Source organism: Micromonospora sp. SD12 (assembly GCF_052068495.1).
GTDB lineage: Bacteria > Actinomycetota > Actinomycetes > Mycobacteriales > Micromonosporaceae > Micromonospora > Micromonospora echinofusca.
The window spans coordinates 288,357-332,709 of the sequence record NZ_JBQHDF010000006.1 but is presented as its reverse complement, the minus strand read 5'-3'; the positions used below and the strand labels follow the sequence as shown (position 1 = coordinate 332,709).

General features: G+C 71.7%; 33 protein-coding genes and 2 pseudogenes (1 of these 35 running past the window's edge). 19 read left to right on the top strand and 16 right to left on the bottom strand.

What is annotated here, in order from left to right; genetic code table 11:
* Together ACTMS2_RS15660 and ACTMS2_RS15655 are read right to left on the bottom strand one after the other, a co-directional pair.
* Positions 1-95: pseudogene (locus ACTMS2_RS15660) on the bottom strand (glycogen/starch synthase); the annotation flags it as partial.
* A 183-nt stretch (positions 96-278) separates the two neighbouring features.
* Positions 279-2,222 carry an amylo-alpha-1,6-glucosidase gene (locus ACTMS2_RS15655; protein WP_441176015.1) on the bottom strand — a complete coding sequence of 648 codons (1,944 nt, stop codon included), beginning with the start codon at positions 2,220-2,222 and terminating at the stop codon, positions 279-281.
* A 42-nt stretch (positions 2,223-2,264) separates the two neighbouring features.
* Here ACTMS2_RS15655 and ACTMS2_RS15650 point away from each other — a divergent pair, with 42 nt between their 5' ends.
* The 7 genes and pseudogenes from ACTMS2_RS15650 to ACTMS2_RS15620 all read left to right on the top strand — a co-directional run bounded on the left by ACTMS2_RS15650 (position 2,265) and on the right by ACTMS2_RS15620 (position 16,747).
* On the top strand, positions 2,265-4,973 hold the full coding sequence (locus ACTMS2_RS15650) for an MGH1-like glycoside hydrolase domain-containing protein (protein WP_441176013.1): 2,709 nt from the start codon (positions 2,265-2,267) through the stop codon (positions 4,971-4,973).
* 72 nt (positions 4,974-5,045) lie between these two features.
* Entirely contained in the window at positions 5,046-5,684 is a 639-nt protein-coding gene (locus tag ACTMS2_RS15645; protein WP_441176012.1) for a TetR/AcrR family transcriptional regulator, read from the top strand.
* 55 nt (positions 5,685-5,739) lie between these two features.
* Complete coding sequence (locus ACTMS2_RS15640; protein WP_441176011.1) at positions 5,740-6,447, top strand: HAD family hydrolase; 708 nt, start codon at positions 5,740-5,742, stop codon at positions 6,445-6,447.
* A 714-nt stretch (positions 6,448-7,161) separates the two neighbouring features.
* The gene (locus ACTMS2_RS15635) at positions 7,162-13,431 is read left to right on the top strand and encodes a DNRLRE domain-containing protein (RefSeq protein ID WP_441176025.1); all 6,270 of its coding nucleotides are present in this window, start codon (positions 7,162-7,164) and stop codon (positions 13,429-13,431) included.
* Positions 13,317-15,035: pseudogene (locus ACTMS2_RS15630) on the top strand (golvesin C-terminal-like domain-containing protein); the annotation flags it as partial. The gene ACTMS2_RS15635 and the pseudogene ACTMS2_RS15630, both read left to right, overlap by 115 nt.
* Positions 15,036-15,272: 237 nt before the next feature.
* Entirely contained in the window at positions 15,273-15,821 is a 549-nt protein-coding gene (locus ACTMS2_RS15625) for a putative adhesin (RefSeq protein ID WP_441176024.1), read from the top strand.
* 80 nt (positions 15,822-15,901) lie between these two features.
* Positions 15,902-16,747 carry a hypothetical protein gene (locus ACTMS2_RS15620; RefSeq protein ID WP_441176010.1) on the top strand — a complete coding sequence of 282 codons (846 nt, stop codon included), beginning with the start codon at positions 15,902-15,904 and terminating at the stop codon, positions 16,745-16,747.
* Between the two features lie 211 nt (positions 16,748-16,958).
* Here the strand turns inward: ACTMS2_RS15620 and ACTMS2_RS15615 are convergent, their stop codons facing one another.
* The gene (locus ACTMS2_RS15615) at positions 16,959-17,402 is read right to left on the bottom strand and encodes a hypothetical protein (RefSeq protein ID WP_441176009.1); all 444 of its coding nucleotides are present in this window, start codon (positions 17,400-17,402) and stop codon (positions 16,959-16,961) included.
* A 522-nt stretch (positions 17,403-17,924) separates the two neighbouring features.
* On the opposite strand from ACTMS2_RS15615, the gene ACTMS2_RS15610 reads away from it, so the two are divergent.
* Entirely contained in the window at positions 17,925-19,817 is a 1,893-nt protein-coding gene (locus ACTMS2_RS15610; RefSeq protein WP_441176008.1) for a BTAD domain-containing putative transcriptional regulator, read from the top strand.
* Positions 19,818-19,879: 62 nt separating this feature from the next.
* On the opposite strand, the gene ACTMS2_RS15605 is transcribed toward ACTMS2_RS15610, so the two are convergent.
* The 4 genes from ACTMS2_RS15605 to ACTMS2_RS15590 form a co-directional block, all read right to left on the bottom strand.
* Positions 19,880-20,635, bottom strand: coding sequence for an SH3 domain-containing protein (locus ACTMS2_RS15605; RefSeq protein ID WP_441176007.1), 756 nt, complete (start codon positions 20,633-20,635; stop codon positions 19,880-19,882).
* The gene (locus ACTMS2_RS15600) at positions 20,632-20,808 is read right to left on the bottom strand and encodes a hypothetical protein (protein WP_441176006.1); all 177 of its coding nucleotides are present in this window, start codon (positions 20,806-20,808) and stop codon (positions 20,632-20,634) included. Before ACTMS2_RS15600 ends, ACTMS2_RS15605 begins: the two co-directional genes overlap by 4 nt.
* A gap of 95 nt (positions 20,809-20,903) precedes the next feature.
* On the bottom strand, positions 20,904-21,542 hold the full coding sequence (locus ACTMS2_RS15595; RefSeq protein WP_441176005.1) for a hypothetical protein: 639 nt from the start codon (positions 21,540-21,542) through the stop codon (positions 20,904-20,906).
* Positions 21,543-21,562: 20 nt separating this feature from the next.
* Complete coding sequence (locus ACTMS2_RS15590) at positions 21,563-22,288, bottom strand: hypothetical protein (RefSeq protein ID WP_441176004.1); 726 nt, start codon at positions 22,286-22,288, stop codon at positions 21,563-21,565.
* 91 nt (positions 22,289-22,379) lie between these two features.
* On the opposite strand from ACTMS2_RS15590, the gene ACTMS2_RS15585 reads away from it, so the two are divergent.
* On the top strand, positions 22,380-25,289 hold the full coding sequence (locus ACTMS2_RS15585) for a BTAD domain-containing putative transcriptional regulator (protein WP_441176003.1): 2,910 nt from the start codon (positions 22,380-22,382) through the stop codon (positions 25,287-25,289).
* Between the two features lie 117 nt (positions 25,290-25,406).
* Here the strand turns inward: ACTMS2_RS15585 and ACTMS2_RS15580 are convergent, their stop codons facing one another.
* From ACTMS2_RS15580 to ACTMS2_RS15570, 3 genes are all read right to left on the bottom strand, one after another.
* Positions 25,407-25,787 (bottom strand): YccF domain-containing protein, encoded by a 381-nt coding sequence (locus tag ACTMS2_RS15580; RefSeq protein ID WP_441176002.1) that lies wholly within the window; start codon positions 25,785-25,787, stop codon positions 25,407-25,409.
* A 96-nt stretch (positions 25,788-25,883) separates the two neighbouring features.
* Positions 25,884-26,159: a hypothetical protein gene (locus tag ACTMS2_RS15575; protein ID WP_441176001.1), complete on the bottom strand. Its 276-nt coding sequence runs from the start codon at positions 26,157-26,159 to the stop codon at positions 25,884-25,886.
* A gap of 47 nt (positions 26,160-26,206) precedes the next feature.
* Positions 26,207-26,638 carry a hypothetical protein gene (locus ACTMS2_RS15570; protein WP_101411474.1) on the bottom strand — a complete coding sequence of 144 codons (432 nt, stop codon included), beginning with the start codon at positions 26,636-26,638 and terminating at the stop codon, positions 26,207-26,209.
* Positions 26,639-26,914: 276 nt separating this feature from the next.
* Here ACTMS2_RS15570 and ACTMS2_RS15565 point away from each other — a divergent pair, with 276 nt between their 5' ends.
* Complete coding sequence (locus tag ACTMS2_RS15565) at positions 26,915-27,355, top strand: hypothetical protein (RefSeq protein ID WP_441176000.1); 441 nt, start codon at positions 26,915-26,917, stop codon at positions 27,353-27,355.
* Positions 27,356-27,455: 100 nt separating this feature from the next.
* Here the strand turns inward: ACTMS2_RS15565 and ACTMS2_RS15560 are convergent, their stop codons facing one another.
* Positions 27,456-28,034: a mycothiol-dependent nitroreductase Rv2466c family protein gene (locus tag ACTMS2_RS15560; protein ID WP_441175999.1), complete on the bottom strand. Its 579-nt coding sequence runs from the start codon at positions 28,032-28,034 to the stop codon at positions 27,456-27,458.
* 231 nt (positions 28,035-28,265) lie between these two features.
* Between ACTMS2_RS15560 and ACTMS2_RS15555 the strand changes: the two genes are divergently transcribed.
* Genes ACTMS2_RS15555 through ACTMS2_RS15540 form a run of 4 tightly spaced genes read left to right on the top strand, consistent with a single transcriptional unit; the run spans position 28,266 to position 32,650 of the window.
* Positions 28,266-29,555: an ABC transporter substrate-binding protein gene (locus ACTMS2_RS15555; RefSeq protein WP_441175998.1), complete on the top strand. Its 1,290-nt coding sequence runs from the start codon at positions 28,266-28,268 to the stop codon at positions 29,553-29,555.
* Between the two features lie 46 nt (positions 29,556-29,601).
* Entirely contained in the window at positions 29,602-30,600 is a 999-nt protein-coding gene (locus ACTMS2_RS15550) for a carbohydrate ABC transporter permease (protein WP_441175997.1), read from the top strand.
* Between the two features lies 1 nt (position 30,601).
* A complete protein-coding gene (locus ACTMS2_RS15545) occupies positions 30,602-31,435 on the top strand; it encodes a carbohydrate ABC transporter permease (RefSeq protein WP_088999481.1) in 834 nt (277 codons plus the stop codon).
* Positions 31,436-31,444: 9 nt separating this feature from the next.
* Positions 31,445-32,650 (top strand): ABC transporter ATP-binding protein, encoded by a 1,206-nt coding sequence (locus ACTMS2_RS15540; protein WP_441175996.1) that lies wholly within the window; start codon positions 31,445-31,447, stop codon positions 32,648-32,650.
* A 95-nt stretch (positions 32,651-32,745) separates the two neighbouring features.
* On the opposite strand, the gene ACTMS2_RS15535 is transcribed toward ACTMS2_RS15540, so the two are convergent.
* Entirely contained in the window at positions 32,746-33,480 is a 735-nt protein-coding gene (locus ACTMS2_RS15535; protein ID WP_441175994.1) for a YsnF/AvaK domain-containing protein, read from the bottom strand.
* 170 nt (positions 33,481-33,650) lie between these two features.
* Entirely contained in the window at positions 33,651-34,760 is a 1,110-nt protein-coding gene (locus tag ACTMS2_RS15530) for a winged helix DNA-binding domain-containing protein (protein ID WP_441175993.1), read from the bottom strand.
* 139 nt (positions 34,761-34,899) lie between these two features.
* On the opposite strand from ACTMS2_RS15530, the gene ACTMS2_RS15525 reads away from it, so the two are divergent.
* On the top strand, positions 34,900-35,295 hold the full coding sequence (locus tag ACTMS2_RS15525; protein WP_441175992.1) for a DUF4190 domain-containing protein: 396 nt from the start codon (positions 34,900-34,902) through the stop codon (positions 35,293-35,295).
* A 209-nt stretch (positions 35,296-35,504) separates the two neighbouring features.
* Here ACTMS2_RS15525 and ACTMS2_RS15520 read toward each other — a convergent pair whose 3' ends face one another.
* On the bottom strand, positions 35,505-35,993 hold the full coding sequence (locus tag ACTMS2_RS15520) for an N-acetyltransferase family protein (protein WP_441175991.1): 489 nt from the start codon (positions 35,991-35,993) through the stop codon (positions 35,505-35,507).
* A 118-nt stretch (positions 35,994-36,111) separates the two neighbouring features.
* On the opposite strand from ACTMS2_RS15520, the gene wrbA reads away from it, so the two are divergent.
* Entirely contained in the window at positions 36,112-36,729 is a 618-nt protein-coding gene (gene wrbA / locus ACTMS2_RS15515; RefSeq protein ID WP_441175990.1) for an NAD(P)H:quinone oxidoreductase, read from the top strand.
* Positions 36,730-36,866: 137 nt separating this feature from the next.
* Here wrbA and ACTMS2_RS15510 read toward each other — a convergent pair whose 3' ends face one another.
* The gene (locus ACTMS2_RS15510; protein ID WP_441175989.1) at positions 36,867-38,795 is read right to left on the bottom strand and encodes an anthranilate synthase family protein; all 1,929 of its coding nucleotides are present in this window, start codon (positions 38,793-38,795) and stop codon (positions 36,867-36,869) included.
* Positions 38,796-39,049: 254 nt separating this feature from the next.
* Here ACTMS2_RS15510 and ACTMS2_RS15505 point away from each other — a divergent pair, with 254 nt between their 5' ends.
* The 3 genes from ACTMS2_RS15505 (at position 39,050) to ACTMS2_RS15495 (ending at position 43,497) form a co-directional block, all read left to right on the top strand.
* Positions 39,050-40,429, top strand: a complete 1,380-nt coding sequence (locus tag ACTMS2_RS15505) for an FGGY family carbohydrate kinase (protein WP_441175988.1) — start codon at positions 39,050-39,052, stop codon at positions 40,427-40,429.
* Between the two features lie 99 nt (positions 40,430-40,528).
* Positions 40,529-43,078 (top strand): nitrate- and nitrite sensing domain-containing protein, encoded by a 2,550-nt coding sequence (locus ACTMS2_RS15500; RefSeq protein WP_441175987.1) that lies wholly within the window; start codon positions 40,529-40,531, stop codon positions 43,076-43,078.
* Complete coding sequence (locus ACTMS2_RS15495; protein WP_088999490.1) at positions 43,075-43,497, top strand: roadblock/LC7 domain-containing protein; 423 nt, start codon at positions 43,075-43,077, stop codon at positions 43,495-43,497. The genes ACTMS2_RS15500 and ACTMS2_RS15495 overlap by 4 nt, the downstream gene beginning before the upstream one ends.
* 72 nt (positions 43,498-43,569) lie before the next feature.
* Here the strand turns inward: ACTMS2_RS15495 and ACTMS2_RS15490 are convergent, their stop codons facing one another.
* On the bottom strand, positions 43,570-44,353 hold the 3' portion of the coding sequence (locus ACTMS2_RS15490) for a GH1 family beta-glucosidase (RefSeq protein ID WP_441175986.1). Its footprint extends 674 nt past the window's final position; the window shows 784 of its 1,458 coding nt (coding positions 675-1,458); its start codon lies beyond the right edge, outside the window — the gene reads right to left on this strand; it ends in the stop codon at positions 43,570-43,572.

Sequence of the window (44,353 nt, the reverse complement as noted above, 5' to 3'; positions counted from 1 at the left end):
GCCAGGGCGACCGACAGGGCGTGCACGTGCCGGCCGAGCCCGCCGACCAGGACCGGCGGGTACTCCCAGGAGAGCATCAGCACCCGCAGTCGCCGGGCGGGGTGGATGTCGATCACGTCGGCGTCAGGTGACATTCGGGCGGCCCCCTTTGAGTTGTCCCCGGGCGCGCCGCCGGGTACCGGAGACCGGTGCCCGGTGCGGTCGCGAGCGGATCGGAACCCATCCTGCTGGCGGCCGGCTAACCGGCGGAGACGCCGCCGTTGCGGTCGTGTAAAGCGCTACCGGCCGTTTCTGCGGGCGCGTAGCAGCTCGGCGACCGACCACGCCTGGAACGGGCACCCGGTGGCCGCGTGCGGCGCGAGGCCGTCGGCCGTCTCACTCACCGATCCTAGGCCATATTCGGTCAGATGGGCCTCGATGCCGACGAAAAGGTCATCGACCGACATCTTGGCTCGTCGGGCGGCGTCGGCGTACGGGCCGAGCAGCCACGGCCAGACGGTGCCCTGGTGGTAGGCGCCGTCCCGCTCGGCCGGACCGCCCCGGTGCCGCCCGACGAACTCGGGTGAGTCGGGGGAGAGGCTGCGCGGGCCCAGCGGGGTGAGCAGCCCGGCGGCGACCCGGCGCACGGTGGCCTCGTCGGGCTCCAGCGGGGCGTACGGCAGCGACCAGGCCAGCAGCTGGTTGGGGCGTAGCAGGTCGTCGTCGTGGTGCGCGGCCCCGCCCAGCGGGTACGCGGGCGCGGGCGCGTCCACCACGTCGTGCAGCCAGCCCGACGGGGCCGGGAACCGGTCCCGGAACGCGGCGCCGGCGCGCTCGTGCAGCCGCCACAGCGCGCCCGCGTCCCGCCCCGCCAGCTCGGTCAGCTCGGCCAGGCCGGCCAGCCCGTTGACCCAGAGCGCGTTGACCTCCACCGGCTTGCCCGTGCGCGGGGTGACCGGCACCCCGTACACGCGGGCGTCCATCCAGGTCAGTGCCGTGCCCGGGGTGCCGCCCTGGGTGAGCAGCCCGTCGGCCGGGTCGACGGCGATGCCGAAGCGGGTGCCGGCCAGGTGCGCGTCGACGACGCCGTGCAGCGCGGGCAGCAGCTCGTCGCCGAGATCGGTGTCGCCGGTGACCGTGACGTGCCGGCTGACCGCGTGCAGGAACCACAGCGTCGCGTCGACGGTGTTGTACTCCACCCGCCCGGTGTCGGCGGTGTTCGCGAGCATCCCCTCCGACAGCGTCGCCGCGTACGCCCGCAGCAGCTCCCGGCCCTCGCCGGCCCGGTTGGTACAGAGGAACAGCCCCTCGTAGGAGATCATCGTGTCCCGCGACCAGGCGCCGAACCACGGGTAGCCGGCCACCACGTCCGGCCCGGTGGCCGTGTCGACCACGAACGCGTCGGCGGCCAGCGTCAGCGTCGCCTCGACCGCGTCGGCCGGCTTCGCCGCGGCCACCACCCGCCGGTTGCGCCCCCGCGCCGCCGCGACCACCTCGGTCGCCGGGGGCGGCTCCTCGACCAGCTCGTCGGCCCACGCGAGCACCGACACCGTGTCGCCCGGGCGCTCCAGCGCGCCCGAGAACCGGCCCGCGTACCAGAGGTCCTCGTCGGGGTTCAGGCCCCGCGCCGCCTCCTCCCGGTGGTGCGCGCCGAGCCACCACTGGCCCTCCGGGGTCCAGTCCGGCCCGGCGATGCGGAACGCGCCCTCGACCACCGCGCCGCCCGGCACGGACTCCGCCCGGGGGGCCGGGCCGTCGGCGCGGCGCTCGCCGTGCGCGTCCCGCCAGGTGCACACCGCCGCCAGGTCGAGGCGCACCGGCCCACCGGAGACCAGCCGGTGCACCACGGCGACGCAGGGGCGCCCGTGCGTCATCGCCAGCTCCCGCTCGATCACCACGTCGCCGATCCGCCACCGCCACCGGGGCAGGCCGTCGGTCAGGTCGAAGCGTTCCAGCAGCTCGAAGCCGCGCGGATCGACATCGCCGGAGGCCCACTCGTGCGCGCCCAGGCGCACCCGGGCGCCGGAGGGGAACAGCACGGCCGGGTCCAGGCCGACCAGTCCCACCCGGCGGGACGCCGGCGTCTCGCCGGCCACCACGAGCAGGCCGTGGTACCGGCGGGTGCGCAACCCGCTCACCGTGCCGGTGGCGTAGCCGCCGAGACCGTCGGTGACCAGCCACTCCCGGGCGGCGCCGCCGGTCAGGTCGCCGCAGACCTGCGAACCGAAGCGAATGTCGATCAACTTTCCTCCACCGGCGGCGGGGTGCAACACGCCACGACGAGAATGGCTCCTGTGGTGAAGTCCCCCGGCGACGTCGAAGATGTGCGAGTGATCACCGACGTGCCGCCCCCCGACGACCACGCGCCCGACCCCGAACGGCTCCGGCTGGCTCAGGCCGACGCCGGGGAACAGGACTGGCGCGCATGGGGTCCCTATCTGTCCGAGCGGGCGTGGGGGACGGTACGGGAGGACTACAGCGAGCACGGTACGGCCTGGGACTACTTCCCGCACGACCACGCGCGGTCCAGAGCCTACCGGTGGAGCGAGGACGGCATGGCGGGCGTCTGCGACGACCGGCAGACGTTCTGCTTCGCCCTCGCCCTGTGGAACGGAAAGGACCCGATCCTCAAGGAGCGGATGTTCGGCCTCGGCGGCGACGGCGGCAACCACGGCGAGGACGCCAAGGACTACTGGTGGTACGAGGACTCCACCCCCACCCACTCGTGGATGCGCTGGCGCTACCACTACCCGCAGGCCGCCTTCCCGTACGACGAGCTGGTCGCGGTGAACGCGCTGCGCGGGCGCGACGACACCGAGTACGAGCTGGTGGACACCGGCATCTTCGACGACGACCGGTACTGGGCGGTGACCGTCGACTACGCCAAGGCGACGCCGACGGACATGTGCGTCGTCGTCACCGTCGCCAACCGGGGCGACCGGGCGGCCACCCTGCACGTGCTGCCGACGCTCTGGTTCCGCAACACCTGGGCGTGGGGGCTGCCCGGCGGTGACCGGGTGCCCCGGCTGGTCGGCGAGGGATCGCGGCTCGTCGGCGAGCACCGGGTGCTGGGCCAGCTGCTGCTGGAGGGCGACGGGGAGCCCACGCCGCTGCTCTGCGACAACGACACCAACGCCGAGCGGCTCTGGGGCCTGCCCGGCCGCTCTCCCTACCCGAAGGACGGCATCAACGACCACGTGGTCGACGGGGCCCCGACGGTCAACCCGGCCCGGGAGGGCACCAAGGGCGCGCTGCACTACGTGCTGGACGTGCCGGCGGGGGCGCAGCGGCGGATCCGGCTGCGGCTGACCCGTACCGCCCCGCCGCCCGGCGGCACCCCGCCGCCCCCGGCGGACCTGGGCGACGGCTTCGACGCCGTGGTGTGGGCCCGCCGGGCGGAGGCGAACCGGTTCTTCGCCGGGGTGGTCCCGGCCGCCGCGACCCCGGACGAGGCACTCGTCGCCCGGCAGGCGATCGCCGGACTGATGTGGGGCAAGCAGTTCTACCACTTCGACGTCAAGCGCTGGCTGGAGGGCGATCCCGGCTCGTCGCCGCCGCCGTCCGGGCGCCGGCACGGGCGCAACAGCGCCTGGTGGCACATGACGAGCTTCGACGTGATCTCCATGCCGGACCCGTGGGAGTACCCCTGGTACGCGGCCTGGGACCTGGCCTTCCACTGCGTGAGCATCGCCCGGGTCGATCCGGGCTTCGCCAAGGAGCAGCTGCTGCTCCTGCTGCGGGAGTGGTACCTGCACCCCAACGGCCAGATCCCGGCGTACGAGTGGGCGTTCGGGGACGTGAACCCGCCGGTGCACGCGTGGGCGGCGCTGAAGGTCTTCGAGATCGACGGGGGCCGCGACCACGAATTCCTGGCCCGGGTGATGCACAAGCTGCTGCTGAACTTCACCTGGTGGGTCAACCGCAAGGACACCGTCGGCAACAACGTCTTCGAGGGCGGCTTCCTCGGGCTGGACAACGTCGGCCCCTTCGACCGCTCGGCGGCCCTGCCGGTGGCCGGCGTGCTGGAGCAGTCCGACGGCACGGCCTGGATGGCGATGTACGCGCTGAACCTGCTCGACATCGCCGTCGTGCTGGCCGAACACGACCGCACCTGGGTCGACACCGCCACCAAGTTCTTCGAGCACTTCGCCTACATCGCCGCCGCCGCGTACGAGCAGGGCCTGTGGGACGCCGAGGACGCGTTCTTCTACGACGTGCTGCGCCTCGCCGACGGCACGAAGGTGCCCCTGAAGGTCCGCTCGGTCGTCGGCCTGCTGCCGTTGGCCGCGACGACCCGGCTCACCGCCCGTACCCTGCACCGGCTGCCCGAACTGCACGCCCGGCTGCGCTGGTTCCTCGCCAACCGCCCCGAGTACGCCGACGTCGTCGGCGCCCGGCGGCTCGGGCCCGACGGTCGCCAGCACCGGCTGCTGTCGATGGTCGGCCCGGAGCAGATCGTCCGCCTGCTCGCCCGGATGCTCGACACCGACGAGTTCCTCTCCGAGTACGGGCTGCGGACGCTGTCGCGCGCCCACCTCGACAAGCCGTTCTCGGTGACCCTTGGCGGCCAGGAGTTCAGCGTCGGCTACGAACCGGCCGAGTCGACCAGCGGCCTGTTCGGGGGCAACTCGAACTGGCGCGGCCCGATCTGGATGCCGACCAACTTCCTGCTGATCAGCGCGTTGCGCGACTACGCCGCCTTCTTCGGCGACGACCTCCAGGTGGAGTATCCGACGCGCTCCGGGGTGAAGCGGACCCTCGACGAGATCGCCGACGACCTCTCCGCGCGGCTGATCTCGCTGTTCACCCGCGACGGCTGGGGTCGGCGGCCGATCTACGGCGCCGCCCAGCTCTTCCAGACCCACCCGGACTGGCGGGACCTGATCTGCTTCCCCGAATACTTCCACGGCGACAACGGCGCCGGGCTGGGCGCCTGGCACCAGACCGGTTGGACGGCCCTGGTCGCCGACCTGATCCTCACCCTGCGCCGCTGACCCGAGCAGCGCCAGAGTCGCCAATCCGTCGCGTGGGCGTCACCGCCGGTGACGCTCACTAGCATCGGCGGGGTGTCGTCAGCAGATGGAGCAGACGCCGGCCCGGCCGAGTGGGAGCGCGTCGTCCTCGCCGCCCGGGAGCTGGCCGAGGCCGAGGGGTGGTCGGCAGCCACCCACCGCCGGCTGGCCGAGCGGACCGGCGTCGACATCGAGGCCCTCTACCGCCGCTTCCCGGACCCGGCCGCGCTCATGTCCGCCGTGGCGGTGCGCGGCTTCGTCGACCTGGCCGCCGCGCTCGCCGCCGCCCGCGCCGCCCCCGCCGCCCGCGCCGCCCCCGCCGGCCACGGCGACTGGCCGGCGGTGGTGGCGGCCTACCTGGACTTCGCGTACGCCAATCCCGAGGTCTACGACGCGATGCTCGCCCACACCTCGGACCTCACCCTGGGCCGCGATCCGGGGCCGGGCGCGCCCGGCGCCGCCTTCGCCGAGCTGCGCGCCGGCGTGGCCCCGCTGGCTGCCGGCCGGGATCCCGACACGCTCGCCGAACTCGGCTGGGCGCTGCTGCACGGCACGGTCATGCTCACCCGGGGCGGGCGGCTGCGCCCCGACAAGCAGGAGCAGCGGGAGGACATGATCATGTCGGGGCTGCTCGCCGGCCCGGAGGCCCCGACGCCCGCCAGGGACGAGCCGACCCCGCGAAAACCCGGCTGACCGGGCCGACGGGCCCGCAGTACCGTGGCCCCGGCCAGCACGGGGGAGGAGAGTCATGGGAAACGCCACGCGCCGCCGCGACGGGCAGGTGCTCGTCTTCGACGCCGACGACACGCTCTGGGAGAACAACATCCTGTTCGAGCGGGTGATCGACGACTTCCTGGAGTGGCTGGACCATCCGACCCTCGACCGGGCCGAGATCCGGGCCATCCTGGACGACATCGAGCGGGCCAACGCGGTCGCGCACGGCTACGGCAGCAAGGTGTTCCTGCGCAGCCTCGGGGAGTGCCTGGAGCGGCTGCGGCAGCGTCCCGCCACCGAGGCGGAACGCCGCCAGCTCGACGAGCTGGCGGCGGCCCTGGTGGCGCACCAGGTGGAGCTGATGCCCGGCGTGGCCGAGGCGCTGGACGCCCTGGCCGTCCGGCACCACCTGCTGCTGCTGACCAAGGGCGAACGCGAGGAGCAGCAGCGCAAGCTCGACGCCTGCGGCCTGCTGCACCACTTCCGGGCCGCGCACATCGTGCCGGAGAAGGACGTCGACACCTACCGCTGGCTGGTCCGGGAGCACGGCGTCGACCCCGCCGTCACCTGGATGATCGGCAACTCCCCGAAGTCCGACATCCGGCCCGCCCGCGCCGCCGGCCTCAACGCCGTGTTCATCCCCAACGACAACACCTGGGTGCTGGAGCACGACGAGCTGGATCCGGCCGACCCCGGGGTGCTGCGGCTGTCCACGTTCCCCGAACTGCTGCACCACTTCTGAGGCGGTCTTCGGGCCGCCGGCGGGGGCGTACGGAGCGCCGGACGCAGTGACGGCCTCGACGGGAAACAGCGCTGGCCGGTAGGGCCGTGTTACGTCGACATGCCGCTTTTTCGCCTTGACATCAAACACCCCCGGGGGGCCCGACTCGTCCTTGTCCGGCCCCCCGCGGCACGCCTAGCCTGATCCGGCGCTCACGGCTCCTCGGGGTGAGTCGGGAGCGTGCCGAAGTCCGGTAGTTGGGCACCATGGAGCTGAGTGCAGGCGGCTGGCTCGTCGCGTTGAGCCCGGCGTGGGCGGCGTGCCACGCCCACGCGCTCATCCGGCGCGCCCGCCACCACGCCGGACGGCTGGGGGCAGGACCGGGGAGTTGCGGCCCCGGTCCTGACACCCTCGGCGGTCGGCCATCGACTCGCCGCGCAGTGGCGGCGGAATGCTGCTGCCACCGAGCTTCGCGCCGGGCGCCGGCGGAGAATCCTCAGCCCGCTGTCGCGGCCACACCAGCCTCCGACGCCCCGGCGACGCGCCACCGACGACGCCGCCGCAGCGCCGTCGATCCGCGGTGCCAGCGGTCTTGTACCAGCCGGTCCGGGCGGTAGCCGGACGATAGCTGTCGATATGCGGACGCCTCCTAGCTTCTACCCGTCGTGCTGACTCCTTGGCGGAGGGTGACGGGTGAAGAGGAAACTACGGGGGCCGCTGATAGCGGGCCTGGTGATGGCGTTGGCCGCCACCGTGGGCGGGACGCAGGTCCTGTCCCAGCGGGAGCCGGAGCAGGCCGCGACCGCAGCGCAGGACGACGGCCTGCTGTCCCGGCTCGGCGACGCGGCGAAGGGGCTGGTCGACGGCGGCTCGCGCCCGGCGAGGCCGGAGGTGGTCGGCGCCGGCCTGGCGGTGCGGGAGAAGGCACCGCCGGCGAAGGTCTTGCCCCCGCAGAAGCGGGTCAGGGAACTCCCCGGCAAGCGCACGAAGAACAGCCGCGTGTACCAGCTGTCCGACGGACGGACCCAGGCGGAGATCTCCGCCGTGCCGTTGCACTACAAGGACGGCAGGGGCCGGTACCACCCGATCGACACCAGGGTGCGCCCGACGAGCGACAAGGGATACGTCCAGGGCAACACGACGAACAGCTTCACCAGCCTCTTCGGCGACCGCTCGGACGAGCTGGTGCGCTTCGAGCAGGAGGGTCGCAGCGTCGAGCTGGGTCTGGCCGGTGCGGCGAAGGCAGTCACGCCCCGGGTCGCCGGCTCGTCTGTCACCTACCCCGGTGTGGCCGGTGGCGCGGACGTCGTCTACGACGTGACCCCGACGGCCCTGAAGGAGAAGATCGTCCTGCACCGGGCGCCGAGCGGCCCGGCGTCGTACACGTTCACCCTGGACGCCACCGGGCTCACCGCGCAGCAGCGTGCCGACGGGTCGATCGCGTTCGTCGGCCTGGCCGGTGGCGCTCCGGTCTTCGTGATGCCGGCCCCGTTCATGTACGACGACCGGGACGACAAGGCGTCGCCGCACGGCAAGGTGTGGAGCGACAAGGTCACGCAGACCGTGGCCGGGTCGGGGGCCGACACGACGGTGACGGTGACCGCGGACGCCGCCTGGCTGGCCGACCCGAAGCGGGTCTACCCGGTGGTGATCGACCCGACCATCCGGATCCAGCCGGTGCCGGACGACGCCCAGGACGTGCAGGTCTACTCGGGCAATCCGGATCACGAGTACCAGAAGGACCCCACGACGTGGCCGCTGCGGGTGGGCACGGACACCGGGATCTGGCGGTCGTTGGTGCGGTTCCCGTTGACCGCGGTGCCGTCCGGGACGGCGATCGACGACGCCCGGCTGGAGTTGTACTACGACCAGACCCACACCTCGTACGAGCATGACGTGCTGATGGAGGCGCGTCGGGTGACGCAGCCGTGGACGGACGAGTCGGCGACCTGGAACAACACGCACCAGAACATCGCCGCGCAGCCGGCCGGGAACCTCGTGCAGCTCGACGACGGTGACGCGGGCACCTCGGTCACCGGTTCGTGGGCGTGGTCCGGCAACCCCGACATGACCCGGCACGCGGTGAATACCGACTACCGGTTCAACAACGACCCGGTCGCGGGGGACTCCCACACCTGGACGCCGACGATCACCGAGACCGGCGACTACAAGGTCGAGGTGCACTACGTGGGCGCGTCCGACCGGGCCAACCCCACCCCGTACACCGTGCACCACGCCAACGGGTCGGCGACGCCGTCGGTCAACCAGACCACTCCGGACAGCAAGGGCGCCTGGGCGACCCTCGGCACGTACCGCTTCAACGCCGGCACGGCCGGCCGGGTGGTGCTGCGGGACGTGGCGGGCAAGGCGGTGATCGCCGACGCGGTGCGGTTCACCCGCTGGGGTGTGGCGAACAAGGCCAAGAACGTCTCCAGCGTGTGGAACTCGTTCGCCGTGCGCGACGTGGTGCAGCAGTGGCTCGACGGCACGCCGAACCACGGTTTCGTGGTCAAGGCGGTGGACGAGGAGACCAGGGGCCGCGGCGGGCCCATCTACGAGGCCTCGGAGTACGCGTACCAGAACGACCGGCGTGACTACAACCTGCCCCGGCTGATCGTCACCTACGGCCGCCCGGGCGTGGCGGTGCACCCGCCGACCACGGTCACCGCCACCGGCGCCGTGCTGACCTGGCCGCAGTACCAGGACCCGTCGTCGAACACCGGCGACGACGCGGTGGAGTACCAGGTGCACCGCAGCATCTACCAGGACTTCCGGCCGTCGTCGGCGACGCTGATCGCCCCGGTCGGCACGTCCACGTACACCTATCAGGACACCACGGCGGTGCCGACGGCGGCGGACAACACCGACCCGATGGCCCGCAAGTTCTACTACTACATGGTCGCCGTGAAGACCCGCGACGGGCAGGTCCTGGCCGGGCCGAGTCAGGCCGTCATGCTGCCCAAGGCCGGGCAGATCACCCGGATCTACCGGGACGCGGCGGCGGCCGGGGACACCAACGGCGTCAACGGGGTGGTCGACACGAACCTGTCGCTGACCCGGCGCACGGAGAACGTCGACAGCTACGTCGGGGACCCGTACCTGGGGGTGGGGAACAACTCCACCTACTACGGCACCACCCGCAACCTGGTGAAGTTCCCGACCCTGGCCGGCATTCCGTCGACGGCGCGGGTCGTGGACGCACAGCTGCGGATGTGGAACACCTCGCTGTTCCCCGGCGACAACCAGACCGAGTACGTCGACGTCCACAGACTGACCCAGGGCTTCGACGAGACGACCGCCACCTGGGACAAGGCGAACGCCACCACCGCCTGGACCACCCCCGGCGGCGACTATGACACCGCCTGGAAGGCGGGGTTCAACGGGTTCACCAACGACCCGGAGTGGGCCACCTGGACGGTCACCGACCCGGTGAAGGGCTGGGTCGCCACGCCGGGCAGCAACAAGGGCTTCCTGCTGCGGATGCGTAACGAGGCCACCCAGACCGCGCGGGCCATGATCCTGTCGTCGGAGGCACCCGAGCCGCTGCTGCGCCCGACGCTGGAGGTCACCTACCTCGAGCAGAGCGCCGAGTCGACCTACCACGCGCCGAGCACCCCGCACCAGCTCGCGCCGGCCTCGACGTACACCGTCCCGGTCACCGTGTCGAACCCGACCGGCGCGGCGTTCGCCGCCACCGAGTGGGAGCTGACCTACCAGTGGAAGCGGGCCGACGGCCTGCCGGTGGCCGACCCCGCCATCCACGTGCCGACGCCGCTGCCGGCCGCCGTGCCGATCGCCGGCACGGTCGACGTCAACGCGCAGGTCAAGACCCCACCGCCGGCGTCGGACGGCAACAAGCGCACGGACTACGTGCTCGACTGGGAGCTACGCAACAAGGTCACCGGCAAGAAACTCTCCGAGACCACCCCCGCGATCAAGGCGTTGCCGCAGAACATCGCGGTGGAGGAGCCGACCTCCGACCAGCTCGGTCTGGAGAAGTTCTACTCGTACGCGGGGAAGAACACCGGTGCCGGTGGCACGCTGATGAACAACCTGTACGCCGGCAACACGGTCTGGTCGTACAACGCGTTCAACAACCCGTCGCGGGGCCTGTCGACCTTCGTCCGGCTGGCGTACAACTCGTTGGACACCAGTGACACCGTCGCCGGCTACGGCTGGTCGTTGCAGGCGTCGTCGTTGATGCGCCTGGGCACGCCGCTGGACTTCCACCCCAACCCGAACCCGACGAAGGTCACCCTGACCGACGGCGACGGCACCAGCCACCGGTTCACCTGGGACGCGGCGGCGAACGAGTGGAAGAGCCCCAAGGGCGTGCACCTCTACCTGCAGAAGCACAGCAGCGTGCAGTGCAAGCCCAACACGCAGGAGCCGAAGGCGTGGGTGCTCACCAAGCCCGACCGGACGCAGTTCTTCTACGACTGCGAGGGCTTCCTGTCGAGCGTGGTGGACAGCAACGGCAACGAGCTGCGCTTCACCTACGAGGAGCGCAAGTCCAACAACAAGCCGACGAAGTTCCTCCGGTACGTTACGGACGCGACCGGCCGGCAGACGCTGACCGTCGACTACTACGCCAAGGGCCAGGCGTTCGACTACATCGACGACACCACCTGGACCCGACAGTCCGGCACCAACCTGACCAACCCGAAGATCATCGACCACGTCTCGCAGATCACCGACATCTCGGGACGCAAGCTCACCTTTACCTACACCGACAAGGGTCTGCTGGGTGAGCTGATCGACGGCGCCGGCTCCAGCCAGCCGAAGACGTTCAAGTTCGCCTACGACATGACGCAGGGCAACAAGAACGTCAAGTTGGTCAAGACCACCGACCCGCGTGGCAACGCCACCGAGGTGACCTACAACTACCCGCAGGCCGGCGACGATCCGAAGTGGCACTGGACCACCAAGTCGTACAAGGACCGGCTGACCCACCTGACGCAGTTCGCGTACACCGACCCGGACGGGCCGCAGGGCAACACCATCCACACCACGGTCACGGACGCGGAGAACCAGGCCACCGCCTACCAGATGGACGGCTACGGCCGGCCGACCCAGACGACCAACGCGAAGAACCAGACCACGAAGTTCGGCTGGGACGACAACCACAACGTGATCCGACTGGAGGAGGCCAACCAGGCCGTCTCCACCTGGACCTACGACGCCAAGACCGGCTACCCGACCGAGATCAAGGACGCCGAGGCGGTCAGGAACGGCACGTCAGGCACCGTGCTGACCTACCAGCGCCAGCTCAACGGCTACGTCGCGGAGGTCACCGCGAAGACCAGCCCCGAGGGGCGCAAACACACCTTCGGCTACGAGGCCGACGGTGACCTCGCCTGGGTGGTCGACCCGATGGGCAACACCACGACGGACCCGGAGGACTACAAGACCTCCTACACGTACGACGCGTGGGGCCAGATGTTGACGGCGACCGATGCCAACGGCAACACCACGGTCAACAACAGCTTCGACCCGAACGGCTACCCGCAGACGATCACCGACGCGAAGCAGAAGTCGACGACGTTCGTCTACGACGTGCGCGGCAACGTCCTGAAGGTCACCGACGCCAACGGCAAGGAAACCACGCAGACGTACGACATGTTCGGGCGTCCGCTGGAGAACCGCGTTCCGAAGGACCAGGCCGCCGGGGACTTCGTCGTCACCCCGGCGCCGAAGTACGACCAGAACGACAACGTCTACGAGTCGTACGCCCCGAACGGTGTCGTCAGCAAGGCGGTCTACGACCAGGCCGACCAGGTGACCTACACGCTGGCCCCGGTCGACGTCGCAGGTGATCCGGAACGGAAGACGTCGTTCACCTACGACAAGGTCGGCAACCTGCTGACCACCACCGAGCCGAAGGGCAACCTGACGACGTTGGCCGGTGACTTCGTCACCACCAACGTGTACGACGAGATCTACCAGCTCACCGGCGTCGTCAACGCCAAGGGCGACCGGATCACCTACGAGTACGACAACGTCGGCAACGTCCGCAAGGTGATCGACCCGGTGAAGAACGCGTCGGCCGCGACCGACGACTACACCACCCTGTACGAGTACGACTGGTCCCACCGGCTGACCAAGACCACGGACGCGCTGGGCAAGTTCACCACCAGCACGTACGACCGGGACGGTCTGGTCAAGGCCACCACCGACCAGCTCGGCAACAGAACCGAGGTCACCTTCGACCCGCGGGGACTGCCCAGCCAGGTCAAGGTGCCGCACAAGAACGACGCCGGAGTCATCACCTACCGCACCACGAAGTACGAGTACGACGAGGTCGGCAACCGGACCAGGACGATCAGTCCGCGGGGTGTGGCCACCACGGACGACCCGGACGACTTCGCCACGGTCACCGTCTACGACGAGCTGAACCGGGCGAAGGAGACCCGCACGGCGTACGACAAGGACGACGCCCGCTACAAGACGGCGGACGTCACCACCTACGAGTACGACTCCGTGGGCCAGCTGGCGAAGGTCAGCATGCCGCCGTCGGCGGGTGAGTCGGTCCGCAACGACACGACATACACCTACTTCGACAACGGCCTGACGAAGACCAGCAGCGACCCGTGGGACATCGTCACGTCCTACGACTACGACAAGCTGGGTGCCCAGACCGCGCGGACGGTCACGTCGGCGGGCGGATCGTCGAACCGGACCATGACCTGGTCCTACTTCCCGGACGGCAAGCTGAAGTCCCGCACGGACGACGGCGTGCCGGTCGGCAGGCAGGTCGTCCTGGTCGACAACTCCGACTTCAACAACACCGCCGCCACCGGCACCTGGACCGCGGCCACCTCGGCGACGAACAAGTACGGCACAACTACGCCACCCGCCCGGCGGGATCCGGCACGAACACCTTCACCTGGCAGCTCAACGTGCCCCAGGCCGGCACGTATGAGGCGTTCGCCCGCTACCCGAGCGTGTCCGGCGCCGCCACCGACGCGAAGTTCACGGTCAACCACGGCGGCGGCAACACGGTGAAGACGGTCAACCAGACCGCCAACGCCGGCACCTGGGTGAGCCTCGGCTCGTACAGCTTCACCGAGGGCAACAGCCACAAGGTGTCGCTGTCCGACCAGGCCGGCGGCATCGTGGTCGCCGACGCGGTGAAGCTGGTCCGGAACAACACCGGCGAGACCGACAACGAGAGGGTCGCCTACACCTACCAGTACGACCCGAACGGCAACCTCAAGACCATCACCGACTCGTCACCCAATGCCCGCGTCGACACCTACTCGATCGCCTACACCGAGCTGAACCAGGTGCAGACGGTCACCGAGAGCAAGTCGGGAACGGTCAAGAACAACACGACCTACACCTACAACGAGAACAGCGCACCGAAGACGACCACCCACGACAGCCAGTACGCCAGCTACGGCTACGACCCGCGTGACCTGGTCTCGACGGTGGTCAACGGCGAGTCCGCCACGGACCCGGACAAGAAGACCACCACCCTCACGTACACCGACCGTGGTGAGTTGTTGAGGATGACCAAGGGCAACGGCAACACCGTTGACCACACCTACTACCTGGACGGGGCGCTCAAGACCCAGGCCGAGAAGAAGTCCAACGGGACGTTGGTGTCGGAGCACACCTACACCTACGACCTGAACGGCAACCGCACCCGGGACGCCGCGAGGAAGATGAACGCCGACAACAACGCGGCGTACCTCGACACCACCAGCGCCTACACCTACGACCCGCGCGACCGCCTGTCCCAACTGGTCAAGACCGGTCACGGCGCCGACACCGAGACCTACGTGCACGACGCCAACAACAACGTCATCAACCAGACGATCAAGAACGCCACGACCACCTTCAACTACGACCGCAACCGGCTGCTCACCGCCTCGACCGGCGGTGCGACCGCCGCTTACAACTACGACCCCTTCGGCCGTCTCGACACGGTCACGGCGGCCGGGACGGTCATCGAGCGGAACGTCTACGACGGCTTCGACCACGTCATCGAGAACCGCAAGAAGACGAGCACAGGCACCTCGACGACCAGGTACACCTTCGATCCGCTGGACCGCACCACGACCAAGACGACGGATGTCGGCGGTGCCAAGGAGAAGACCACGACGTTCAACTACCTCGGTCTCTCTGGCGAGGTCCTGAACGAGGAGGTGGCTGGCGAGGTCACCAAGTCGTACCAGTACTCGCCATGGGGTCAGCGACTCTCGCAGATCACCCACAAGGACGACGGCAGCGAGGAGGACGCCTACTACGGCTACAACCCGCACACCGACGTCGAGCAGTTGACCGACGAGACCGGCAACACGAAGGCGACCTACGGCTACACGGCCTACGGCAAGAACGACGATGCTCAGTTCACCGGTATCGACAAGCCTGACGCCGCGAACCCGACGAAGGAGCCGTACAGCGCCTACCGCTTCAACTCGAAGCGGTGGGACCAGAACTCCGAGTCGTACGACATGGGCTTCCGGGACTACAGCCCAGGCCTCAACCGCTTCCTGTCCCGCGACAGCTACAACGGCGCCCTCGCCGACATGAACCTCGGCCTGAACCCGTGGACCGGGAGCCGTTACGCCTTCGGCGGCGGCAACCCGATCAGTGCCATCGAACTCGACGGGCACAACTTCCTGACAGACGCTGCCAGTGGGGTCTGGGCCGGTATCAAGGACTTCGGCAGCGCGACCTGGGGTGGGATCCAAGACGGATTTAGCTACGTCAAGGACAACTACGCAGAAGCTGGACGAGCGGTCGAGGACGCTTCGAACGGCGATTGGGGTAGTGCGGCCAAACGGGCCGGTGGCGTCACTGTTAATACGGCGACAGCCTCGTACAAGGCGGCGTGGAGCATGGCCAGTGACGCTGGCTCCACCTGGTGGAGTGGAGTTCAAGCCGCCGCCGACGGAGATATCGAGGGGGTCGCGCGAGCCGGAACGAAGAACGGTCTAGCGATACTTTCGTTTGCCGGTCCCGCCAAGGGTGTCAAGATGTCGAGGTCTGCTCGTGCCGATTCGGCATCGGCACCAGTACCACCGCGGAGGGTGGTGGAAGGTGGCCGGCCCGATGGCGAGACGGTTTTTGCGGGACACGCGAAACATGAGCTTTCTAACGGGAACGTGAAGGTTCCGGAGGGAACTAGAGTCGCCGTATACGCGCCGTATAGCAAAACGCTCGATGATGCGCAAGGGTTTGCTGTGGAAAGTGGGAGCCCGTGGATGAATCCAGTGCGCACCTACAAATCCGGAGAATCAATGCCGAATTTCACGCTCATGCCTCCGAGCGGCTTGAGGATTCGGGCAAACTCAGTGACGGTGAGCGGGCCTACCTTGCTCGCGGATCTGCTCGGACCGAACATGGGTACATGCCACTGGGCAGCCTGTAGCGTAACAGCGAGGTAGGATGTCGACGCCCGGGGTCGAAGCGTTCCTCTTCGGCCCCGGGCGTCGACGGATGCGGCTATTGATGTCGGGATGTGGTGATGAGTGAGCGAGCAGAGCCGATTCGGCGCTGGCTGAACGGGGCGTGGATCCGTGCGAGGCGATTGGAAGTTCTTCCGGGCGGCGAGGATGCCCCCCCGCCGGGTCGGCGTCAGCCGATCGCTGTCATCGACGACATCGATTATTTGGACCGCGTCCGAAAGTGGACCACGACGGGTGAATTCGCTCATGACGTCTGTCGTTGCCCCGGCGACCTGACCCTTGCGCTATACGATTCAGGGAACGTGCTCATCGGCTCGGCCACGCTGCATCCAGGAAGAATTTCCTGGGAGCGGGATCGCTTCCGTAACGACTTGCTCGCATCGGAGGTCGAGCTACGGCTGTTCCTGTCTCAATTCGGTGTTGACGGGGCCTCCAGCATCTTGTTGGGCCATATGATCTCTGCCCTGGACTTACATGAGGGCGACGTGCAGTTCAGGCCGGCTGGCGATGTTGCGGAAGCAATAGCACGTAAGATGCCTCCATCACTGGTCGAAGACCTGCGGCAGTGGCCCGGCGACGAGGCGGCAAACTTGGATCAGGAATTGGTCGAGCGAATGACTGTTCGACTGATCCAAGCGGGAGGTGACTCGACGAAGGCTGTGCAGGAGCTGTTGGCATGGCTTGGTACTGCGACCTGGCCGGCCGAGGCGGTTGCTGGCGATGGACAACTCGCTCGACGAATGTTGGCGAAGTTCGACCCAGCCCTCATAGCACAAGTGCTGCCAGGGCTTACCGATCCATTCGAGCTGATGGGTGCTGTGGTTTGGGCAGCTCACCGGGAAGAGGATGCCGCCAACATGAGTGCGGTCGGGCCCGCGATCACCCGACTGCTGAGTGGTCCATAGCGGCTCGTCATGCCAGATTGCACGGTAATCGTCGATTCTGTTCGCGCCCGCGGGCATCCATTGCCACGACGGCGGCGGAGGATGTCCGCGCGTTCGGGGCCCTTGGCATCGGGAGTCCGACCCGTCAAGCCGCCGCATCGTGCAACCAGAGTCGGCGACCAGCCGGCCCACGTCTTGCGCACCTGCCCGATGGTGATCGTCGGCTGAAATGCTATCGGCGTTCTTTCCGAATCCGGGGCTCTGGTGTGTTGGCCTCCGGCATCAACATGTCCTGGGCAGTCGACTTGCTGATTGTAAGGCAGATCTCGCGAACTCCGCTGTTGACGAGAATTCCCTCGCAATCGGGGTCCCTCGCGGCGATCTGAAGGAGAACCCCGCCGGAAACGCCTGCGTTGAATCGGGGGCCGAAGTTGATTAGAGCTGCTTCAGGGTCGGCATATGCCAGAACACGGGGCCGTCCGTCGCCGTAAGTGGTCCTGCCGGCGCTGAGGCTACCGTCAGTGGCGAGATGACCCTGTGGGGCATGGCCGAGCGCACCGGTGGCCACAATCCCGAGCATGGAGTTCCGGAAAAGCTCGAGAAAGCGTTCATAGCTTTCGGGGGTTTTGGTTTCCGCGTGCTCAGACATGATATCGGACAGCGGGGTCTCACTCATATGGCGAACGATAGCCTGCCCACTGCGTCTGCAACAAGCCAAGGTTCAGACTCTGGCGGCGCAAAGAAGGCATCCAGCTTCAGGTTGAGCTCGCCCCGCTTCGGTCGAGCAGTGTTCCCTGCCGTCGGCTTCTGCGGGGGGTGGTGATAGGTGGCCCGGCTGGATGGTTGTGGCAGGTGCGTTAGGCGCTCCTGTGCTCGTCCTGGTCGAGGTGGCCCAGCTCTCGTTATGTGCGACGAATGTTGTGTGTGCCAGCCGTCGATGTGGGCGAGGACATTAGCCGATCAAGCCGGATGCCCTCAGAGCTTTACCTGGCCGTGCTGGTCGCCCGGCAGGGTGGACGGCGCCGCTGTCGGCTAGGCGACAGGCGTCCGGAGCGCTTTCGGCCTCCGTTCTGTTACTGGAGCACGCCGGCTGCCGTTATTGATATTTATCACTCTAGGATGTTTGGTTTCTGTCTTGTTGCCGCGCCGCAATTCCCTTAGCCTGGGCGCGCGCTCAAAGTGCTACGGGGGAGCGGCGATGAAACTACGGATCAGGCTTCTGGGCTGTGTCGAGCTGTGCGTCGACGGCCAGCTCGTCACGCCCGGCGCGGCGAAACGTCGCGCGGTCCTCGCAGGCCTGGCACTGGAGGCGAACCGCCCGGTCTCGTTGTCACGGTTGGCCGACATGGTCTGGCCCGACGTGCCACCCTCCTCCGCGGTGGCGAACCTGCGTTCCCACGCCGCCGCGCTGCGGCGGGTGCTGGGCGACCGGCTGGTCGCCCGCCCCAACGCGTACGAGCTGCGGCTCTCGTCGGACGAGCTGGACGTGACGGAGTTCCACCGGCTGGCGGGTGAGGGGCGGGCCCTGCTCGCCACGGCGAACCCGGCCAGCGCCGTCGGCACCCTGACCGCCGCACTCGCTCAGTGGCGCGGCGTCTCGGGCGACGGTCTGCCCCGAGGCACCGCGCTGGACAACCGGTGGGCCAGCCTCGACGAGCAGCGCCTCCAGGTCTTCGAGGAGCTGGCCGAGGCGCGGTTGGCCGCCGGCGAGCACGGGCACCTCCTGCCCGAGCTGCGCGGGCACCTCGCCGCCCACCCGCTGCGCGAGCGGGCCTGGGCTCAGCTCATGCTGGCCCTCTACCGCTGCGGCGACGTCCCGGCGGCGCTCACCGTCTACCGCGACGCCCGGACGACGCTCGACGAGCAGCTCGGCATCGAGCCGGGCGAGGAACTGGCCGCGTTGCACCGGGCGATGCTCGACCGGGCGCCCGCGCTGGCGTACGCCCCGCCGCCCGCACCGGTCACGACGGCGACCGCACCGGTCGCCCCGCCGCCCGACGCCGCCGGGGTGGCATCGCCCCCGTCAAGGCCCGGCGGGGGTGCCTGCTGGGCGGTGCCCCGCGAGCTGCCGGCGGGCTTGGTCACCTTCGTCGGCCGGAAACGGGAGACCGACGAGATCACCACCGCCCTGCGTGCCCCGACCCCCGCCACCGTGGTCGTGACCGGCGCGTTCGGCAGCGGCAAGACCGCCCTGGCGGTACGCGCCGCGCACGCCGTCGCCGCCGACTTCACCGACGGGCAGGTCTACGTCGACCTCAACACCCGGACCCCGGCGGGCCCCGGTGAGGTGCTGGCCCGGGTACTGCGCGCGATCGGCGTCCACCCCGCGGACGTGCCGGCGAACACCGACGAGCGGGCCGGCTGGTACCGCTCCCTGGTCGCCGGGCGACGGCTGCTGCTGGTGGTGGACGGGGTCACCCGCGCCGCCCAGGTCCGCCCCCTGCTGCCGGCCGGGCCCGGTCCGGGCCTGGTCGTGGTCGCGCAGCGCCGGTTGGGCAGCCTGGACGGCGTACGACGGGTGACGCTGCGCCCGCTCGCCGCCGCCGACGCCCGCGACCTGCTGGCGGCACTCGCCGGCCCGGAGCGGCTGGCCGCCGACCCGGCGGCCACCGGCGAGCTGGTACGTCTCTGCGCCGGATCGGTGCTGGCGCTGCGCGTCGCCGGCACGCGCCTGGCGGCCCGCCGACGCATGCCGGTGGACGCCCTGGTCGGGCAGCTCGCCGACGGGCGGGAACGGCTGGACCTGCTGGACTACGAGGACCTGTCGGTGCGGGGCAGCCTGACCACCGCCGTCGCCGCCGTCCGCACCGACGACGAGATGGCCGGGCGGATCCTCGCCCTGCTCGGCGCGGCACCCGACGCGCTGCGCCAGCCCGAGCGGGTCGCCCGGCAGCTCGGGATCTCCGCCGCCCGGCTGGACCGCGCGCTGGACGACCTGGCCGACGCGCACCTGCTCCAGCCCCACTCGAACGAGCCAGGGCGTCACCGGCTGCCGGCGCTGGTGCGGGAGTACGCGGCCGAGCTGGCCTTCGAGCCCAGGTCGGCGGCTGGCGCGTCGACGGGCCGGCGGGTGGGCCCGCTGGTCGCCTGACCGGTGGCGACCCGCCGCTGCGCCCGGGCTGGTCACCCGGACGCGGGATCGTGTTTCCGGCGTCAGCAGCTCGGGGCGACCGTGCCCGGCGAGCCCGTGTGGACGAAGCCGTCGGAGACGAACCGCCCGTCGCCGATCTTGTCCCAGATGTCGGTCCAGTACTGGTAGACGTCGCTCCAGACGCGGGTGCCCCGGGTCTGGCAGATGATCCGTACGGTCGTGCCGTGGGCCACCGTGCCGACCAGGGTGTACGAGGTGCCCGGGCCGGAGCGGACGTTCAGCGGGTCTCCGCCGGTGTTGACCGTGCCGTAGACCCCGCCGCCGGAGTTGTTCACGCCGTCGCGGGCCTCGGTGAGGTAGTTGCGGTAGGAGCCGTTGGTGTAGGTGGCCCACGCGCTCCACCCCGACCAGCCCCAGATGTCGTGGGCGGCGCGTGCGTTGCAGTAGACCTCGTAGGCGCAGGCGTCGGTGACCCAGGAGTGGTAGCAGTTGTTGATCTGCCAGGCGCCCCGGTCCAGGGAACCGTTGGGGCAGCCGGACGTCGGGCCGTTGTAGCCCTGCGCGCCCGCGACGCACTGTGACTCGGCCAGCGCCACGGCGACCGAGATGACCAGGTTCTCGCCGGTCCAGCCGGCGGCCCGGGCAGCTCCGGCGCAGCGTACGGAACGGGCGGTGGCCTGGATGCCCACCTCGTCCGCGTCCGACGCGGCCTGGGCCGCCGGGACCTTCACGTCGGTCGTGGCCGGCACGGCGGCGGCCGGGCCGCCGGCGTACCCGATGCCGAGTACGGCCACCAGTGCGATCAGTCCACGGGTCATGCGGCCCATGCGTACCACCCCCGGATGTAGTCGAGTGTGCAGACGGTGTTCCTGCCGTCGGCGCCGGCGTCGTACCGGCCGTTGAAGTCCCTCATGAGTGTCGCGTGCCGCCCGGTGGGGCTCAGCGTGGTCCGTACCGTGTGGTGGGTGGCCGGGGAGGGCGATGGTTGCATGTGCCCCTCCTTCGAGTCGTTCCGATCGGCCGCGAGGGCGGGATCGGGCGGGATGGGACGCCGGCCTCCGGCCGGCGGCGCCGGCCGGAGGGCGTTCACGGGGCGGGTTCCTGGTGCGCCCGGACGAGACCCAGCGCGGCGCGCAGCGTCGGCGCCACCGCAGCCGCGTCCGTCAGGTGGCTGCGCCGGACCAGCAGGGCCGTGGAGACGGGCCACATGCTGTTCGCCTCGCGCATCAGTTCGGCGGTCGCGACGTCGGCCGGCCGGCCGACGCCGAGGATCCGGTCGGCGGTGGGATCGTCGAGGACGTAGACCCAGACACGGTACGGGCTCGGATCGTCGGTGAGGCCCGGTCCGGCCACCGTGGTGCGGTCGACCCGGTCAGGCAGGTTCGGGGCCGGGCAGCCGGACGTCAGCGCCGTCGCCGGGTCGAAGCGCGCCCTGCCGTAGGCGCCGGTCCAGTTCGGGTCCTGACGTGCCTGATCGAGTCCCGCGAGCAGGTCGGTGTGGATGGCCTGCCCGTCGGTGCCGCCGCCGGCATCGACGCACATCCGCAGCGACGAGCGGTTGGTGACGAGCAGCCCGTTGGTGGTGTCGACGTGGGCGTGGTCGTCGTGGTCGTGCCCGTGGTCGCGGTCGAGGACGGACACCGCGACGGCTCCGGCCGCGACGGCCGACGCCAGGCAGGCCGTCAGCGTGGTCAACAGGCGGTTCCTGAGGGCGTGTCGTGCCATCGTGACTCCTCGCGGGAACGTCAGGCCATGACGTTCAGGACGGACTGGAAGTCGGACGGGCTCGGGTACCAGTTGGTCCAGTTGCCGCAGCCGTAACCCACGACGGTGCTGTGCATGAGGCTCGGCGGGTTGCAGGTGCCGTTGTCGTCGGCCAGCCCGAAGACGTGCCCGAACTCGTGGTTGATGAAGCCTCGTCCCACGTTGTCGAGGCGTCCGCCGGAGCTGAAGACCAGGAAGACGTACGCCCACTGGCTGTCGTAGTGGCCCTGGGCGGCGTCCCACACGGGGTTGTCGTGCTCGACGCAGTTGTAGTAGCCCACGGGGGCGCCGCAGCGTGCGCTCCAGTCCCAGCCGTAGTGGACCTCGATCTCGATCGTGTTGCGGGTCGAGGCCGGGTACGAGGTGCAATTGCTGCTCGTGGCCCACAGGTCGATGCGCCAGTTGCCCAGGCCGTCCCAGACCTTCCCGGACCCCATCTCGGTCAGTGTCTCCTTGACGAAGGCGCGTGCCGCGCTGTGGCTGACCTTGGACGTGTCGGTGGACTCGACGCAGAACTGCTCGTCGTTGGCACCCGCCGACGATCCGGACGTGGCGTAGTGCATGTTGTGCAGGTGGCGGGTGGAGGAGGGGTTGGGGTGTGAGGCGTGGGCGGGGCCGGCCGGCACCAGCAGCGCGGCGACGAGCACGGCGGCCCACATCGCCGGCACCCAGACAGGCAGTCGCTCTCCGACGTTGCGATCAGACACGGGAGGATCTCCTTTCCCGGTGGGAGGTGCGGCGCAGCTTCCCAGTCGCCGTTCTATTTCTGGTATAGATGGACCGCTATGCTTCGGGGGTATGGGTGGTCGGCTGACCTTCGGGCTGCTCGGTCCGGTGCAGATCTGCGCGGACGATCAGCCGGTCCCCGCCGGTCCGCCCCGGCAGCGGGCGGTGCTCGCCGCGCTGCTGCTGCACGCCAACCGGGCTACCGCGGTCGACGACATCGTCGACCTGCTCTGGGGTGACGAGCCGCCCCGCACCGCGCGCAAGAACGTCCAGCTCCACGTGTGGCGCCTGCGGCAGCTCGTGGGTGACCGGCTGGCGTCGGACCCGCCCGGCTACCGGATGACGGTCGACCCGGCCGAACTGGACGTGTCCCGGTTCGACGCCCTCCTGGAGTCCGCCCGCGCGGCGGCGGGGTCCGGCCTGAGCGAGAAGGCCGCCACGCTCTACCGGTGCGCGCTCGACCTGTGGCGGGGCGACCCACTGGCCGACGTGGCATGCCTGGGCAGCTTCGGAGTCAACGTCGCATGGCTGCACCGGCAGCGGCTGACGGCGTACGAGGAGTACGTCGACGTCGGGCTGGACCTGGGCCGGCACCACGAGATGCTGGCGGTGCTCGACGAGCTCGTCGCGCGGTACCCGTTGCACGAGCGCTTCGCCGAGCAGCAGGTGATGACGCTGCACCACCTCGGGCGCCGCGGTGAGGCCGTCGACGCCTACCGGCGTTGTCGTCGGGCCCTGGCCGACGAGCTCGAACTGGAACCGGGCCCGCTGCTGCACCGGCTCGGCGAACTGGCGGCGAAGCCGGCGCCGACCGACACCCGCGCGCCCGCACCGGCGGCTACGGCGACCCGGCAGCTGCCGCACGCCGTGCCGACGCTCGTCGGGCGGGAGCGGGCCCTCGCGGCACTGCGGGACGCGCTGAGCACCGGGCCCGGATCCGGCATGCCGCTGTGCGTGGTGAGCGGCCCGGCGGGGGTCGGCAAGTCGGCGCTGGCGGTGCGGGCGGCCCACCAGGTGGCCGACTCCTTCCCTGACGGGCAGCTCTACGTGGACCTGCGCGGTGCCACGGCCGGCGTGTTCCCGGTGTCGCCCCTGGACGCGCTGGGCCGCCTCCTGCGGGCGCTCGGTGTCGCCGAGACGGCGATCCCCGTCGACGTGGCCGAGGCGTCGGCCACGCTGCGGTCGCTGCTGGCCGACCGGCGCCTGCTGCTGGTGCTCGACAACGCGTACGACGCCGGGCAGGTGCGGCCCCTGATCCCGGCCGGCGCCGGGTGCGCGGTCCTGGTGACGTCCCGTCGTAGCCTCAGCGACGTCGACGGCGCCACCCACCTGGAACTCGACGTGCTCGACGACGCCGACGCCGTCGAACTGCTCCGCCGGCTCGTCGGCGCCACCCGGATCGACGCCGAGGCCGACACCGCCGCCCGGTTGGTCCGCCGGCTGGGCGGACTGCCCCTGGCGATCCGGATCGCCGGCGCACGCCTGGCGGCCAGAGCGAACTGGACCCTGGCGACGCTCGACGACCGCCTGCGCGACGAGCATCGCGTGCTGCACGAGCTGCGCCTGGGCGACGTCGCGGTGCGCAGCAGCTTCCTGGTCAGCTACCAGCACCTGACACATCCGCTGGCGCCCCGGCTGTTCGGGCTCATCGGCACCGTCGACGGCCCGGACGTCACCTGCGCGGTGGCCGCGGCGCTGCTCGACGTCGACGTGTCGTCGGCGCTGGACGCGCTCGACGAGCTGGTCGACGCGCGACTGCTCGACGAGCCCGTGGCGAACCGGTACGCCCTGCACGACCTGATCCGGCTCTTCGCCCGTGAGCGGGCCGAAGACGAGACGGGAGCGCAGCGGACGGCCGCCCTGAGCCGGATGCTCACGTACTACCTGGAGCGGACCCGCCACGCGGTGGCGTTGCTGCGTCCGGGCACCCGGGCCGCGCCGATCAGCGGCCCGGCACACTTCGTGGACGCCGACGCGGCGCTGGAGTGGCTGATCGCCGAACGACCGAACCTGGTGGCGGCCGTCGTCCAGTCCGTTGGCTCGGCGGCCACCGCGCGTGCCGGCGTCGATCTGGCCGACAGCCTCTTCCTGTTCTTCGAGATGCGCGGTCACGTGGGTGACTGGATCACCGTGGACCAGGCGGGGATCGCCGCGGCGGAGCGGCTGGACGACCGGGTGGCGCAGGCGGGTCTGCTGCACGACTTGGCGGTGGCCTACTTCCACCTGCACCGCACCGAGGAGGCGACGCGCCTGCTGCGCCGCGGCCTGGAGATCAGCCGTGCCGTGGGCGACGACGAGGGCCAGGCCCGCGCGCTCAACCAACTCGGCGTCCTGCACGGCATGGCCGGCGAGTACGAGGAGTCGGCCGAGTGCTTCACGCGCAGCCTGCGGCTGCGTCAGCGGCTCGGCGACCTGCGCTCCTGCGCCGCCACCAAGGGCAACATCGGCATGGCGTACCGCCTGGCCGGCCGCTACGAGGAGTCGATCCGCCACTGCCGGGCGGCGGCACGCCTCGCCCGCCGCAGCGCCGCCCCGGAGATCGAGGCCAACGCGCTGGGCAACCTCGGCGAGGTGCAGTGCCTGCTCGGTCGCTACCGCTCGGCGCTGCACTACCTGCGGCGTGGCCTGGCGGTCGCCGGCGTACCGGTCAACGAGCGCAACCGGGGCAGCCTGATGGGCACCCTGGCCGAGGCGTGCCTCGGCGACGGACAGATCGGTCCGGCCGTCCGGTACGCGGAACTGGCCGTGGAGGCGATGCGGCGGGCCGACTTCCGCCACGGCGAGGCGGTGGCGCTGCGCCGGCTCGGCCGGATGCTGTTCCGGCGCGGTGACCCCGCTGGCGGGGTCCAACAGCTCCGGCTGGCGCTGGCCCTGTTCACCGAGGTGGGCAGCGCCGAGGCCGACGAGGTCCGTGCCGAGCTGCGGGCGCGGACCGCGCGCTCGGAGGTGCACGGCGGACGCCGGCCGGCGGGTGCCGGCTGATCATCGTCGCGGGCGGCTACGGTCGCGCATCGCGGAGGTTGGCAGGGCGGGACGTTCCGCTCCGGCCGGGATCCGACGGGGCGTCACCAGCGGCGCCGGCACGGACGGCCGGGCCTGTCACGGGGCGTCGACGACCTCGCGTCCGAGGGGCCAGATCGCGGCGGGGACGAGTTTGAAGTTGGCGATCCCGAACGGAATGCCGATGACCGTGAGGCACAGCGCGACGCCGGCCAGGACGTGGGACAGGGCCAGCCACCAGCCGGCGAGCACCACCCAGAGGGCGTTGGCCAGCCCGGAGGCGATTCCGGCGCCGGGCTTGGGCACGACGGTGCGCCCGAACGGCCACAGGGAGTAGACCGCGAGCCGGAGCGACGCGACGCCGAACGGAATCGTGACCACCAGGACGAAGCAGATCAGCGCGGCGATGCCGTAGCCGGCGGCGAGGACGATGCCGCCGCCGAAGACGAGCCACAGCACGTTGAGCACAAACCGGATCATGTTTCCGAGCATGACCGATCCGTGCCACCCGCTGTCGACCGGAACCTCCGGGCTGCGGCTTGCCGGCGACGGCCCCGGCCCGTCGGGAACGCTCTCTCAGGAGGTCTCGCCGCGCACGATCGCCACCGCCACCCGGCAGAACTCGTCCATGTCCGGGTTGAATCCGGCGGCGATGTCGGGGTGCAGCCCGGAGCGCGTCTCGTCGAGCAGCCGCTGGCAGACCTGCTCCACCGGCTCGCCGGCGTAGCTGGCGCTGACCCGTTCCGTGGCGGCCTGCAACGCCGAGGTCAGCTGGTTCTCCAGCGGGCCCCGCAGCTTCTGCTGCACGGGATCGAGCCCACGGGGGTCCAGCGTGACATGTGGCTCCGACATCGGCGCTCCCTTCGTCGGCGTCCGCGGTACCCCACCGCGGCCGTCGGTCAAACCACGTTCGGTACGGCGGCGACCCGAACCTGGTACGAGAAGTCCTCCGCCGGCTGCTCCGCGTACGACAGTCGCCGGATCTGCCGGTCGTCGTCGTAGAGTGCGACGTCCACCAGGACGCCGAGGTGCGCCAGGCCGATGCTGGCGACCCGCTTCTTGTCCTGGAGCACCGCGCACACCCCGCCCAGCAGGGTGCTGGCGTCGGAGGTGCGGTGCCCCGGCGGGCAGCGCAGCACGAGGTCCACCTCGATCGGCCCGGACAGCGGAGTCCAGCCGGTGCGCTGGGCCGCCGCACAGGCCGCCTGGAGCAGGGCGCGGACCCTCGTCGCCTGCCGGTGCCCGGCCGCGAAGATGGACAGCGCCTCGGTCTTCACCGGCGGCAGGCCGCTCACCTCGAACGTCAGGGCGAGAGCGCGGGTGTCCTGCACGACGGCACCTCCTCGTTGGGGACGATCCTGCCCAACCGGCCCGGCGGTGGAGGCAGGTTCGCGCGAGAACCCACCGATCGGGGGCGGGCCGGGCGGTCGGAGGCGTGTCGACGTCGACGGCGAACGCGCTGGCTGCGGAGCCAGGAAAACGCTAGCGGACCCACCCGACGCTGGACAGTTCCCGGCTCAACCCGTGGGACGCCCGCGTGGCGGCGGGGGAGTGGGGGAGCGCTTGACCTCGTGGAAGGCGATGACCGAGCTTGTTACGGTGTGGCCGTGGCGGTTGGGGCGGGCGGCTGGGTGATGAGGTTCCTGCTCTGGCTGGGGCTTCCCCTCCTCGCCCTCCTCGGGCTGGCCCTCGCCGTACCCGACGTCGCCCCGGCCTGGCGGGCGAAGTCCGGTGGCGGCACGGCGGGCACCTTCACCGCACTGCACGAGAAGTGCGGCCGCAACTGCGTCTGGCACGGCGACTTCGTTCCGGACGGGGGCGGGACGCCGCGTCACGACGTCATCGTCTACGACGGGCCGGACAGGCTGACCCCGGGTGCCACCGTGGCGGTCCGCGACACCGGCGCCCGCAGGGGTGTCTTCGCCGCCTGGGGCGGCGACACCTGGTTGCTCTTCACCGGGCTCGCGGTGGCCGGCGTGCTTGCCGCGATCGGCTGGGTGGTGCTGCTGGTGCGCGCGATGACCAGCCGGCGCCGGGTCGGGCCCTGACAGGGCCGCCCAGGCACGCCGCGCCGAGCGGGCGAGGCGCCTCGCCGGGGGAGGCCCGGGCAGCCGACGGCCGCAGGGCCCGGGAAGGCGACGCCGCAGGTCAGTGACGGGCGCGCTTGACCTCGTGGAAGGCGGGCATCCGGATCAGGGGCAGCAGCGAGTCCCAGATCGTCAGGGCGTCGTCGGTGCCGGGGACCTCGGTGAGGATCGGGCCGTGGATGCCCCGCTCGGCGCCCGGCACCATGAGCACCGGCGCGCCGATGTCCGGGCCGGCCGAGGCGTACGCCAGGGCGTGCGACTCGCGAACCGCCTCGTCCCAGCGGTCGTCGTCGAGAGCCGGCGCCGCGGCACCCAGGCCCGCCGCCTCGACGGCCGCGTCCACGATCGTCGCCGACAGCGGGTTGCCCGCGTCGTGGCTGCGGGCGCCGGTCTCGGCGTAGAAGCGCGCGACGTCGTCGTGGCGGCCCTCGGCGCGCAGCGCCTCGACCAACCGCAGCGCGCGGCTGGAGGCGGCGATCGCGTCGGCGCGCTCCGGCGGCACCTGCCCGGCGTTGAGGATGGCCAGGCTGAACGCCCGCCACTCGATGTGCAGGCCCCGGGCGTCGGCTACGGCGACCAGCCAGCGGGAGGTGCGCCAGGTCCAGGGGCAGGCGGGGTCCAGGAAGAAGGTGGCGTCCATCGGCCGAGCCTACGGGCGGCCGGGGCGGGCCGCACGGCGGTGATCCGCGCCACGTCCGGCGATGTCGGCGCCGTCGCGTCGACGCCAGGTTTCGCACCTCCGCAGGTCGGGCAGTGTTGGGCCACGTAACGTCCGGGCGGGCGCAAGCGCTGCTCAGAAGGCCCGAACGCTCGCCGTGCGCCGGGGCACGGAGCCTCACCCCGGCCTTTGGCCGACACGAGGGGAGGGGCGATGAGCGACCCTGACAAGGCCCGACGGCGCCGGCGGCGACGCGTGCGCGCGGTGGCCGCCGGGGCGGCGTTGACGCTGGTGGCGCCGATGGCGGCCGCCTGCGGATCCGGCGGGGACGGCGGCACGCCCACGATCAACCTGTACTACCCGCCGGAGCAGAACCTGCAGAAGGTCGTGGACGACTGCAACGCGCAGGCCCAGGGGCGCTACAAGATCGTCTACCGGGTGCTGCCCCGGCAGGCCGACGACCAGCGGGTGCAGATGGTCCGCCGGCTGGCCGCGCAGGACAGCGGCATGGACGTCCTCGGCCTCGACGTGACCTGGACCCAGGAGTTCGCCAGCGCCGACTGGATCAGGGAGTGGACCGGAAAGGACCGGGCCGAGGTCGAGCAGGGCACCCTCGCCGGCCCGCTGGAGACGGCGCGCTACGAGGACAAGCTCTACGGCGCGCCCAAGAACACCAACGTCCAACTGCTCTGGTACCGCAAGGACCTCGTGCCGCAGCCGCCCAAGACGTGGGATCAGATGATCTCCACCGCCCAGGAGCTGAAGCAGCAGGGCAAGCCGTACCAGGTGCTCACCATGGGCGCCCAGTACGAGGGCCTCGTCGTCCTCTACAACACCCTCGCCGAGAGCGCCGGGGGCAAGATCCTCAGCGAGGACGGCAAGCAGGCCGTCATGGACGAGGGCACCGTACGGGCGCTGGAACAGCTCCAGCGCTTCGCCACGTCGGGCGTGACGTCGCCGTCGTTCAGCAACGCCACCGAGGACCCCGTCCGGCTGGAGTTCCAGTCCGGCGACGGCGCGTTCCAGGTCAACTGGCCGTTCGTGTATCCGGCGATGCAGGAGGCCAACCCGGAGCTGGCGAAGCAGGTCGGCTGGGCGCGCGTCCCGGGCGTCGACGAGAACACCCCGAGCAAGGTCACCATCGGCGGGATCAACATGGCGGTCAGCGCCTACTCGAAGCACCCCGAGGAGTCCTTCGAGGCGGCCCGCTGCATCCGCAACGAGAAGAACCAGAAGTTCTCCGCCGTCAACGACGGCGTGCCGCCGACCATCGAGAAGGTCTACGACGACCCGGAGATGGCCGAGGCGTACCCGATGAAGGACACCATCCTCGAAGAGCTCAAGGAGCCGGCGGTCCGACCGCTCACCCCGGCGTACCAGAGCATCTCCACCGTCATGTCGGCGATCCTGTCGCCGCCGTCGGCGATCCGGCCCCAGCAGACCGCCGACGAGCTGCGTGACGCCATCGCCGACGCCCTCGAATCGAAGGGGGTCCTGCCGTGAGCGAGCGCACCCGCCGCCTCGACGCCGACGGCCGGGAGGTGGCGGCATGAGCGTCAACGCCACCCCGGCGGGCGCCGACGTGGCCGCCGACGAGACGGCCGCCCGGCCCGGCCGGGACGCCAAGGTGCCGGCCCAGCGTGCCGGTCGGGGCCGCAAGGCCCCGCTGAGCGAGAACAAGAAGGCCGAGCGCCGGCTGGGCTGGCTGCTCTGCGCGCCCGCCGCGCTGGTCATGGTGCTGGTGACGGCGTACCCGATCATCTACTCGGTCTGGCTGTCGTTGCAGCGCTACGACCTGCGCTTCCCCGCCGAGCGCGAGTTCATCGGGCTGGAGAACTACGTCACCGTGCTGACCAACGAGTTCTGGTGGACGGCGTTCGGGGTCACCGCGCTGATCACGGTGGTCACCGTCGCCGTCGAGCTGGTGCTCGGCATGGGCCTGGCGCTGATCATGCACCGCACGCTGGTCGGCCGGGGCCTGGTGCGCACCTCCGCGTTGATCCCGTACGGCATCGTCACGGTCGTCGCGGCCTTCTCCTGGCGGTACGCGTGGACGCCGGGCACGGGTTACCTGGCCAACTTGTTCAGCGACGGCGCGCCGCTGACCGAGCGGGCCAGCTCGCTGGCGATCATCATGCTCGCCGAGATCTGGAAGACCACGCCGTTCATGGCGCTGCTGCTCATGGCCGGCCTGGCCCTGGTACCGGAGGATCTGCTCAAGGCGGCCTCCACCGACGGCGCCACTTCCTGGCAGCGGTTCACGAAGGTGATGCTGCCGGTGATGAAGCCGGCGATCCTGGTCGCGTTGCTGTTCCGCACCCTGGACGCGTTCCGGGTGTTCGACAACATCTTCGTGCTGACCGCGGGCGGCAACGAGACCTCGTCGGTGTCGATGCTCGCCTACAACAACCTGATCCGGGGCCTGAACCTCGGCATCGGGTCGACGATGTCGGTGCTGATCTTCCTCACCGTGGCGATCATCGCCTTCGTCTTCGTGAAGCTGTTCGGTACCGCTGCCCCCGGCAGCGACGACGGGGAGAGGCGTTGAGATGGCTGACACCACCACCCGGGCCAAGCTGCGCTGGGGCCTGCTGGACGCCATCGTGGTCGTCTTCGCGCTGGTGCCGGTGCTCTGGATCATGTCGTTGTCGTTCAAGACCCCGGCGACCCTGACCGACGGGAAGTTCATCCCGCAGGAGTGGACGCTGGACAACTACCGGTCGATCTTCTCCACCGACCAGTTCGTCCGCGCCCTGGTCAACTCGATCGGCATCGCGCTGATCGCGACCGTGATCGCCGTGGTGCTCGGCGCCATGGCGGCGTACGCGATCTCCCGGCTGGACTTCCCCGGCAAGCGGCTGCTGGTCGGGGTGTCCCTGCTGATCGCGATGTTCCCGCAGGTGTCGCTGGTGTCGCCGCTGTTCGAGATCGAGCGGCAGCTCGGCCTCTTCGACACCTGGCCGGGCCTGATCCTGCCGTACATCACCTTCGCGCTGCCGCTGGCGATCTACACGCTGTCGGCGTTCTTCAAGCAGATCCCGTGGGACCTGGAGAAGGCGGCGAAGATGGACGGCGCGACGCAGGCCCAGGCGTTCCGGCGGGTCATCGCCCCGCTGGCCGCGCCGGGGCTGTTCACCACGGCGATCCTGGTCTTCATCTTCTGCTGGAACGACTTCCTCTTCGCCATCACGCTGACGTCCACCGAGCGGGCCCGCACGGTGCCGGTGGCGCTGTCGTTCTTCACCGGTGAGTCGCAGTTCGAGGACCCCACCGGGGCGATCTGCGCAGCCGCCGTGGTGATCACCGTTCCGATCATCCTGTTCGTCCTCTTCTTCCAGCGCCGCATCGTCTCCGGCCTGACCTCCGGCGCAGTCAAGGGATAGGTGGTACTCATGGCTGACATCGTGCTCGACAAGGTGAGCAAGAAGTTCCCGGACGGAACCGTCGCGGTGGCCGACGTCGACCTGGAGATCGCCGACGGCGAGTTCGTCATCCTGGTCGGCCCGTCCGGCTGCGGGAAGTCCACCACCCTGAACATGATCGCGGGCCTGGAGGACATCAGCTCCGGCGAGCTGCGCATCGGCGGCGCGCGGGTCAACGACAAGGCCCCCCGGGACCGGGACATCGCGATGGTGTTCCAGTCCTACGCCCTCTACCCGAACATGACCGTCCGGGAGAACATGGCGTTCCCGCTGCGGCTGGCCAAGATGGACAAGGAGACGGTCACCCGGAAGGTGGAGGAGGCGGCGAAGGTCCTGGAGCTGACCGCGCTGCTGGACCGCAAGCCGGCCAACCTCTCCGGCGGCCAGCGCCAGCGGGTCGCGATGGGCCGCGCGATCGTCCGGCAGCCCAAGGCGTTCCTGATGGACGAGCCGCTGTCCAACCTGGACGCGAAGCTGCGGGTGCAGATGCGTACCGTCGTGTCGCGCCTGCAGAAGAAGCTGGGCACCACCACCGTCTACGTCACCCACGACCAGACCGAGGCGATGACGCTCGGCGACCGCGTGGTGATCATGCGGGGCGGCGCGGTGCAGCAGGTCGGCCCGCCGCAGGAGCTGTACGACCACCCGCGCAACCTCTTCGTCGCCGGCTTCATCGGCTCGCCGTCGATGAACTTCCTGCACGCCGCCGTCGAGGACGGCAAGCTGCGTACGGCGCTGGGCGACGTGCCGATCGGCGAGCGGATCCGGCGCGAGCTGGAGGGGGCCGACGCCCCGCGCGAGCTGATCCTCGGCATCCGGCCGGAGCACTTCGAGGACGCCGCGCTGGTCGACGACGACACCCGCCGCCGGGGCATGGAGTTCGAGGCGCCGGTGGACATCGTCGAGTCCATGGGCTCCGACAAGTACGTCTACTTCAGCGTCGAGGGGGAACGGGCCAGCGCCGCCGAACTGGAGGAGCTGGCGGCCGACGCGGGCGCCGACTTCAGCGGCGGCGGCGCCAACCTGGTGACCCGGCTGTCGGCGGAGTCCCCGGTCGAGGAGGGGCAGAACCGGCGGGTCTGGTGCAACCTGGAGAAGATCCACCTGTTCGACCCGTCCAACGGGCGCAACCTGACCCTGCACGAGGGCCGGGCGGCCGGCGCGCTCGGCGACTGACGCACGCCACCGCGCGGCACCGGCCGCCGACCCGACGTACGACGCGACGGGCGGGTGGGTCGCACCGACCCACCCGCCCGTTGCCGTGCCAGCGGTCAGCGGCGTCGCCGGCTGGGCTCCGGGATGTCCGCGTCCACCCGCTCCCGGCGGATCTGGTCGTCGACCGGCTGCTCCTCGACGACCTCCTCCTTGGCCAGGTGGACCCGCTCGACGGGCACCGTCTCCTTACCGACGACGGGTCGCTCGGCCCGCAGGGTCATCTCCTGCTCGGCCTCGCCGATGTCGGCCCGTACGCCACGCGCGTCACGGGCGGCGATGGGCTCCCGCTCCACGTACACCTCGTCGTGCTCGACCGGCACGGTGGTGTGCACGTCCTCGGTCACCACGTACTTGCGCAGCCGTGCCGTACCGGCGGGCTGGCTCTCCGTGCCGACCCGCATCCGCTCCTCGGAACGGATCAGGTCCCCGTCGGCCGACGGCGTGCGACCCCGACCGGCGGTCGGCGGTGCCTGCGGCGCCAGGCGGTAGTGCGCGTAGAGCTGCTCGATCTCCGCCGTGTCCAGCGGCTGTTCGGTGCCGGCGTCCACCGCCGGAGCGTTCTTCACGGTGGCCTTGTCGTAGTCGACCGCCAGCCCGCTGTCGGTGATCCGGGCCTTGTCCAGCGGAGCCATCGACTCCTTGTGGCCCATCAGACCGGTCTTCACACTGACCCAGGTCGGCTCACCGGAGGCGTCGGTCCAGATCTGACCCACACTTCCGATCTTCGACCCCGAGCGGTCCTTGACGTCCTGCCCGTACAGCGAGTTGGCCTGCTGTGCGTTGAGCTTCATGGTCGTCTACCTCCCTCTCGTGTCAGGGGCCGGATACCCGAGCGGCCGGCCCGGATTCGTCATCGGCCGGTCGGATAGGAGCAGCGCCACGGGCCGGCGCCGCCGGGAGCGAACGCCGAGGTCACCAGTGGGACGGGTGGGGCGGGTGGGACCGGCGGGACTTGCGCCGCTCAGCCGGGCCAGTCGACGCGCAGCGGCAGGCCCAGGAAGCCGGCGTAACGGCTCAGGGCACCCTCCACGCGGCCCCGGCTCGGCTCGTCGAGGGGCACCAGCGGCGACACGGTGACCGTCACCCGGTTCTTGCCGACCGTGCGTTGCCAGGTGCCCACGACCCGCCCATCGCGGACGATCGTGGCCCGGAACACGCCGTTGCGGCCCGGCACGATCGCGTCGGCGTGGGCGGGGTCCAGCATCAGTGCGCGGTCCTTGAAGCCCAGCAGGTATTCGTCGAAGCCGGGCAGCACCAGCAGGTCGTCGAGCGGCGTGCGGGGCGCGTCGAGCAGGGCCGCGTCGACGTGCGTCTCCTCCCCGTCGACCCGTACCACCGCCAATGCGTCGCCGGCCGCCGCGAAGCCCCGGCGCGCGTCGGTGAGGGTGAGCCCCGTCCAGCCCGCGAACTCCCGGGCGGTGACCGGCCCGTGCCCGCGGACGTAGCGGTGGGCGAGCATCGCCAGGGCCTCGTCCCGCTCCGGCCGGCGTGCGTCGGGCGCCCACTCGTCGAGCAGGGCGAAGGTCTGCTCGGTGCCCGCGTTGGGCGCGAGGCAGGTGACGCCGCGGACGCTGGCGTACCACAGCAGGTGGTAGCCGCGCTGGTCGCCGGTGTCGATGCCGGCCGCGTTCAGCGCGGCCAGGCACCGTGCGCGGGTGAGCCGGCCGCGGCCGGCCAGCGCGGCGCCGAGCACGTCGAGCGCGCGGTGCGCGTCGGCCTCGGTGAGCCCGAGCCGCGCGCGGCGGGTGGCGGCACCGGCCAGCGAGCGTACGCCGGTCAGCTCCAGCATCCAGCGGGCGTCGCGGGGCGGGACGAGGTGCACGGTGCCCCGCATCGGCCAGGTGCGCAGCGCCTCCCGGCGTTCCAGGGCGGCGTGCACGTCGGCGTGGCCGAGCGCGGGCAGACGCACCCCGAGCGACCACATGCCGCTGGCGAGGTCCTGCGCCTGCATGGCCCCGAACCACTCCACCACGTCGGCGACCCCGCCCGCCGCCGCCGTGGGGTGCGGGCGGAGCAGCAGGCTGGTCATCCGCAGCGCGAGTGCCTCGCGCCCGCCGAGGTCCACCGTCATCGGGCTCCCTTCGCAACAGGTCGGCGTCAGCCTAGGACCGCCCACCGACCTGTCGACGGCACAGGGCGTGCATAAGGGCGGCCGCAGTGGGAAAGCGCCCGGCCGAGATACGCGCAACGGTGCGCGTGGAGGGAGCGACATGACTGCGTCCAGCGAGCCGTCCCGGCGCCGCGCCGTACCGCTAGGCCACGGCGAGGGCGGGGCCGGCACATCGGCCAAGACCAGCGCCGCCGCCGCCTTCGCACTGGTCTTCGGGGTGGCCGCGCTGATCAGCGTGCTGACGGTGATCCTGTCCTGGTTCGGCCTGATCCTGGGCATCATCGGGGTGATCCTGGGCATCGTCGGGCTGAAGATGGCCGGCAGGCCCGGGGTGACCGGCCGGGGTGTGGCGATCGGCGGCCTGGTGCTCAGCGCCCTGGCGGTGCTGATCGGGCTGGCCTTCGCCGCCGGGATCACCACCTTCCTCAACAACGAGGGCGGCGTGGACCGGATCCAACGGGAGGTCGACGACCTGCGCGACCGCCTCGACAACTGAGCCGTGGCCACTTACGCAGGCCCGCCCCGCGCTGATCGCGCTTCGCCGGCGACGCTGCCGGCCAAGCGCGATCCCCCGTTCAGGTTGGCCGGTGCCGGGCGGCTGCCGGTCCGCCGGCACCGGTGCGACCAGCATCGCCGCCCGACGGCCGGATCGGCACCGCAACGCATCGAAACTTGCGGACATCTTGAGCTGTCGGCGGCGGCCGATCAGAGCCGGCGGTGCATGACGAGCAGGTCGACGTAGTCCTCGGTCGGGTGCCGGAACGCCTCCGGCACCCGACCGACCACCTCGAAGCCCAGTGACCGCCAGAGCGCCACCGCGCGGGTGTTGGTCGCCACGACGGCGTTGAACTGCATGGCCCGGTAGCCCTCGGCGCGGGCGAGCCCCAGCACGTGCTCACCGAGGGCGCGGCCCACCCCGCGTCCACCGGCGGCGGGATCGACCATGAAGCTGGCGTTGGCCACGTGGTCGCCCGGTCCGAGCTGGTTGGGCACCAGCTTCGCCGAGCCGAGCACCGTGCCGTCCCGGTCGACCGCGACGACCGTGCGCCCCGGCGGCGGCACCAGCCACATCGCCCGGGCCCGCTCCTCGTCGACGTCGCGGGGCCAGGTGTACGTCTCGCCGGCCGCCACGATGGTGCGCAGGAAGGGCCAGATCAGCGGCCAGTCGTCGGGTGTGGCGGGTCTGATCTGCATGCCCCCAGCATCCCTGCCGACGGGCGGGCCCGAGGGGGCGACCTCCGGGACGACCGTTTGACGACGCAAACATCGGGTAGTCGCCGGAGCTGACCCGACATGAGGAGGGAAACATCCGATGGCTGCCCAGACCAAGGTCGCGGTGATCTACTACAGCGCCACCGGCATCACGTACCAGATGGCCCAGGCGGCGTGCGAAGCCGCCGGTGAGGCGGGTGCCGAGGTGCGGCTGCGCAAGGTGCGTGAGCTGGCGCCGGACGAGGCGATCCGCTCCAACTCGGGCTGGCACGCGCACCACATGGAGACCCAGGACGTCCCCGAGGCACAGCTCGACGACCTGTCCTGGGCCGACGTGGTGATCTTCGGGACCCCGACCCGGTACGGCGTGATGGCCGCCCAGCTCAAGCAGTTCATGGACACCACCGGGCCGCTGTGGTCGCAGGGCGCTTTGGCGAACAAGGTCTACTCCGCGTTCTGCTCGACGGCCACCTCCCACGGCGGGCAGGAGGCCACCCTGCTGTCGATGTTCAACGTCTTCTACCACTGGGGCGGGGTCGTGGTGACCCCCGGCTACACCGACCCGAGCCAGTTCGTCGCCGGCAACCCCTACGGCGCCTCGCACACCAGCAACAACGGCGAGACGGCGCCGGACGACATCGCGCTCGGCGCCTGCGCGTTGACCGCCCGGCGGGCCGTGCAGATCGGTAAGGCGCTGAAGGCGGGCCTGGCCGGCTGAGCCGCCACCGGTGCGGCGGGCACCGGCGTCCGGGTCGGCCGCGCGCCGCCGACGGGCCACGCGACCGGCGGTCCGGGCGGGGGCTCTCGGCCCGCCCGGCCCGCCGGTCGCAGCACCCCTACCCCCGTTCGGGTCGACTATGCACGCTCCGGCACCCTCCCGGCGGCCGCCGTCGACGGGTTCCGTGGCGGCAGCAGCCCGCCCAGCAGGTCGACGAGCACGGCCATGCCGTCGGGGCTGAGCACCGACTCCGGGTGGAACTGCACCCCGGCGAAGCCGCGCCCGCGCAGCGCGTGCACCGCGCCGTCGGCCGCGTCGCGGGCCAGCTCGACCGGGCCGTACGGGGTGACCAGCCGGTCGGCGTCGGCGCGCGCCGTGAAGCTGGAGTAGAAGCCGACCCGGCGGCGCGTGCCGAAGAGGTCTATCTCCCGCTGGAGGCCCTGGTAGGGCGCGTGCCGGCGGTGCGGGGTCAGCCCGAGCAGGCCGGCGAGCAACTGGTGACCCAGGCAGACGGCCAGGGTGGGCCGGCCCTCGGCGAGCAGGCCGGCGAGCAGCCCGCGCATCGCACGCATCTTCGGCTCGGTGGCGCTGCCCGGGTCGCCCGGTCCGGGGCCGACCACCACCAGGTCGTGGGCGTCCACGCGGCCGGCGGCGTGCCACGGGCGCAGCGTCACGACGAGGCCGAGCGCGCCCAGTTGGTGGGCCAGCATGCCGGTGAAGGTGTCCTCGCCGTCGACGATCAGCGCCCGCAGCCCGGCCAGCCCGGGCGGGCCGGCGGCGCCCGGCGAGCGCTGGTCCAGCCAGAACCGGGCCAGCGGCGCGTTGCGCGCGGCCAGCGCGGCGCGCACCTCGGGGTCGTCGGCCAGGCGTACGGCGGGGCCCGGGCCGGCGGCGGGTGCCTGCGGGCCGAGGCCCAGCGCGGCCAGTACGCCGGCCGCCTTGGCGTGCGTCTCGGCCACCTCGCCCTCGGCCGTCGAGTGCCGCACCAGCGTGGCGCCGACCGGCACCCGCAGCTCGCCGGCGGGGGAGATCTCGGCGGTACGGATCAGGATCGGCGCGTCCAGGGTCTGCCGGCCGGCGTCGTCGCGCCCGAGCAGCGCCAGCACCCCGGCGTAGTAGCGCCGCCCGGTGCGCTCGTGGCGGGCGATGACGCGGCAGGCGTTCTCCATCGGGCTGCCGGTGACGGTGGGCGCGAACATCGTCTCCCGCAGCACCTCCCGCACGTCCTTCGTGCCCCGGCCGGCGAGCAGGTACTCCGTGTGGGCCAGGTGGGACATCTCCTTGAGGTGGGGCCCGACGACCTGGCCGCCGTGCTCGGCGACCGTGGCCATCATCTTCAGCTCCTCGTCGAGCACCATGTACAGCTCCTCGACCTCCTTGGGGTCGGCGAGGAAGCGCAGCAGCGCGGCGCGGTCGGCCTCCGCGCCGGTGTGCCGGAAGGTGCCGCTGATCGGGTTCATCATGACCAGGCCGTCGTCGACGCTGACATGCCGCTCCGGGCTGGCGCCGACGAGGATGCGGGTGCCGGTGTGCACCAGGAACGTCCAGTACGCCCCCCGTTCGCTCGCCAACAGCCGGCGCAGCGCGGCCAGCGCGGCGGCCAGCGGTGGGCCCTGCACGGTGGCGCGCAGACAGCGGTGGATGACGAAGTTGGCGCCCTCGCCGCGCCCGATCTCCTCGGCGAGGACCCGGCCGACGGTGGCGGCGTACTCGTCGTCGGTGACGTCGAAGCCGGCGTCGGCGGTGCGCACGGGCGCGTCGGGCAGCGCGGCGAGCACCTCGGCGAGGCCGACCCGCTCGTGCCGGGCGATGTGCAGGAACTCCAGCGGGACGCCGTCGTCGACGCAGGCGAGGCCCCGCTCGGTGACCTGCCGGTACGGCACCAGCGCCAGGGTGCGGGGGCCGGGCGGCCCGTCGGGCAGCGGGAGGTCGGCGAGCCGGTCGGCCGTGCGTACCGTGCCGGTGAACAGCTCCAGATGCGTGGCGCCCTCGCGTCGCACGAGCGCGAAGGGGCCGGGGTCGCCGCCAGCGGCGGCGGTGGCGAGCAGCGCGGTCAGGTCGGTCATCGGTTCTCCTCGGGCCGGGCGGCGCCCGGCGGGGCGGCCGGGAGGGCCGGGGAGAAGCCGGCGGCCGCCTCGTCGGGCGGCCGCGTGGGAAGCTACGCGCGGGGGGTGGCCGCCGGGTCGGCGGGCCACCAGCAGGACAGGTGCGCGGGCATGCGATCACCCTACGGTCCGCCGTGGGCGACGGAAAGCCGATCGGGCGTACGGCCCACCCGCTGGGACGCCGGGACACGGCGCACCGGGTAACTTGACCCGCGATGAACATTCTCGCGCTCGACCTGGGCACCTCCTCGGTACGCGGACTCGTGCTGGACACGGACGCCCGCCCGCTGCCCGGCGCGCTGGCCCGGCGCAGGGTGAGCCTCGTCGTGCACGACGACGGCACCGGCACCCTGGACGGTCCCGGCTACCTGGCCTGCCTGGCGGAGTGTCTGGACGAGCTGGCCGCCGGCGGCCACCTGCGCGACGTGTCGCTGGTGGCGACGTCCGCGCAGTGGCACTCGGTGGTGCCGGTGGGCGCCGACGACGTGCCCCTCGGGCCGGTGCTGACCTGGCTCGACACCCGACCGGAGGTGCCGGCCGGGGCGCCCGGCCCGGCCGACCCGGCGGACTTCCACCGGCGTACGGGCACGTGGTGGCACCGCTGCTACTGGTCGGTCCGGCTGCCCTGGCTGCGGGCGCACACCGGCGGCCGGATCGCCCGCTTCGTCGGCCTGGCCGAGTACGTGCTGGGCGAGCTGCTCGGTCGGGTGCCCATGTCGGTCTCCCAGGCCTCCGGCACCGGCCTGCTGGACCTGCGGACGCTGGACTGGGACGCCGAGGCGTGCGCGCTGGCCGGCAGCGGCGCCGGCGAGCTGCCCGAGCTGGCCCCGAGCGGGTGGCGGGGTCGGCTGCGGCCGGCGTACGCGTGGCGCTGGCCGCAGCTCGCCGACGTGCCCTGGGCCGGCCCGGTGGGCGACGGCGCGGCGTCGAACGTCGGCTCGGGCTGCGTCGAGCCGGGCCGGATCGCGGTGACGGTGGGCACGTCGGCGGCGGTGCGGCTGGTGCAGCGCGTTCCTGCGGGGCAGGCCATGCCGGCGCTGCCCGAACAGCTCTGGCGCTACCGGGTCGACCACGAGCACGTGGTGACCGGCGCCGCGTACTCCTCCGGCGGCAACCTCTTCGCCTGGGCCAACCGGGAGCTGCGGTTGCCCGAGGGCGCCGAGCTGGACGCGGCCCTGGCCCGGGTGTCGCACGACCGGGGCATGCCGGTCAACGTGCGCTTCGGCGGGGACCGGCCGCCCGGGATGGCGCCGGCGGGCTCGGGCGTGCTGGGGGGCCTGAGCTTCGGCACCACGGCGGTGGAGATCCTGGCGGGGCTGATGCGCGGCCTGTGCGACCTGGTCGCCGACGACCTGGTGACGTTGGAGTCCACCGTCGACGAGCCGGTCGAGGTGGTGCTCGGCGGGGGAGCGGTGGCGGCCTCCCGCTGGTGGCGTACGACGTTCGCCGCGGCGCTGGCGCCCCGGCCGGTGTGGTACGGCCGCAACCCGGAGGTCGGGGCGAGCGGCGCGGCACTGGTGGCGATGGATCGCCTGGGTGACGCCTCTCGGCTCGCCGCCATCGTCCGGACGGACGACACCGCCTCACCCTCCTGAGTCGCACCTCAGCCCGCCCCGTTGACACCGCTCCCGGGCCTGGTTGGATGGACTCCGCTCCCCGGCTCGCGGCGGACGCGGGACAGGCAGGAGGTAGGGGTGGGGGCAGGTCCGGAACCGTCCGACGGCACGGTGTCGCAGCACCGCCGACGCCGGTTCGACGTCCGGGTCGTGCCGCACCGCCGCCGCTCCCCGTTCCGGCTGCGGGACTGGCGGATGCGCACCAAGCTCGCCACCGTGCTGGTCATTCCGTCGGTCGCGTTCCTGGTGCTGGCTGGCGTGCAGACCCACACCCTGGTGGGGCGGACGACCGCGTTGGGCGACTTCGCCCAGCAGGTGGGCATCGGTCGGGAGGTCGTCGCGCTGGTGCACCAGCTCCAGCAGGAACGCGACCGGGCCGCCGGTGAGCTGGGCGAGCTGCGCCGGGGCGGCGCGGGCGTCGACCGGGACGCGGCGATCGTCGTGCTGAAGCCGTTGCAGGGCGCCACCGACCAGGCGTTGCGTGACCTGCGTCGGGCCGCCGAGCCGCTGGCCGACGCCGACGCCTCCTGGCGGGTCGCGTACTCGGAGGTGCTGGAGGCCTACGACCAGGTCGTCTACATCCGGGCGGCGATCCCCCCGGCGGTGCTGGGCAGCGACACCATCCTGAGCAACTACCACCGGGCCGTCGACGCGCTGCTGCGCCTGCTCGCCGAGCCGTCGCCGGGCGAGGACCGTCCGGCGCTCAGCGACGCGGTGCTGCGCTACGTGCAGCTGGCCCGGGTCAAGGAACTCTCCTCGCGGGTCCGCGCCCAGCTCTACGAGGCCGCCCGCGCCGGCCGGTACGGCGTCGAGGACCGGGTGGTGCTGAGCGACCTGCGCGCCCAGCAGCTGACGGCGCTCGGGGCGTTCCGGGTCGTCGCCACCGCCGCACAGGTCCGCCGCTACGACGAGACCTCGGTGGACCCGGCGTTCCTGGCGGCCACCCGGCTGGAGGAGCAGAGCCTGCCGACCGGCGCCGCGCCGGCCGTGCTGCCGGCTCCACAGTGGTGGGCGGCCAGCGAGCAGCGTCAGGAGCTGCTGCGCCGGATCGAGGCGTCGGTGCTCGACGACGCCGTACGGCAGGCCGACGAGGTGAGCGCGTCGCAGCTGCGTACGACGCTGCTGGTCGTCGGCAGCATCGTCTCGGTGCTGCTGGTAGCCCTGCTCATCTCCGTGCTCGTCGGCCGGTCCATCGCCCGGTCGATGCGGCTGCTGCGTGGCCAGGCGCTGCGGATCGCCCAGCTGGAGCTGCCGGAGGCCCTCGACCGGCTGCGGACCGTGACGGGGGGCGTGCCCGCGATCGAGGTACCGCCGGCGGTGGTCCGTTCGCTCGACGAGATCGGCGAGCTGGCGGAGGCGTTCGTGGCGGTGCACCGCAGCGCGGTCAACGTCGCCGTCGAGCAGGCGACGACCCGGCGCAACGTCAACGCGATGTTCGTCAACCTCGCCCGGCGCAGCCAGGTGCTCGTGGAGCGCCAGCTGGAGCTGCTCGACGACCTGGAACGCGAGGAGAGCGACCCGGACCAGCTGGAGAACCTCTTCAAGCTCGACCACCTGGCCGCCCGGATGCGGCGCAACGACGACAGCCTGCTGGTGCTCGCCGGGACCGAGTCGACGCGCCGGTGGAACCGGCCGGTGGGGCTCGGGGCGATGCTGCTCGCCGCGAGCGCCGAGATCGAGCAGTACCAGCGGGTGCGGCACGGGGCGGTGGCCGACCTGCACGTCGTCGGCCACGCCGTCGGCGAGCTGGTCCACGTGCTCGCCGAGCTGCTGGAGAACGCCACCTCCTTCTCCCGCCCGGACACGGTCGTCGGGGTCACCGCCCGGGCCGAGGGCGCCGGTGCGGTCATCGAGATCAGCGACCAGGGGCTGGGCATGAGCGCGGCCGCCCTGGCCGAGGCGAACGCCGTCCTCGCCACCCCGCCGGCCGCCGACGTGGCGACGGTCGAGCGGATGGGCCTGTTCGTGGTCAGTCACCTGGCCTCCCGGCTGGGCGTCGAGGTGCGCCTCGACGGCGGCGAGGGCGGCCTCGTGGCCCGGGTACGGCTGCCCGGCGGTCTGCTGGCGGCGGCGCCCGATCGGGAGGCGCCCGCCCCGGCGCGGATGCTGACGGCCACGGCGGCGGGCGCGGCGTGGGGCGGCGTGCCGCCGGCGGACGAGCTGCCGGTGGCGGGTCGTCCGCCGGCGTGGGGCGGCGCGCGGCCGGCGGGGGAGCTGCCGGTGGCCGGGCGCCGGGCGGAGACCGCGCCCCGGCAGGCCCGGTCGGTGCCGGTCCGGGCCGAGGACGTGCTCGCCCCGCCGGGACGCCCGCCCGCGTCGGCCGGGGGCGGCTGGTGGTCCCGGCAGGGGCCGTCGCCGGCTTCCGCGCCGCAGGGCTCGCCGACGCCGCCGGCCGTTCCGGTCACCGGTGGGACGAATGAGCGCGGCCTGCCCGTGCGGGTGCCGATGGCGCAGCTCTCCGCCGTCACCCGGCCACAGCAGCCGGTGGCGCGCCACGACCCGGACCCGGAGGCGGTCGGGGGGATGCTGTCGCGGCTCTACAGCGGGGTACGGCGGGCCGAGGCCGAGGACACCACGGAGATTTCCATGCCGCCGGGCGGCGTACGCACCGAAGGGGGACAGCGATGACGACGTTGAGCCGGGAGGCCCGCGACCTGAGCTGGCTGGTCAGCGGATTCGCGGAGCGGGTGCCGGGGGTGGTGCACGCCATCGTGGTCTCCTCCGACGGCCTGCTGGTCGCGATCTCCGACCACCTGCCCCGCGACCACGCCGACAAGCTCGCCGCGGTGACCTCGGGGCTGATGAGCATCACGGCGGGCGCGGCGCAGATGTTCGACGGCGACATCGTCAAGCAGACGGTCGTCGAGATGGGGCGCGGCTACTTCCTGGTCATGCAGGTGCGCGACGGTTCCATCCTGGCCACGCTGGCCGGTGCGGAGGCCGACATCGGCGTGGTCGGCTACGAGATGGCGCGACTGGCGAAGCAGGCGGGGGAGATGCTCACCCCGGCGCTGCGGGCGGAGCTTCAGCAGGCCCTGCCCCGCTGACCGGGGCGGCGCGCCCGCCCGGTGCCCACCCCGGCGCCGTCGACCGGTGCCGGGGTGGCGGGAGCCGGGTGGTCAGAGACCGTTGGCGGCGATGACCTGGCGGTACCAGTGCGCGCTGCGCTTGAGCACGCGCCGCTGGGTCTGGTAGTCCACGTAGACCAGTCCCCAGCGCTCGTCGTATCCCGCGTCCCACTCGAAGTTGTCGAGCAGGGACCACACGTGGTAGCTCTCCAGCGGTACGCCGGCGGCCACGGCCCGGTGGGCGGCGGCGAAGTGGTCGCGCAGGAAGGCCACCCGGCCGGCGTCGTCGACGGTGCCGGCGTCGTCGAGGGTGTCCGGGGTGGGCAGCCCGTTCTCGGTGACGGTGAGCGGGATCGGGCCGTAGTCGCGGGTCACCCGGGTCAGGATGTCGTACATGCCGTCAGGGTGGATCTGCTGCCAGGGGGCCTGTGAGGTGGGCCAGCGCGGGATCGTCGTGCCGTCGCCGTCGAGGTAGTACGGGGTGTAGTACTGCACGGCGAGCAGGTCCACCGGCGCCGAGATGGTCGCCAGGTCGCCGTCGCGGATGCCGCGGACCAGCCGGCTGTCGGGGCCGAGGTCGTCGAGCACGTCCTGCGGGTAGCGGCCGGTGAGGATCGGGTCGAGGTAGAGGCGGTTCTCGTAGCCGTCGTGCAGCCGGGCGGCCCGGGCCGCCTCGGGCGAGTCGTCGGCCGGGTAGCAGGGGTGCAGGTTGAGTGCCGGGCCGATCCGGCCGGCGCCGGTGGCGCGGTGCGCCGCGACGGCGAGCCCGTGGGCCAGGTGGAGGTGGTGGGCGACCAGGTACGCGGCGTCCGGGTCCTGCCGGCCCGGGGCGTGG

Coding starts and splice junctions, on each gene's coding strand:
- ACTMS2_RS15650 (WP_441176013.1), top strand. CDS start 2,265: ATGGCTCCTGTGGTGAAGTCCCCCGGCGACGTCGAAGATGTGCGAGTG.
- ACTMS2_RS15640 (WP_441176011.1), top strand. CDS start 5,740: ATGGGAAACGCCACGCGCCGCCGCGACGGGCAGGTGCTCGTCTTCGAC.
- ACTMS2_RS15635 (WP_441176025.1), top strand. CDS start 7,162: ATGGCGTTGGCCGCCACCGTGGGCGGGACGCAGGTCCTGTCCCAGCGG.
- ACTMS2_RS15625 (WP_441176024.1), top strand. CDS start 15,273: ATGGCCAGTGACGCTGGCTCCACCTGGTGGAGTGGAGTTCAAGCCGCC.
- ACTMS2_RS15620 (WP_441176010.1), top strand. CDS start 15,902: ATGAGTGAGCGAGCAGAGCCGATTCGGCGCTGGCTGAACGGGGCGTGG.
- ACTMS2_RS15615 (WP_441176009.1), bottom strand. CDS start 17,402: ATGAGTGAGACCCCGCTGTCCGATATCATGTCTGAGCACGCGGAAACC.
- ACTMS2_RS15610 (WP_441176008.1), top strand. CDS start 17,925: ATGAAACTACGGATCAGGCTTCTGGGCTGTGTCGAGCTGTGCGTCGAC.
- ACTMS2_RS15605 (WP_441176007.1), bottom strand. CDS start 20,635: ATGACCCGTGGACTGATCGCACTGGTGGCCGTACTCGGCATCGGGTAC.
- ACTMS2_RS15600 (WP_441176006.1), bottom strand. CDS start 20,808: ATGCAACCATCGCCCTCCCCGGCCACCCACCACACGGTACGGACCACG.
- ACTMS2_RS15595 (WP_441176005.1), bottom strand. CDS start 21,542: ATGGCACGACACGCCCTCAGGAACCGCCTGTTGACCACGCTGACGGCC.
- ACTMS2_RS15585 (WP_441176003.1), top strand. CDS start 22,380: ATGGGTGGTCGGCTGACCTTCGGGCTGCTCGGTCCGGTGCAGATCTGC.
- ACTMS2_RS15580 (WP_441176002.1), bottom strand. CDS start 25,787: ATGATCCGGTTTGTGCTCAACGTGCTGTGGCTCGTCTTCGGCGGCGGC.
- ACTMS2_RS15575 (WP_441176001.1), bottom strand. CDS start 26,159: ATGTCGGAGCCACATGTCACGCTGGACCCCCGTGGGCTCGATCCCGTG.
- ACTMS2_RS15560 (WP_441175999.1), bottom strand. CDS start 28,034: ATGGACGCCACCTTCTTCCTGGACCCCGCCTGCCCCTGGACCTGGCGC.
- ACTMS2_RS15555 (WP_441175998.1), top strand. CDS start 28,266: ATGAGCGACCCTGACAAGGCCCGACGGCGCCGGCGGCGACGCGTGCGC.
- ACTMS2_RS15550 (WP_441175997.1), top strand. CDS start 29,602: ATGAGCGTCAACGCCACCCCGGCGGGCGCCGACGTGGCCGCCGACGAG.
- ACTMS2_RS15545 (WP_088999481.1), top strand. CDS start 30,602: ATGGCTGACACCACCACCCGGGCCAAGCTGCGCTGGGGCCTGCTGGAC.
- ACTMS2_RS15540 (WP_441175996.1), top strand. CDS start 31,445: ATGGCTGACATCGTGCTCGACAAGGTGAGCAAGAAGTTCCCGGACGGA.
- ACTMS2_RS15535 (WP_441175994.1), bottom strand. CDS start 33,480: ATGAAGCTCAACGCACAGCAGGCCAACTCGCTGTACGGGCAGGACGTC.
- ACTMS2_RS15530 (WP_441175993.1), bottom strand. CDS start 34,760: ATGACGGTGGACCTCGGCGGGCGCGAGGCACTCGCGCTGCGGATGACC.
- ACTMS2_RS15525 (WP_441175992.1), top strand. CDS start 34,900: ATGACTGCGTCCAGCGAGCCGTCCCGGCGCCGCGCCGTACCGCTAGGC.
- ACTMS2_RS15520 (WP_441175991.1), bottom strand. CDS start 35,993: ATGCAGATCAGACCCGCCACACCCGACGACTGGCCGCTGATCTGGCCC.
- wrbA (WP_441175990.1), top strand. CDS start 36,112: ATGGCTGCCCAGACCAAGGTCGCGGTGATCTACTACAGCGCCACCGGC.
- ACTMS2_RS15510 (WP_441175989.1), bottom strand. CDS start 38,795: ATGACCGACCTGACCGCGCTGCTCGCCACCGCCGCCGCTGGCGGCGAC.
- ACTMS2_RS15505 (WP_441175988.1), top strand. CDS start 39,050: ATGAACATTCTCGCGCTCGACCTGGGCACCTCCTCGGTACGCGGACTC.
- ACTMS2_RS15495 (WP_088999490.1), top strand. CDS start 43,075: ATGACGACGTTGAGCCGGGAGGCCCGCGACCTGAGCTGGCTGGTCAGC.